General features: G+C 48.4%; 50 protein-coding genes (2 of these 50 only partly in view). 41 read left to right on the top strand and 9 right to left on the bottom strand.

The features are described 5' to 3' along the window. From JFN88_RS13090 to glnA, 9 genes are all read left to right on the top strand, one after another. A protein-coding gene (locus tag JFN88_RS13090) for a sensor histidine kinase (RefSeq protein ID WP_199019735.1) crosses the window boundary here: on the top strand, nucleotides 1-676 show its 3' portion. The gene continues 380 nt to the left of window position 1, outside the view; 676 of the gene's 1,056 nt are visible here — the last part of the coding sequence; the start codon falls outside the window, past its left edge; the stop codon is at nucleotides 674-676. Beyond that, nucleotides 654-1,319, top strand: a complete 666-nt coding sequence (locus tag JFN88_RS13085; RefSeq protein ID WP_233167783.1) for a response regulator — start codon at nucleotides 654-656, stop codon at nucleotides 1,317-1,319. Before JFN88_RS13090 ends, JFN88_RS13085 begins: the two co-directional genes overlap by 23 nt. 56 nt (nucleotides 1,320-1,375) lie before the next feature. Next, nucleotides 1,376-1,789 carry a YugN family protein gene (locus tag JFN88_RS13080; RefSeq protein ID WP_199019734.1) on the top strand — a complete coding sequence of 138 codons (414 nt, stop codon included), beginning with the start codon at nucleotides 1,376-1,378 and terminating at the stop codon, nucleotides 1,787-1,789. A gap of 179 nt (nucleotides 1,790-1,968) precedes the next feature. Further along, entirely contained in the window at nucleotides 1,969-3,612 is a 1,644-nt protein-coding gene (locus JFN88_RS13075; protein WP_199019733.1) for a S1C family serine protease, read from the top strand. Nucleotides 3,613-3,723: 111 nt separating this feature from the next. After that, the gene (locus tag JFN88_RS13070) at nucleotides 3,724-4,416 is read left to right on the top strand and encodes a response regulator transcription factor (protein WP_199019732.1); all 693 of its coding nucleotides are present in this window, start codon (nucleotides 3,724-3,726) and stop codon (nucleotides 4,414-4,416) included. Nucleotides 4,417-4,419: 3 nt separating this feature from the next. Then, nucleotides 4,420-5,916, top strand: a complete 1,497-nt coding sequence (locus JFN88_RS13065; RefSeq protein WP_199019731.1) for a sensor histidine kinase — start codon at nucleotides 4,420-4,422, stop codon at nucleotides 5,914-5,916. 31 nt (nucleotides 5,917-5,947) lie between these two features. Beyond that, nucleotides 5,948-6,898, top strand: coding sequence for a 4-hydroxy-3-methylbut-2-enyl diphosphate reductase (locus JFN88_RS13060; protein ID WP_199019730.1), 951 nt, complete (start codon nucleotides 5,948-5,950; stop codon nucleotides 6,896-6,898). Between the two features lie 213 nt (nucleotides 6,899-7,111). Continuing rightward, on the top strand, nucleotides 7,112-8,173 hold the full coding sequence (aroF, locus tag JFN88_RS13055) for a 3-deoxy-7-phosphoheptulonate synthase (RefSeq protein WP_199019729.1): 1,062 nt from the start codon (nucleotides 7,112-7,114) through the stop codon (nucleotides 8,171-8,173). Nucleotides 8,174-8,535: 362 nt separating this feature from the next. Then, nucleotides 8,536-9,960, top strand: a complete 1,425-nt coding sequence (gene glnA / locus JFN88_RS13050; RefSeq protein ID WP_199019728.1) for a type I glutamate--ammonia ligase — start codon at nucleotides 8,536-8,538, stop codon at nucleotides 9,958-9,960. A 177-nt stretch (nucleotides 9,961-10,137) separates the two neighbouring features. On the opposite strand, the gene thpR is transcribed toward glnA, so the two are convergent. Beyond that, entirely contained in the window at nucleotides 10,138-10,698 is a 561-nt protein-coding gene (gene thpR, locus JFN88_RS13045; protein WP_199019727.1) for an RNA 2',3'-cyclic phosphodiesterase, read from the bottom strand. 127 nt (nucleotides 10,699-10,825) lie between these two features. On the opposite strand from thpR, the gene serC reads away from it, so the two are divergent. The 4 genes from serC (at nucleotide 10,826) to JFN88_RS13025 (ending at nucleotide 14,719) form a co-directional block, all read left to right on the top strand. Continuing rightward, complete coding sequence (gene serC, locus JFN88_RS13040) at nucleotides 10,826-11,917, top strand: 3-phosphoserine/phosphohydroxythreonine transaminase (protein WP_199019726.1); 1,092 nt, start codon at nucleotides 10,826-10,828, stop codon at nucleotides 11,915-11,917. A 220-nt stretch (nucleotides 11,918-12,137) separates the two neighbouring features. Next, nucleotides 12,138-12,602: a tRNA (uridine(34)/cytosine(34)/5-carboxymethylaminomethyluridine(34)-2'-O)-methyltransferase TrmL gene (trmL, locus tag JFN88_RS13035; protein WP_199019725.1), complete on the top strand. Its 465-nt coding sequence runs from the start codon at nucleotides 12,138-12,140 to the stop codon at nucleotides 12,600-12,602. 210 nt (nucleotides 12,603-12,812) lie between these two features. Then, nucleotides 12,813-13,064: an AbrB/MazE/SpoVT family DNA-binding domain-containing protein gene (locus JFN88_RS13030; RefSeq protein ID WP_199019724.1), complete on the top strand. Its 252-nt coding sequence runs from the start codon at nucleotides 12,813-12,815 to the stop codon at nucleotides 13,062-13,064. A 410-nt stretch (nucleotides 13,065-13,474) separates the two neighbouring features. Continuing rightward, a complete protein-coding gene (locus JFN88_RS13025; RefSeq protein WP_199019723.1) occupies nucleotides 13,475-14,719 on the top strand; it encodes an aminotransferase-like domain-containing protein in 1,245 nt (414 codons plus the stop codon). A 43-nt stretch (nucleotides 14,720-14,762) separates the two neighbouring features. Here JFN88_RS13025 and JFN88_RS13020 read toward each other — a convergent pair whose 3' ends face one another. Then, nucleotides 14,763-15,506, bottom strand: coding sequence for a DUF2161 domain-containing phosphodiesterase (locus tag JFN88_RS13020; protein ID WP_199019722.1), 744 nt, complete (start codon nucleotides 15,504-15,506; stop codon nucleotides 14,763-14,765). 550 nt (nucleotides 15,507-16,056) lie between these two features. Between JFN88_RS13020 and JFN88_RS13015 the strand changes: the two genes are divergently transcribed. Both JFN88_RS13015 and JFN88_RS13010 read left to right on the top strand, forming a co-directional pair. Then, entirely contained in the window at nucleotides 16,057-17,952 is a 1,896-nt protein-coding gene (locus JFN88_RS13015; protein WP_199019721.1) for a PrkA family serine protein kinase, read from the top strand. 150 nt (nucleotides 17,953-18,102) lie between these two features. Further along, a complete protein-coding gene (locus tag JFN88_RS13010; protein WP_332908475.1) occupies nucleotides 18,103-19,125 on the top strand; it encodes a protoglobin domain-containing protein in 1,023 nt (340 codons plus the stop codon). A 243-nt stretch (nucleotides 19,126-19,368) separates the two neighbouring features. On the opposite strand, the gene JFN88_RS13005 is transcribed toward JFN88_RS13010, so the two are convergent. Further along, nucleotides 19,369-20,805, bottom strand: coding sequence for a SpoVR family protein (locus JFN88_RS13005; RefSeq protein WP_199019720.1), 1,437 nt, complete (start codon nucleotides 20,803-20,805; stop codon nucleotides 19,369-19,371). Between the two features lie 519 nt (nucleotides 20,806-21,324). Between JFN88_RS13005 and JFN88_RS13000 the strand changes: the two genes are divergently transcribed. From JFN88_RS13000 to JFN88_RS12980, 5 genes are all read left to right on the top strand, one after another. Then, complete coding sequence (locus JFN88_RS13000) at nucleotides 21,325-23,169, top strand: hypothetical protein (RefSeq protein WP_199019719.1); 1,845 nt, start codon at nucleotides 21,325-21,327, stop codon at nucleotides 23,167-23,169. An 85-nt stretch (nucleotides 23,170-23,254) separates the two neighbouring features. Then, nucleotides 23,255-24,532 carry an MFS transporter gene (locus JFN88_RS12995; RefSeq protein ID WP_199019718.1) on the top strand — a complete coding sequence of 426 codons (1,278 nt, stop codon included), beginning with the start codon at nucleotides 23,255-23,257 and terminating at the stop codon, nucleotides 24,530-24,532. A 2-nt stretch (nucleotides 24,533-24,534) separates the two neighbouring features. Then, a complete protein-coding gene (locus JFN88_RS12990) occupies nucleotides 24,535-25,329 on the top strand; it encodes a formylglycine-generating enzyme family protein (RefSeq protein ID WP_199019717.1) in 795 nt (264 codons plus the stop codon). After that, complete coding sequence (locus JFN88_RS12985; protein ID WP_199019716.1) at nucleotides 25,326-27,200, top strand: WD40 repeat domain-containing protein; 1,875 nt, start codon at nucleotides 25,326-25,328, stop codon at nucleotides 27,198-27,200. The genes JFN88_RS12990 and JFN88_RS12985 overlap by 4 nt, the downstream gene beginning before the upstream one ends. Before the next feature lie 18 nt (nucleotides 27,201-27,218). Further along, on the top strand, nucleotides 27,219-27,995 hold the full coding sequence (locus tag JFN88_RS12980) for a GTP cyclohydrolase II (protein WP_199019715.1): 777 nt from the start codon (nucleotides 27,219-27,221) through the stop codon (nucleotides 27,993-27,995). Between the two features lie 202 nt (nucleotides 27,996-28,197). On the opposite strand, the gene yhbH is transcribed toward JFN88_RS12980, so the two are convergent. Further along, nucleotides 28,198-29,346 (bottom strand): sporulation protein YhbH, encoded by a 1,149-nt coding sequence (gene yhbH, locus JFN88_RS12975; protein WP_199019714.1) that lies wholly within the window; start codon nucleotides 29,344-29,346, stop codon nucleotides 28,198-28,200. A 298-nt stretch (nucleotides 29,347-29,644) separates the two neighbouring features. Between yhbH and JFN88_RS12970 the strand changes: the two genes are divergently transcribed. Together JFN88_RS12970 and JFN88_RS12965 are read left to right on the top strand one after the other, a co-directional pair. Next, a complete protein-coding gene (locus JFN88_RS12970; RefSeq protein ID WP_199019713.1) occupies nucleotides 29,645-30,805 on the top strand; it encodes an exonuclease SbcCD subunit D in 1,161 nt (386 codons plus the stop codon). Continuing rightward, a complete protein-coding gene (locus JFN88_RS12965) occupies nucleotides 30,802-33,897 on the top strand; it encodes an AAA family ATPase (RefSeq protein WP_199019712.1) in 3,096 nt (1,031 codons plus the stop codon). The genes JFN88_RS12970 and JFN88_RS12965 overlap by 4 nt, the downstream gene beginning before the upstream one ends. Nucleotides 33,898-34,380: 483 nt before the next feature. Here JFN88_RS12965 and JFN88_RS12960 read toward each other — a convergent pair whose 3' ends face one another. Further along, the gene (locus JFN88_RS12960; protein ID WP_199019711.1) at nucleotides 34,381-34,785 is read right to left on the bottom strand and encodes a hypothetical protein; all 405 of its coding nucleotides are present in this window, start codon (nucleotides 34,783-34,785) and stop codon (nucleotides 34,381-34,383) included. A gap of 67 nt (nucleotides 34,786-34,852) precedes the next feature. Between JFN88_RS12960 and JFN88_RS12955 the strand changes: the two genes are divergently transcribed. Together JFN88_RS12955 and JFN88_RS12950 are read left to right on the top strand one after the other, a co-directional pair. Beyond that, a complete protein-coding gene (locus tag JFN88_RS12955) occupies nucleotides 34,853-35,236 on the top strand; it encodes a DUF423 domain-containing protein (protein WP_199019710.1) in 384 nt (127 codons plus the stop codon). Nucleotides 35,237-35,456: 220 nt separating this feature from the next. Then, nucleotides 35,457-37,373: a putative bifunctional diguanylate cyclase/phosphodiesterase gene (locus JFN88_RS12950; RefSeq protein ID WP_332908474.1), complete on the top strand. Its 1,917-nt coding sequence runs from the start codon at nucleotides 35,457-35,459 to the stop codon at nucleotides 37,371-37,373. A gap of 82 nt (nucleotides 37,374-37,455) precedes the next feature. Here the strand turns inward: JFN88_RS12950 and JFN88_RS12945 are convergent, their stop codons facing one another. Further along, nucleotides 37,456-37,968, bottom strand: coding sequence for a hypothetical protein (locus JFN88_RS12945; protein WP_199019709.1), 513 nt, complete (start codon nucleotides 37,966-37,968; stop codon nucleotides 37,456-37,458). 362 nt (nucleotides 37,969-38,330) lie between these two features. On the opposite strand from JFN88_RS12945, the gene JFN88_RS12940 reads away from it, so the two are divergent. After that, nucleotides 38,331-38,771, top strand: coding sequence for a phage holin family protein (locus JFN88_RS12940; protein WP_199019708.1), 441 nt, complete (start codon nucleotides 38,331-38,333; stop codon nucleotides 38,769-38,771). Between the two features lie 174 nt (nucleotides 38,772-38,945). After that, the gene (locus JFN88_RS12935; protein ID WP_199019707.1) at nucleotides 38,946-39,248 is read left to right on the top strand and encodes a YunC family protein; all 303 of its coding nucleotides are present in this window, start codon (nucleotides 38,946-38,948) and stop codon (nucleotides 39,246-39,248) included. Between the two features lie 415 nt (nucleotides 39,249-39,663). Here the strand turns inward: JFN88_RS12935 and mtnA are convergent, their stop codons facing one another. Then, a complete protein-coding gene (gene mtnA, locus JFN88_RS12930) occupies nucleotides 39,664-40,737 on the bottom strand; it encodes an S-methyl-5-thioribose-1-phosphate isomerase (protein ID WP_199019706.1) in 1,074 nt (357 codons plus the stop codon). Then, nucleotides 40,734-41,945: an S-methyl-5-thioribose kinase gene (gene mtnK, locus JFN88_RS12925; protein WP_199019705.1), complete on the bottom strand. Its 1,212-nt coding sequence runs from the start codon at nucleotides 41,943-41,945 to the stop codon at nucleotides 40,734-40,736. Before mtnK ends, mtnA begins: the two co-directional genes overlap by 4 nt. A gap of 172 nt (nucleotides 41,946-42,117) precedes the next feature. On the opposite strand from mtnK, the gene JFN88_RS12920 reads away from it, so the two are divergent. The 15 genes from JFN88_RS12920 to ytvI all read left to right on the top strand — a co-directional run bounded on the left by JFN88_RS12920 (nucleotide 42,118) and on the right by ytvI (nucleotide 57,525). Next, nucleotides 42,118-42,726, top strand: a complete 609-nt coding sequence (locus JFN88_RS12920; protein ID WP_199019704.1) for a DUF1802 family protein — start codon at nucleotides 42,118-42,120, stop codon at nucleotides 42,724-42,726. A 161-nt stretch (nucleotides 42,727-42,887) separates the two neighbouring features. Next, nucleotides 42,888-43,667 carry a Fe-S cluster assembly ATPase SufC gene (gene sufC / locus JFN88_RS12915; RefSeq protein ID WP_199019703.1) on the top strand — a complete coding sequence of 260 codons (780 nt, stop codon included), beginning with the start codon at nucleotides 42,888-42,890 and terminating at the stop codon, nucleotides 43,665-43,667. A 26-nt stretch (nucleotides 43,668-43,693) separates the two neighbouring features. Beyond that, a complete protein-coding gene (gene sufD, locus JFN88_RS12910; RefSeq protein ID WP_199019702.1) occupies nucleotides 43,694-45,001 on the top strand; it encodes a Fe-S cluster assembly protein SufD in 1,308 nt (435 codons plus the stop codon). Then, nucleotides 44,998-46,224 (top strand): cysteine desulfurase, encoded by a 1,227-nt coding sequence (locus JFN88_RS12905; protein ID WP_199019701.1) that lies wholly within the window; start codon nucleotides 44,998-45,000, stop codon nucleotides 46,222-46,224. Before sufD ends, JFN88_RS12905 begins: the two co-directional genes overlap by 4 nt. Beyond that, nucleotides 46,211-46,633, top strand: a complete 423-nt coding sequence (sufU, locus tag JFN88_RS12900; protein WP_199019700.1) for a Fe-S cluster assembly sulfur transfer protein SufU — start codon at nucleotides 46,211-46,213, stop codon at nucleotides 46,631-46,633. The genes JFN88_RS12905 and sufU overlap by 14 nt, the downstream gene beginning before the upstream one ends. Nucleotides 46,634-46,673: 40 nt before the next feature. Further along, nucleotides 46,674-48,071 carry a Fe-S cluster assembly protein SufB gene (sufB, locus tag JFN88_RS12895; RefSeq protein ID WP_199019699.1) on the top strand — a complete coding sequence of 466 codons (1,398 nt, stop codon included), beginning with the start codon at nucleotides 46,674-46,676 and terminating at the stop codon, nucleotides 48,069-48,071. Between the two features lie 546 nt (nucleotides 48,072-48,617). After that, complete coding sequence (locus tag JFN88_RS12890; protein ID WP_199019698.1) at nucleotides 48,618-49,310, top strand: DUF3800 domain-containing protein; 693 nt, start codon at nucleotides 48,618-48,620, stop codon at nucleotides 49,308-49,310. A 4-nt stretch (nucleotides 49,311-49,314) separates the two neighbouring features. Next, nucleotides 49,315-49,755 carry a hypothetical protein gene (locus tag JFN88_RS12885; RefSeq protein ID WP_199019697.1) on the top strand — a complete coding sequence of 147 codons (441 nt, stop codon included), beginning with the start codon at nucleotides 49,315-49,317 and terminating at the stop codon, nucleotides 49,753-49,755. A gap of 352 nt (nucleotides 49,756-50,107) precedes the next feature. Further along, complete coding sequence (locus JFN88_RS12880; protein WP_199019696.1) at nucleotides 50,108-50,437, top strand: hypothetical protein; 330 nt, start codon at nucleotides 50,108-50,110, stop codon at nucleotides 50,435-50,437. Between the two features lie 49 nt (nucleotides 50,438-50,486). After that, nucleotides 50,487-50,795: a transporter gene (locus tag JFN88_RS12875; protein ID WP_332908473.1), complete on the top strand. Its 309-nt coding sequence runs from the start codon at nucleotides 50,487-50,489 to the stop codon at nucleotides 50,793-50,795. 238 nt (nucleotides 50,796-51,033) lie between these two features. Then, complete coding sequence (locus JFN88_RS12870) at nucleotides 51,034-52,032, top strand: C40 family peptidase (protein ID WP_233167779.1); 999 nt, start codon at nucleotides 51,034-51,036, stop codon at nucleotides 52,030-52,032. A 229-nt stretch (nucleotides 52,033-52,261) separates the two neighbouring features. Next, nucleotides 52,262-53,719: a bifunctional metallophosphatase/5'-nucleotidase gene (locus JFN88_RS12865; protein WP_233167777.1), complete on the top strand. Its 1,458-nt coding sequence runs from the start codon at nucleotides 52,262-52,264 to the stop codon at nucleotides 53,717-53,719. 255 nt (nucleotides 53,720-53,974) lie between these two features. Further along, on the top strand, nucleotides 53,975-55,087 hold the full coding sequence (locus JFN88_RS12860; protein WP_199019695.1) for an HD-GYP domain-containing protein: 1,113 nt from the start codon (nucleotides 53,975-53,977) through the stop codon (nucleotides 55,085-55,087). A 239-nt stretch (nucleotides 55,088-55,326) separates the two neighbouring features. Continuing rightward, nucleotides 55,327-56,463 carry a radical SAM/CxCxxxxC motif protein YfkAB gene (gene yfkAB, locus JFN88_RS12855; RefSeq protein WP_199019694.1) on the top strand — a complete coding sequence of 379 codons (1,137 nt, stop codon included), beginning with the start codon at nucleotides 55,327-55,329 and terminating at the stop codon, nucleotides 56,461-56,463. A gap of 30 nt (nucleotides 56,464-56,493) precedes the next feature. Then, the gene (ytvI, locus tag JFN88_RS12850; protein ID WP_199019693.1) at nucleotides 56,494-57,525 is read left to right on the top strand and encodes a sporulation integral membrane protein YtvI; all 1,032 of its coding nucleotides are present in this window, start codon (nucleotides 56,494-56,496) and stop codon (nucleotides 57,523-57,525) included. Between the two features lie 17 nt (nucleotides 57,526-57,542). Here the strand turns inward: ytvI and JFN88_RS12845 are convergent, their stop codons facing one another. Then, nucleotides 57,543-57,671: the 3' portion of a hypothetical protein gene (locus tag JFN88_RS12845; protein WP_199019692.1), read on the bottom strand. The gene runs 144 nt beyond the window's last position; only the last 129 of its 273 coding nucleotides appear in the window; its start codon lies off the right edge, out of view; the stop codon is at nucleotides 57,543-57,545.

Raw genomic sequence — 57,671 nt, 5'->3', positions numbered from 1 at the left:
AATGAGAGGGGCGGCCTCGGTAGAAGCGGCGGTGATGGAGGAGCGCAAGCGCCTGGGGCGTGATCTGCACGATACGGTCAGCCAGCAGCTATTTGCCATTCATATGTCCGCTTCTTCGCTGCCCAAGTTGCTCGAACTGAATCCGGACCGTGCAGGAGAGGTCATGAACCAGCTTATTCAGATGTCCTCTCTTGCTCAGAAGCAGATGCGTGGTCTCATTGCCAAGCTTCGTCCTTTGGAATTGGAAGGACGATCCCTACAGCAAGCTCTTGACAAGTGGTTTCCCGATTACTGCAGGCAAAACGGATTGCAGGGGGTTCTGGAGTGGCAGCTTACGGAGCAGCTATCTGAAGCAAAGGAACATCAGTTTTTCCTGATCATTCAGGAGGGGATGGCCAATATTGTCAAGCACGCTGAAGCCCGCAAAGCTACGTTGACCATCAGCGAAACCGAGCGTCAGTTTATACTGATCCTTCAGGATGACGGAGCAGGATTCAGACCCGACCAGGTCGAACGAGGGTCGTACGGTTTGTCGACAATGAGAGAGCGGGCACAGCGGCTTGGCGGGGATGCCGAAATTATAAGCAAGCCGGGCGGGGGTACAAGGATACGAGTGACGATTCCCAAATTAATCCGCAAAGAGGAGAGTGCGCATGAGTCAGAACGAGATATCTAAAATTATGATTGTCGACGATCACGATATGGTCAGAGCGGGTTTGCGGACATATTTAATGTTGGAGCCCCGTTTTGAGGTTGTTGGAGAAGCTTCCAACGGACAGGAAGCGCTTCATTGGATTGCGAAATGCCCGGAGGAACAGCGGCCGCAGGTTGTACTGATGGATCTCATGATGCCGGTAATGGATGGGGTGGATACGACCAAGGCGATGATTGCCCAATATCCCGCACTGAAAATCGTCATGCTCACAAGTTTTCTCGAGGATGAGAAGGTTGTAGCCGCAATTGAAGCCGGTGCTGTCAGCTATGTGCTGAAGACGGTATCTGCAGAGGAACTCATCTATGCTTTGAATGGAGCGGTAAAAGGAATGCCGGTAATGACTTCCGATGTGTCTCAAGCTCTGACCAGAGGACTTAGGCAGCGGACAGCGCAGGGCTCGGATGAAAATTTGACGGAACGGGAGAAGGAAGTGCTTTACCTCATTGCCGAAGGGCGAAATAACAAGGAAATCGGCGAGGAGCTGCATATCGGCATCAAGACTGTCAAAACTCATGTCAGCAACCTGCTGATGAAATGCGAAGTCGAGGATCGCACGCAACTGGCTGTCTACGCCCATCGCAAAGGATGGGTGCGCAGCACATAAGTTGGAGCTTTATTGGACATACTGGTAAGAAACCTTGTGAGGGGAGCGAAAACCGTATGATTCCACTATCGTCCAAGCTTGAATCTCGTGAACAGGAATTCGTAGATGTAATGAAACTGCTGGAGGAGCATCAATTCTCCCTCGGCGGAAATTGGGATTACCAGCATGGCTCCTTTGACCGTTATCTGGATGAGGCGCATAAAGTTTGGCTGCGCATTCCGTTTAGCGTCATTCACGGCCACCTGGATGATCAGGCAGAGGTAAATGATGCTACGATCCGAATCGGACAGCCTTATGTCCTGAAGCATGTTTATAACGAAGGTTTGGACCCGGAAGCGCAGGTGCAAACGTTGGGCGGGCTGATCAATCAGTTCCAATCTCCTGTTGATTCCGATGCTCCAATAGAACAGCATTGGCTGGATGAAGCCCAAACAAAGCTGGAGCAGGTGGAGCGCCTCTTCCCGAATTAACACCGTCCGTGAAGAATTTCGATTGCAGTCTATCAGGGCTTAGCCCCGTTGTCTGTACAGGAAATTCTTTTTTATTTCGGCTTAAATTTCTTTTAAGATTCTTTTAAGGTAACTTGTGCATGATAGAGACATCAACAACAAGGCTATCATGGTTCAAATAGATAGAGGAGGAATGAGACATGGACGATAACAATAAAAACTCTTACGACGATTTTTTCGGCAAACGTCCAACTGACAGCAACAACGACGGCGGTGAACAGGAGCGCAACGACCGACGGCAAGAGCATTCCGCTTCGCCGGGTGAAGAAGAGAAGCCTTCGTATTACTATACTTACGGGCCGTTCAAACGTTCGGCATCCGATGATCAGAGTCAGGAACGGCCAGACAGCTTAAGTGCCAGCTCACCCTCCCGGTTCATAGATCACGCACAGCCAATTCCGCCTTCGCAGGTTCAGGTGACGCCGCCGGATCATTCAAGAGTGTATACGCCGGAAGCTCCGTCACTGCCTCCGAAGAACAACTGGCAGGTTAAAGAAAAGCGAAGAACTTCATTCCGTGCAATGTTTGCGTCCTTTATGGCAGGGATCGTCGTTATCGGGGGCTTGATGGCTGTTGCCGACAATCGCAATTGGTTTACCTTTGGGGGAAATGAGGCGGTATCCGGATCTCACTCCGAACCGGCTGTCAATGTGAGCGCCGGTCCTGGCGGTTCGGCTGCCAATACATTCGATGGCACAAGACCGAATAATATTGCGGCGATTTTTGAGAAGTCCAGCCCGGCTGTGGTTAAAATCAACACCTTTGTCAATGCCAGATCAAATTCCAACAACAACGGTCTGGATCCGTTCTTTCGCCAGTTCTTCGGCGACGGATTCAATGCGCCGGATTCCAGTCAGGGCGGTACCAACAATGGGAATGGTAATGGTGATGGTAATGGAAATAATGGCGGACTTGTCGAGAATGGCCTTGGCTCCGGATTTATTTTTGAGAAAGAGGGCTACATTCTGACGAACCAGCACGTTATTGCTAACGCAGCGAAAATCGAAGTAACGGTTCAGGGATACGCCAAGCCGTTCGAAGCGAAGTTGCTGGGCTCGGATTACAATCTCGACCTGGCTGTTCTGAAGATCGAAGGAGATAATCTCCCTAGCCTGAAGCTTGGCAGTTCCGACTCCATTAATATCGGGGACTGGGTAGTCGCTATCGGCAATCCGCAAGGTTTTGACCATACAGTAACAGTTGGCGTACTGAGCGCCAAGGAGCGTCCGATTTCAATTCGCGATGATGAAGGTACCCGCAACTATGAACATCTGCTGCAGACTGATGCTTCCATCAATCCGGGCAACTCCGGCGGTCCGCTGCTGAATACGAACGGTGAAGTAATCGGAATCAATACAGCAATCAGTTCGTCGGCGCAAGGAATTGGCTTTGCCATTCCGACCAGCACAATTAAGGAGGTGCTGGATAACCTGAAAGCAAACAAGGAAATCCCAAAACCGTTCATCGGAGCTGTGTTGATGGATCTTAACAGCGATTATGCGAAGCAACTTGGACTGGATACAACGGAGGGCGCTCTGGTTACCAATGTCTATTACAACTCTCCAGCTTATAAAGGCGATTTGCGCCAATTTGACGTCATCGTCGGTATTGACGGCACCAATTACAAAACCAAAGAAGATTTAATTACCGAGATCAAGAAAAATAAAGTAGGCGACAAGATCACGCTAAACATTATTCGCAACGGCAAGTCGCTTAATTTGGAAGTAGAAATTGGCGACAGCAGCACCTTTAACGCGCCGCAGCAGCCACAGCAACCGCAGTAATGAGCTGCATCAAAGATAAAGTAGACAGGCAAAGGTCCTGTCTGCTTTTCTTTTGAAATAACCTTTGGACTTTTATATAATGATGGAAAAACGGGAATGGGGAACGAGATAGTGAGACCGCAAATAATGGTTGTTGACGACGATGAAAAAATTACATCCCTGCTTCGCAGAAGTCTCGCTTTTGAAGGCTATGAGGTAGTTACAGCGGCAAACGGGATCGAAGGACTGAAGCAGATGATGAGCGCGGACCCTGATCTGCTCATTCTGGACATCATGATGCCGCAGGTAGATGGCTGGGAAGTGGCTCAGCGAGTGCGGGAAAGCGGAAGTGCGGTCCCGATTCTGATGCTGACGGCCAAGGATGATGTACAGGATCGGGTTCGGGGACTCGATCTGGGGGCAGACGACTATTTGGTGAAGCCGTTTGCATTGGAGGAGCTGTTGGCCAGAGTAAGGGCGCTGCTGCGCCGCAAATCGGACAAGTCTGAAGAAAGCACAAGCCGACTCGCTTATGAGGATTTGGCGCTTGATCTTGATTCGCGAGAGGCGATTCGCTCCGGGCGGACGTTTGAGCTTACAAGCAAGGAATTTGACCTGCTGCACCTGTTCATGCAGAATCCGCGCAGAGTGCTGACCCGGGAGATGATTATGGAAAAAATCTGGGGATATGACTTCAGCGGGGAGTCCAATGTGCTCGAGGTGTATATTGCCATGCTCAGGCAAAAAACAGAGGATGGGGGCAGCAGGCGGCTGATCCAGACGGTACGCGGCACAGGTTACGTGTTAAAAGGGGAGGTCGGGTAATAGATGTCCATTCGCCTGAGGCTGACACTGTGGTATTCCGGGCTATTGGCGATTACGCTGATTGGCTTCGGAGTATCGATCTTCCTGCTTGTTCATTATTTTACGTATAGCACGGTGAAGGTACAGATTGAGCAGCAAGTGAACAGCATTGTTATTTCCCCTAGCAAGGATTTTTGGGAGCGACTGAGACTGAACGTAAACCCCAATACGATCAAGGGCGAGGAGCTTTACATTCAGGTTATCAACTATCAGACCAACGACCGGACAACAACGATGAATTTGGCCGGCGCCGATTTTCCTTTTCCAGGAAAGGCCAACCAACCGGAGGAAGGCTATGTGGGCGCAGAGGTTAATGGGAATTCCTTCCTGGTATATCAAAGACCGCTTATTCTGAGAGATAGCGGCGAGATGGTAGGGCTGCTTCAGGTAGCTGCCTATACGGGGCGCGAGGAGCGATTGCTCAATCATTTGAAGACCATATTGATTTCGTCATCCATTGCGGCGTTGATGATTGCGTTTACTTTCGGCTTGTTCCTGGCCCGCAAAGCGCTCCAGCCGATTGAGAACGTGATCCAGGCAACCAATAAAATTGAAAATGGCTCGAACTTGAGCGTCCGGATTCCAAGGGGCAATCCCAATGATGAGATGAGCCGTCTGACCGATACGTTAAACGGAATGCTCGAGAGACTGGAGACGACCTATAATGAGCTTGATGAAGCCTATAAAGCGCAGCGCCGTTTTGTCTCTGATGCTTCCCATGAACTTAGAACTCCGCTGACGACGATTCGCGGCAACATCGATCTGCTGGAGAAAATGTGGAAACCGGAGCTTGGCGGCAATCACCGGGAAGGCGAACTGGTTGTGCTGCATCAGGGCAAGGCGGAAATGTCCCTGGAAGCGATGCGGGATATTTCTGACGAAGCAAAGCGGATGTCCCGTCTGGTCAGCGATTTGCTCTCGCTCGCCCGCGCCGACGCTGGATATGTGATGGAGAAGACGTCTGTAGAGCTGCTGCCGCTGGTAGAAGAGGTGGCCCGCCGTGCCCAATTGCTGCCGCGGACAGTAGAGCTGCAAATTGACGACCTTTCATCGCTTGACAGTGTGTATGTGCAGGGCAATGCCGATTATTTGCGGCAGCTCTTATTTATCTTTATAGAAAATGCCTTCAAATACACACCGGAGGGTCATGTGGAGATCAAGTCCATTGTGATGGACAAACAGGCGGGAATTGTTGTAAGCGACACGGGAATCGGGATGAACTCCGACGAAATTCCTCATATCTTTGAACGCTTTTATCGCGCCGATTTGTCCCGGGGCAAGACGGCGGGCACAGGCCTTGGCCTGTCAATTGCCAAATGGATTATTGACGAGCATAACGGCTCTATAGAGGTCAAAACACGGGAGGGAGACGGCACGACCTTCATTATCTGGCTCCCGGTTGCCTTTCCTGGATCAATGGATTGGGGTATAATGGAGCCATCAGACCGGAAGCTGGTGTAACGGAAATCCGGTCGGAAAGCAGGTGGCAAGCTTGGAAATTGTGAAAATATCGCCGCGCGGCTACTGCTACGGCGTTGTGGATGCGATGGTGCTGGCGTTGCAAGCAGCCCAAAATCCCGAACTGCCGCGTCCGATTTATATTTTAGGAATGATTGTCCATAACTCGCATGTGACAGATGCCTTTGAGAGAGAGGGCGTTATTACACTGGACGGGGAGAACCGCCTGGAAATATTGGAGCAAATTGAGCGGGGTACGGTGATTTTTACAGCTCATGGCGTATCGCCGGAAGTACGCAAGCGGGCCAGGGAAAAAGGATTGACTGTAGTTGATGCGACTTGCCCGGATGTTACCAAAACACATGATCTGATCCGCGAGAAGACGGCAGAGGGCTATAAGATTATTTATATCGGCAAAAAAGCGCATCCGGAGCCGGAGGGTGCGCTCGGAATTGCCCCTGAGCATGTATACCTGATCGAGAAGGAAGAGGAAATCGACAGGCTTGAACTTGATGGCGATCGTATTCTGGTTACTAACCAGACAACCATGTCGCAGTGGGATATCAAACATTTGATTAGCCGGGTTCTGGATAAATATCCGCAGGCTGAAGTTCATAACGAGATTTGTCTGGCCACGCAAGTGCGGCAGGAAGCTGTTGCCGGGCAGGCTGGACAGGCTGATCTGTGTATCGTTGTCGGCGATCCGCGCAGCAACAACTCCAATCGGCTGGCTCAAGTATCCGAGGAGATTGCTGGCGTCAAGTCGTACCGAATTTCAGATCTGAGCGAGTTGAAGCGGGAGTGGCTTGACGGTGTGGAGCGGGTTGCCGTGACCTCCGGCGCTTCCACGCCTACACCGATTACCAAGGAGGTTATTGCTTGGCTGGAGCAATATCATCCACTTGTGCCGTCCACCTGGGAGCTGAAGCGGACGGTCGATCCGCAGAAGCTGCTCCCGAAATTGCGTACCAAGACACAGGCGTAGCCGTATAAGGACAGATGCTCATCGAACTGTTGAGCGTTCTGCCGTCCCTGATTCATCGAGTCGGTTCATGTTCGAATCTGAATTTAGATGTTGACGGGGGCGGTCTTTTCTTGTATATTTACTTTATCCATTAAAAGCATAAAAGCCAAAAAGCATAGAAGCATAAAAGCTTGAAAGCGAACAAGCGTTGAAGTGAAAAGGAGATGTGTAATCATGATCGTAATTATAAAACCGGAAACAACAGAAGAGCGTATTGGAGAAATCGTTAAGCATATTGAAAATGCAGGCGTGCAGGCGCATGTATCCAGAGGGACAGACCGAACGGTAATCGGAATTATCGGCCAAGCGGAGCCCACCCTGTCCGAGCATTTGCGCCAGCTCAAGGGTGTAGAGAATGTCATTAAAATTTCAAAATCCTACAAGCTTGCCAGCCGTGACTTTCATCCTGACGATACGATTATTGATATTAAAGGGGTTAAAATCGGGGGCGATAATCTCGTCATCATGGGCGGCCCGTGTGCAGTAGAGTCTCCGGATCAGATTGACGAGATTGCCCGTCTGGTCAAGGCAGCAGGCGGTCAGGTGCTGCGCGGCGGCGCATTCAAGCCGCGCACAGGACCTTACAGCTTCCAGGGAGTCGGCGTAGAAGGGCTGAAGATGATGGCTGATGCGGGCAAGAAGCACGACCTGCTGACCATTACGGAAGTCATGACGCCGGAGTACGTCGATGTTTGCGCCGAGTATGCAGATATTCTGCAAGTGGGCACTCGCAATATGCAGAACTTCGACCTGTTGCGCAAACTCGGGACAATCAAGACGCCTGTACTGCTCAAGCGCGGTTTCAGCGCGACTTACGATGAATTCTTGAATGCGGCGGAGTACATTCTGGCTGGCGGCAACCCGAACGTAATGCTCTGCGAGCGCGGTATTCGCACCTTTGAGCAATATACGCGCAATACACTGGATTTGACGGCAATTCCTGTCCTGCAGCAGCTCAGTCATTTGCCTGTCATCTCTGACCCGAGTCATGGCACAGGCCGCAGAGAGCTTGTAGAGCCGATGTCCAAGGCTTCTGTCGCTGCCGGCGCGAATGGATTAATTGTGGAAATGCATACAGATCCGGACAATTCGATGACTGGAGACGGAGTACAATCACTATTCCCGGATCAGTTCGCAGCGCTTCTCAAGGATCTGGAAAAACTGGCGGCGCTCGTCGGCAAACGGTTTGACACCGAGAAAGCTTCCGCTGAAGACTTTGCAACCTGGAAAATTTAATTCGACAATAAGCAACCTTGAAGCGAATCAAATCGCGAGGGTTGCTTTTTTTCTGCCATAAACGAACATTCGGAAAACGATTCGAAGGTTCCAATTTATGATATTTAAGGAAGGATAATAAATTTTCATGTCATGTAATCGCTACCAAATTATCTTGAAATCTAAAGTCAAGCCACACATATGACTAATTTGTGAATTAATTAATAAAAGTGTGAGAATACCTTACATGAGTTCAAAAAATACCTTACATAGCTATTGACGAAGGTTCAAACAGAGTTTTATAATAACGACATGGTTAAAGCAAAACTTGAACAATAACTGTTCATATCAATGCTAACGTTCGGAAATGGAGGAAATATTAGATGTCAGTTCAAAAAGTTTTAGACACAATCAAGGAAAATCATATTCAATTTGTCGATTTCCGTTTTGTTGACCTTGCAGGTCGCGCACACCACATTTCTCTTCCTGCTACAGAGGTGGAAGCTGAAACGTTCGAAAACGGTGTGGCTTTTGACGGTTCTTCCATTGAAGGGTTCCGCGGCATTGAAGAATCTGACATGGTTATGATGCCAGATACAGAAACAGCTTACATTGATCCATTCACAGATCATCCTACACTCAACATTATGTGTAACATTCATACACCAGACGGGGAGCGTTATGACCGTGACCCGCGCAGTATCGCGCAAAAGGCTGAAGAATACCTGCAAACCACAGGTCTTGGAACAGCAGCATTCTTTGCTCCTGAATCCGAGTTCTTCATCTTTGATGATGTTCGCTATGAAAGCTCCATGAACACCTCTTTCTTCTCTGTTGATTCCGAAGAAGCGGCATGGAACACTGGCCGCAAAGAAGAAGGCGGCAACCTGGGCTTTAAAATAGGCGTAAAAGGCGGTTATGTTCCAGTAGCGCCAGTAGATACGCAACAAGATATTCGCAGCGAGATGGTTCGCCTGATGCAAGAGTCCGGTCTTCGCGTAGAGCGTCATCACCATGAGGTGGCAACTGCGGGCCAAGGCGAAATCAACTTCCGCTTCGACACACTGACGAAAACAGGCGACAACCTGTTGAAATATAAATATATTGTGCATAACGTAGCGCGTCAATACGGCAAAGTAGCTACATTCATGCCAAAACCGCTGTTTGGCGACAATGGAAGCGGAATGCACGTTCACCAATCCATCTTTAACGGAGATTCACCTTTATTCTACGAAAAAGGCGGATATGCCAACCTGAGCGAAATGGCGCTGCATTACATCGGCGGTATTCTGCATCACGCTCCTGCGCTGATCGCTTTGACCAACCCGAGCACCAACTCGTTCAAACGTCTGGTTCCTGGCTATGAAGCGCCGGTTAACCTTGTATTCTCCAAAGGTAACCGTTCTGCTGCAGTTCGTATTCCGGTTGCTGCTGTTACGCCAAAAGGCTGTCGCATCGAATTCCGTACGCCGGATTCCACAGCTAACCCTTATCTTGCATTTGCAGCAATGCTGCTAGCTGGTATTGACGGCATCAAGCGTAAACTTGATCCTTCTGCACTTGGCTATGGTCCATATGACAAAAATATCTATGATCTGTCTGATGAAGAGAAAAAAGAAATCCGCAGCGTTCCGGGCACATTGGATGAAGCGCTTGATGCTCTTGAAGCAGATTCCGGCTTCCTGACAGAGGGCGGCGTATTCTCCCAAGACTTCATTGACAACTATGTTGCTGTAAAACGTCATGAGGCTAAAGCAGTAGCGATCCGTATTCATCCGCACGAATACAGCCTTTATTTTGGTTGCTAATCTTTATAATGAAAGCTTTGAAGTAGGCCCCCGGCGGGGGCCTACTTCGTGTTTGCCCCAAACATAAAGGGCCTAAGTTAAAAAGAAATGCTTGACAGACTGGTTAGAGTAGCTACGGGGCAGAGGAATTCTTGTGAAAATTCTCTGTCCCGTAGCGCTCCCCGCCTCCCTAAAGGTTTAATTGAAGGGGTAGCGCTCTATAATTTCATACATAGGATGGTGTCCCGGCTTCGAACGGTATAAAACAGCCTCCCTGACTTCCCAGCAGAACGGTTCGAGGACTGAAAGCCGGCCATAATGGAAGGGAACCTCACCTGCATATTTTCTTGCCAGTGTCAGATGAGGACTGTATGGTCTGGATTCGGGCATATAGCCAATCGATTGTTGAAGCTGTTGTCCTAGCGCAGCATAAAGCTGGGTAAGTTCGGGCGGTGTCTGTGTGGGGCCGAGCCAGAGCACTGAAGGATGAGTCGGCTGCCCGAATACTCCCGTCTTGTCTAAACAGAGGTTAAAGGCGGTGATGTCTTCTACAGCCTTGCGGACAGCCGGGCCGATCAGAGTCTGGTGTTCAGTCGATATATCGCCCAAAAAGTGCAGCGTAATATGACTGTCATCAGGATGGGTCCACTTGCGAAACTCCGCATGATGTTTCCAGGAAGCGCTCATGCTCAAAAATTCTTTTTGTTCACGGCTATCAAAGGGCAGAGCAAGAAAAAGCCGTTCAGTGTGATGATTCATGTTCGACCTCCCTCAAAAAATGTTGCTGCAGCGCATTGCTTTGAAACAGTTACTTGATGCAATACGCTAAACTTGCTATCATAGCCATATCATTCATTATTTTATAGAAAAGATAGGAGTGTTTCGATTGGCGAACAGAGCATTAAATTTTAATGCCGGACCAGCGGCTTTGCCGCTTGAGGTGCTGCAACAGGCGCAGGAGCAGTTTGTTGATTATCACAGCGCCGGCATGTCTATTATGGAAATGTCCCACCGCAGTGCCGCATTTGAACAGGTCAATAACGAAACGCAAGCTCTTCTGCGCAAGTTGTACGGTATTCCGGACTCATACTACGTATTATTTCTGCAAGGAGGCGCAAGCACCCAGTTTTCAATGGTGCCGATGAACCTGCTGCAAGCCGGCAAGCCCGCGGCTTACGTAATGACCGGCAGTTGGGCGAGCAAGGCGCTCAAGGAAGCAAAGCTGATCGGCGAGACGACTATTGCGGCCAGCTCTGAATCGGACAAGTACAACCGCATCCCTGATTTAAGCAGCATCGTGGTACCGGAGAATGCGTCCTATCTTCATATTACTTCGAACGAGACAATTGAAGGTACGCAATTTGCCGATTACCCGAATGTTCCGGATAATGTGCCGCTCGTTGCGGATATGTCTAGTGATATTTTGTCCAGAGCCGTTGATATTAACAAATTTGGTCTGATCTATGCCGGGGCCCAGAAAAATCTCGGACCTTCCGGTGTAACCATTGTCATTGTCCGCAAGGATCTGGTATCCGACAGCCTGAAGCATGTCCCGACGATGCTTCGCTATGATACACATGCAGCGACAGACTCTCTGTACAATACACCGCCTTCCTTCTCCGTGTATATGGTGAATCTGACACTCAAATGGATTGAATCCAAAGGCGGCGTCGAAGCATTGGAGCAGTACAATCGTGATAAAACAAAGCTGATCTATGATGCGATTGACCTGAGCGGCGGCTTCTATCGCGGCTTTGCACAGGAAGGCAGCCGTTCGGCGATGAACATTACTTTCCGTTTGCAGACTGAGGAACTGGAGAAGCAGTTTGCGAAAGAATCCGAGCAACAGGGTTTTGTTGGCTTGAAGGGTCACCGCAGTGTAGGCGGACTTCGCGCTTCCACTTACAATGCCGTGCCTCATGAGAACTGCAAAACGTTGGCTGAATTCATGCAGGACTTCCAACGCCGCAACGGTTAACATGATCGTCTGAGCCGCTGGTCCCCTGCAAAAAGAGGATGGCGGCTTTTTCCCAGGCTGTAAGGGGCGTTGTGAGGGGCATTTGAGCCTCAAATACATGTTGCGATACATTGATGCTTTAGCGCTTTGATCCATCAGAATCTTAAGCATTGACGGGATATTACGCTTCTCCAGAACGGGAGCAAGCGGCAGCAGTACCTTTTGACAAGGAGATGTTAGTGTGGCTTTTCATATTGTGCTGGTGGAGCCGGAAATCCCGGCAAACACCGGAAATATTGCAAGAACCTGCGCTGCTACGGGTTCGCATCTGCACCTGGTTAGACCGCTGGGTTTTGACACCGATGACCGTACGCTCAAGCGGGCGGGCTTGGATTACTGGCATGCTGTTCAGGTTCACTACTATGACTCTTTTCAGGAGGTGATAGACCAGCATAGAGAGGCCCGTTTTTTTTATGCAAGTACGAGAGCGGACAAGCTATACGCTGATTTCCGTTTTCAAGACGGAGATTTTTTCGTGTTCGGGAAAGAGACGAAAGGACTTCCGCAGGAACTGCTGGATGCAAACCCAGGCAGTTTGATAAAAATGCCGATGACTGACAAAGTTCGTTCCTTGAATTTGTCTAATTCCGCGGCTATTATTGTTTATGAGGCGCTCAGACAAACCGGATTTGCAAATTTGAATTAGCATGTTGGTTATAAATCGTCCGATAAATTTGGATTAGGCTATTCCAACGAGATTTACATGGGGTAACTGGTTGTTTTCTTCTGTAAAGTTGAAAAAAACGAAGAAAAAATAGTTATCAGGAAGGAAATTAGCCAGCGCCATCGAATGTTAATATAGCAATGGTTTCTCAGAAATGGCTTGCAATTCTAGACACAGGAGAGGTGAAAATCATTGAAACCAGCAGGAGTAGTAAGAAAAGTGGATCAACTGGGGCGTATTGTTCTGCCCAAATCGCTTCGCAAAAGGTACCAAATGAATGAGGGAGACCCTGTTGAAATTTTGGTTCAGGGCGACCATATCATTCTGGAGCGCTATCGTCCAAGATGCGTATTTTGCAGTTCTATGGAGGATGTCCGGGAATTTAAAGAGCGTTATTTGTGTGCTTCATGCATTCAGGATATGACTCAGCTCCGTCGGGCATAATAAGGGCCTGTGGATACGATGCCGGCAATTTGTCCATTCATGGAAGATAGGCCGCTGCTTTTGCGCAGCATTGTTGAAAGTTTAGCCTTTCAATCAGAAAAGAAAAATGAGCCTTCCCGATGGGAGGCTCATTTTTTTATAGACCTTTGGTTTTGTCATCATTGTACGACGCTGTGAACATGGCGGTCAAAAACAGCACCATAATAGTCATGACAATGATGAAATTTAATGTAATTTCAAATTTCATCCTGCACACCTCCAGATCATTGCCTATATTATACCCAATTGAGGATTAAAAGAAAACGCATAAAAATGTGAACAGATTGTTACAGCAAGCCATGCTGGACAGGTTCCTTTGGCTAATGCTAAGCGTAAACTAACTTATCTGAAGCGAGGAGGCATACTGCAGAATGAACGATTTTCATACAGCTGGGATGCTGCCATTCCAATTGTCCGGCTTCGCAGGATCAGATAGGAACAAGGGTGTTATCTCGTTTGCCGGTTATCTGCCTATCAGTGAAATGCTTGGGCTGGAGGCGATTCGCGAGGCGCGCGACCAGTTGCAAGCCGGGTACTGTCCTGGCGTGGGGCCAGACGATGCAATGGCAGGGAAGGTGTCGCTAAGAGAGCAGCTCCTTCGGCGGATGGTGCGATCAGTTGGAACAATGAAGGTGCCTGAGCCAGGGCAAATGCTTTGGTTATCTTCTCCACGCACGGCTTTGAACGCAGTAATTCGCATCATTGCCAAACCTGGAGATACGGTGCTTGTCGAAGCGCTGACGAGCGCGGAGAGTCTTGGGTTGTTCAAGACCCACGGGCTTCAAGCGGTGGCTGCTTCCAGTGAACATGAGGGGATAAGCATTGATTCGGCAAGGACACAAATTAAGGCTCGAAGGCCGCGCTTCATCTATACCATGCCAACCTACGGGAGCCCGGACGGACGCTTATGGAACCAGGCACGCAGAGAGGAATTGTTGGAGTTGGCTCGTGAATTTGACATTCCTGTAGTTGAGGATGACACTTACAGCGGGTTGAATTTTGGAGATGTTGTGGAAGACGGGAAGCTGATGAAACAGGAGTCTGCCCGGCCAATCCCATCCCTGCTGGAACTGGATGGGGACATTAAAGCGGGACGGGTTATTTATATCGGGGGAATTCCGAGCCTGTCGGCAGATGAATTTGGATGGCCCACAGGGTGGATAACTGCTAACTCCGAGCTGATTGGGAAAATTCTAGAGGCAAAGCAGACGGTGGATTCTGGAGCAAGACCTACGGTGTCAGAGGCGGAACTGAGCCGGCTCTCGCAGGTGCTCCCGTTGGAAGTAATGGAGGCCGCGCTGGCAGCCGCCTGCCGTGCAAGGCTGGCACGGATGAAGCGACTGTTGACGAAATATATGCCGGCGACAAGATGGACTGAGCCGCGGGGAGGACTGTTTCTGTGGGTGGAGCTTCCGGAAGGGCTGGATGCAGAGGCGTTGCAGCGGGCATCGGCCTTGCAGGGTGTTGCCATTCAGCCCGGAGCCGGATGTTATGCAAGTGAAGCCCGCCGCAATACCGCGCGTTTGAATTTTTGCGGAATGAAAGAAGAAGAGATGGAGGAAGGCATCAGGAGGCTGGCTGAAGCCGCTGATGCCTTCACCGCCCGTAGTATATAAGTTGAACAAATGGAGGCCTGGCAGGGACTCCCGTGTACCCTTGCTATGCCAATCCGATCTTTCGGCCGGATGCGGTGAGCCAGGCTGCAATAATATCGCCATGCTCCTCAAGCGCGGCAAGACCCGGCTCACGGAGCTGGTAGATTCCTCTGCCGGTTTTCTCAAACCAGCCATAGTAGTTGTCGCGCAGCACAGTTCCTGCCTGCTTGACATCAGTCAATGCGGCAACAGTCCTCGGAGCCGCAGGACCGCTCTGCTGCAGCGCCCAGGCACAACGCAGCGCCCGCTCGCGGTAGGCGGTCATCAGCTTGCGTCCGGTAATGCCCCCTGTGTTGTAATCCCCCGTTCGTTCGCGAAATTCGGTGAGCATGCGGGCTTGCCTGCTTTTGCGCACGGATCTGCGGGGCATCTCGCCAGGTTCGCACAGCATTTCGACCAGCGGTGCTTTTGTCTTGAAAAAGGTGACGGTCATTAGTCCGATTCCAAGAAGACGACACAGCTCGGTCAAGTCACCGTAGCGCTGATTGTGAGCGCCGCTTTTTTTGCGATTTCGCTCTACGGCGAGCACGACATGACCGTCCAGCCGAAGACGTTCAACCCCTTGCAGCAGCAAAGCCAGGTTGAATGTCTTTTTCATTTCTACGATCAGGATATCCTCTCCCCCGGAGCTATCGCTGCGGATAGCGACAAGATCACAATGCATAATTTCGCTTTTGACCTCGTATCCCCGATTTTCAAAAAAATGCTTGACCGGCCCATACAGCTCGGCTTCCTGCTTAATGGCCAACTTGAGCGCTCTCTCCTTTCAATGGTGCAGCATTGGTGAATCGTTCATTTAAAGATTTCAATTATAGCTGCCTCAGGTTAGGCAGGGGATTTCAGTACTGTCCGATTGTTGCAGGCTGGCGCTTGCACCTGTACAGACGGTTTCTCATGCTTGAATGGTTGATCTTATTATATCACAGCTCTGTTGGAAGAGAGTGGCGCAAAGAGGGAAGCAGGCGGAAAAGGCCATGTTTTTAAACAAAAGTGCAAGGTCTGGTACCAGTGCCAATGTCGAACATTGATGAAATGAAGCTGAAAAAATGGGGCAACTTCCCCCTCTTAAATGCATAGTTATGTATTACTCGAAACATTTTAGGCTTCAGCCTGATTAAATGTGAGGTTTATTGCGATACAGTGGGATGGCTGGTTGTGGCGGCAAAAGCGGACTACAGGTTTTAAGCCATTTGGCAGTCCGTTGGGAACAGCATCAAGCAGTCGGAGCCCGAAATGGCGGCCAGGAGCTATCAGACACATTGGTGCAAGAGCGGGAGCGATGGGAGGAGACAAGGCGCATGGATATTTTCGAACGCATATCGGCGTACAAAGCAGAGAACGAGAAACTCGCTTGGACGGGGACGTTTAAAGACTACATTGCATTACTGAGAAAAGATCCGACTCCGGCCATGACAGCACACGCAAGAGTCTATGAGATGATTAAATCTTACGGAGTTGAGGAATCCGGAGGCGTCAAGCGCTACAAGTTTTTTGAACAGGAAATATTCGGCCTTGACCGTGCGGTTGAGAAATTGGTCGAGGAGTATTTCCATTCGGCAGCAAGGCGGCTTGATGTACGCAAACGGATCCTGCTGCTGATGGGACCAGTGAGCGGCGGGAAATCGACGCTGGTCACGATTCTGAAGAAGGGGCTGGAGCAATATTCGCGAACGGAGCAGGGAGCTGTATATGCAATCCAGGGCTGCCCGATGCATGAGGAGCCGCTGCACCTCATCCCCCATGAACTGCGCCCTGAAATTGAAGCAGAGCTGGGCGTACGAATTGAGGGCAATTTGTGCCCATCCTGCCAATTGAGATTGAGAACGGAATATGATGGCCATATCGACCGGGTCGGGGTCGAGCGGGTCTTAATTTCGGAAGATAACCGGGTCGGGATCGGTACGTTCAGCCCGTCAGACCCAAAATCGCAGGACATTGCCGATTTGACCGGAAGCATCGATTTCTCAACGATAACCGAGTACGGCTCGGAGTCTGACCCGCGGGCATACCGGTTTGACGGGGAGCTGAACAAGGCAAACCGGGGACTGATGGAGTTTCAGGAAATGCTCAAATGTGACGAGAAGTTTCTATGGAATCTGTTGTCGCTGACGCAGGAAGGCAATTTCAAGGCCGGTCGCTTCGCCTTGATTTCGGCCGATGAATTAATTATCGCGCATACGAATGAGACAGAGTACCGTTCATTCATTAGCAACAAGAAAAATGAGGCGCTCCAGTCCAGGATGATCGTCATGCCGGTGCCTTATAACTTGAAGGTGTCGGAAGAAGAAAAAATTTACACCAAGCTGATCGGCCAGAGCGATATGAAACATATTCATATAGCTCCTCATGCGCTGCGCTCGGCTGCGATTTTCTCCATACTGACGCGGCTTAAGGAATCCAAAAAGCAAGGAATGGATCTGGTCAAGAAAATGCGAATGTATGACGGTCAGGAGGTTGAAGGCTACAAGGAAGCTGACTTGAAGGAAATGCAAAATGAGTTTATTGAAGAGGGGATGACCGGCATTGATCCCCGCTATGTCATCAATCGCATATCCAGCGCTTTAATTAAGCAGGATTTGCAGTGCATCAACGCACTTGATGTGCTGCGGGCGCTTAAGGACGGACTGGATCAGCACCCGTCGATTACAAAGGAAGAGCGGGAGCGATACTTAAATTTCATCTCGGTAGCACGCAAAGAATATGACAGTCTGGCGAAAAAGGAAATTCAAAAGGCGTTTGTTTATGCTTTTGAGGAGTCTGCCCGTACGCTGTTCGAGAATTACCTGGACAATATTGAGTCGTATTGCAATTGGAGCAAGATTAAAGACCCGCTTACCGGTGAGGAGCTTGACCCGGACGAGCGGCTGATGCGTTCTATCGAAGAGCAGATCGGCATATCTGAAAATGCGAAGAAGGCGTTCAGGGAAGAAATTCTGATTCGAATATCTTCGTATTCCCGCAAGAACAAAAAATTCGACTATGCCAGCCATGATCGGCTGCGTGAAGCGATCGAGAAAAAGCTGTTTACGGATTTGAAAGACATTGTAAAAATTACCACTTCAACGAAGACGCCGGATGAAAGCCAGTTGAAGCGGATTAATGAGGTAACGAAGCGGTTGATAGATGACCACGGCTACTGCCCGGTATGCTCCAACGAGTTGCTGAGGTATGTGGGAAGCCTGTTGAACCGGTAAGATAGATCAGCGGGGCGTTCTGCGGGATGCAGAAGCTCCGTTGTTTTTGTGAAGATAGGTCAAAAGTAGTGCATCTATTGACAGATCATGATCTCTAGGGCACAATGCCAGTATTATCTAATTCATAAGTCTTCCTGGGGAGCGTGAATAATGTCAATGATTAATGTTACAACAGACCGTGAAAAACAATTGAAATATACAGGCATATCTGAAGAAGATTTAAAACTGCTTGCGGACAACAAGGAAATCTTCAAAGAAGTGGTGGATGAGGTCATCGACCGATTTTACGACCGGGTCGTTCAGGAGCCGGAGCTGGTAGCCATCATTGAGCGAGTCAGCACGATTGAGCGTCTGAAAGGAACACAAAAGGAATATTGGCTGTCCTTGACAGATGGTTACATTGATCAATCTTTCATTGAGAACCGAGTTCGAATTGGACAAGTCCACTCCCGGATCGGGCTCAAGACAGAGTGGTACTTGGGGACCTATATGATCTATCTGGATATTGCGACACAGGTCTTTGCCCGTGTGCTGCCGCATAGTTGGCAAAAGGTTGTATTCACACTCAGCAAAATGTTCAACTTCGACTCGCAGTTGGTATTGGAAGCGTATGAATTAAAGGAACAGGAGCAATTGCAGACCCTGGCTGATCACCAGCAGCATTTGCTCCAGACGGTAACTTCCGCTGTTCAGGAACTGGCAGGCATGATTGTCCAGTTGGACGCAAGCACACAGTCTATTGCGCAGACGGCAACCCAAACGGCGGAGTCTCAGGAAAGCTCACACCAGTTGCTTGGCGAACTGAAGGATGAAATCGGGGAAATTTCCGAGATGAGGGCCTTGATCAAAGGGATTTCCGACCAGACGCATCTGCTCGGACTGAATGCGGCGATTGAAGCGGCGCGGGCCGGGGAACACGGGCGCGGTTTTGAAGTCGTAGCAAATGAGGTTCGCAAGCTCGCGGCCCATTCCCGTTCGACGCTGGAGGAAATCCAAGCGAAGCTTTACGCGCTGGAAAGCAAGGTCACAGGCGTCCGCTCGGAGTCAGAGAAGACAAGCATTCAAGCGCGGCAGCAGGCTGCAAGTTCGCAGGAGCTGGCCTCATTCGTCCAGATGATCGACCGGGTGACGAGGGATTTGGAAGCACTTAAGGAATCCGAGATATCTTATTAATTTAGACAGAAATCGATGCCTGGCTGATTGCGCGTGTCCCGTTATGCGAGTTAAATGGCTACATATCGGCGCAAAGGCCAAGTAGAAAAAAGCTTGACGGATTGGGGGCCCGCATTGTGCTGGCGCCGCTGTCCGTTAAGCTTTTTTATCGTTATTCGGCTCAAAACCAAAATTAGTGCTTAACCTCTATCTATAGGGAGGCGGCGAGCGTTACGGGGGAGAGGATCTTTGCCGCCTTATATTTTATAGAAACTTCCGGCTTGTTTTAAAGCCGTCGCAACTGAATACGATCGCTTTGTCTTCGACAACCGTTTCCAGATGGACATTTTTGCCCCACAGTCTCACAACGTAGGGAAGCGTGCGCTCTACATATTTTAAATCCAGCTCGACCCCCTCATAGTGATGCTTCAGATAAAGCTCGGAGGAGCGATTAAAATCGCCGTTGATCACATTAATATTCGGGAAGCCCCCGTTAACCCGAGAGTTGACGAGCTGATCCCGAACATGTTCCCACGCTTTATCCGTAATCTTCCATTCGGGGCCTTTTTTCTCGAATACATACAGGTCGAGATCCTCGACCAGCTTTTTGGTCAAGTAGTTGCGGATAAAGGACTGATCGGAGTCCACCTCGCGCACCTCAAATATTTTCTCCCGTCCCTCTCCCGGCTTGCGACCCAGCCGCTCACGCTCCTCCTCTGTCGGATTATCCCAGCGCTTCTCAATATCCTCGAATATTTTCAGACCCAGATAGTAGGGGTTCAGGCTGTTGCGGGAGGGCTGCACCACAGCCGAATTCAGCTTCGCGAATTCAATCGTTTCCTCGCTGGTCAGGTCCAATTCACGGATAATTCGCTGGTGCCAGTAGGATGCCCAACCCTCGTTCATGATTTTCGTCTCCATTTGCGGCCAGAAGTAGAGCATTTCATCCCGCATGGTGGTCATAATATCACGCTGCCAGTCCTCCAAAGAAGGCGAATACTCCTGGATGAACCAGACGAGGTCTTTCTCCGGGGAAGGGGGAAAGCGCTTGGTCTTTTCGTTCCCTTCAGCATCCTCTTCCTGATTGTCCAGCGACCACAGGTCATCATAAGGGCTTTCCAGATGAGAATAGTTAGCGCGCTCTTCCTGTCTTTTCTCCAGCAGTTCAATGTAACGCTTCTTGTCGAGCTGATACGGCTTGATCAGGGTAGGATCGACATGCTCCTGAATTGCAAGCACCGAATCGATGAACTGTTCCACCTTTTGGGAGCCATGCTCAAGCTCGTACCTGGCGATCCGTTCTGCGGTAGCTGACATGCTCTCCACCATGTTGCGGTTCGAGCGGGAGAAGCGGGCATTATTTTTGAAGAAGTCGCAGTGGGCGAGCACATGGGCGACGATCAGCTTGTTCTGGATGAGTGAGTTGCCGTCGAGCAGGAAAGCGTAGCAGGGATTGGAGTTAATGACGAGTTCGTAAATTTTGCTGAGACCCAGATCGTACTGCAGTTTCATTTTGTGAAACGTTTTTCCGAAGCTCCAGTGGCTAAATCGGGTCGGCATCCCATAAGCTCCGAATGTATAGATAATATCTGAAGGGCAAATTTCATATCGCATCGGATAGAAATCCAGTCCAAAACCGGTGGCGATTTCCGTAATTTCACTGATGGCTCTCTCCAATTGGCGTATTTCGTCCTGCTTCATCTTTGACATCCCTCCGGGCAAGGCTTTTTGCTATATATGTATGGGATTTGCAGGGGGAATATGCGGTGGGGGAGCAGCATGACGTTATTTTGGGTTGAGGAAACCATTTTTCTCTCTGCTGACAATTGGTAGATTATAATGATATAGTTAACAAATGGTAAGTTTGTTCAGAGGAATATCGCTGGTTGCTATCAGGCCCAATCGGAACTGAGATAAACATCCAGCCATCAAGTGCAATGTCAAGTGTGGTCAAGTTTTGCGATTATATAAAAATTTGTAATATATTGAAAATGTATATATTTAAGGTATAATAATATAATATTGGAACAAGGAGGTGTTTTTATGCGGCGAAAAGTTTTTATCAAGCCTGTACGCGGTAACATTATTATGGACAAGTAAGCTTAATGGTTTCTTCTTTGATTTTCCAGACCCCCTGTCCGCAGGGGGTTCAAGATTTAATTGAATAAGCGTAGCAGGCTGGTTTTCGGATATATAATGCCTATGTCAGGGGGAACATTTGTGAATATAGCTGATCGGTTATCAAAAATTTTATACGTAGAAAGTATGGACCTGATTCTTACTGCTGACATTAGAGGGAGAATTCACTATCTTGACCCTGATCTAAACCTCATCAAGTCATCTCCTTCCACTCATGCCAATAACATGATTAATGCAATCACCTTTGACAATCAATACATTTTTACCAAGGACATCACGGGATTGGTAGGCAAGTGGGATTTGGCTACGTTAAAGCCATTAGATTTTCATGATGCCTACCCGTTGAGGGAAGAAAAATATTTGGAGTCTTTGGATGAAGTGCCCTCGCCCACTCTATCACGCGGCATTGGAACGTATAAAGGGAAGTTGTATACTAATAACGGTTATGCTCAATTTGTAGTTATTGATCAGGAGAGTTTTGAAGTTCTTGATATTTTACCTAGATTCAATAAGGATTCTTTTGTTGATTGTGTTTGTACAGAATCTCCAGAAGTGCAAATCATTTCTGAGAATTGTGGCATGGTTCACATGGCGGATTTTGAGAATTTAGAATTTAAAGAGAATATCGCAGTTGATAGCGGCAACGTGCACATCATTCGTTATGACAAGAGGCATGATAGATTCATCGCTACCCAAGACTATGGTCTGGATGAAGACCGCAACGTCAAGAACGGCATTGTAACTTTGGAGAAGGATACACTTGAGAAGAAAGAATACCCGTTTACTACAGATGATGTAGAGTTTTTGCAATTTAATGAAGATTACACGGAAATATATACAGGCGGATTTGATGGAAAGCTGTACGTGTTTGATAATCAGCAAAAGGATTTGAAACTTAAAGCAGCAGTAGGTCCTTTTGAGCATCAATTAATTGGTGGTGTTTACGCCAAGAAGCATTTATATTTACTTATGCAAAGTGGGGAAATTATAAAAACTGATAATAGAGGTAAAATTTTAGCATCCGGACAGTTTGACTACCAATGTATTTGGGCTATTGAACCTCACCCTGAGAATGATTCCATACTGTATATTTCTTCCGGACGGAATATTGATATTATTAGTTATCAGACTGCAAAATTTAACAATGTCAAAATTGAAAAAATTGCTCATCACCAACATGCATTTGGAATCTTGCTCCGGGTATGCCCATTCCCTGACGGTTCTTATATTGCAATTTCAAAAACCTATAATGTATTTAAAGCTACTAAAGAAGGTCATGTCCAGTGGTATAAGAAGCTTGAGGATTTACCAAAGCACATTGCAGTAGATGCACGCTTTTCATCTGCTCTGATCGCACTGGATAGCGGTGTCTTGTATGAGTTGAATACGGATAATGGAACGGTGATTCATAAAAGACAATATAAAGCTCCAGTTTATGTAACTGGATATACAGAAGAGTATAAAGCAGTGGGAACAAAAGAAGGTGATTTATATGTTTATAATACCTCTTTTGAGCAAGTTGGTCACCTTGATTTGGGAGGCTATCCAAAGCGGTTCATCAAGTCGGACAATAAATATTTTATAGTCGGTTCCTTTGGACTCGCGGAGATCGATTTTAACAATATGAAAATTGAAAAAGTTTTCTATGAGTTATTGTGGAATACGAAAGAAAATGGAATCAAATTAGGAGATTTTGTTTTTGTAATCAATTATGGTAAACAGATTGGAGCTTTCGAGTATGAAAGCGGGGAAATGGTAGATTTAATTGAACCGCTTTACGATTTTCCGAAAGGATTGGCAGGTAAAGTGGATCATGAAGGAAATAAAATCTTACTGGTTGGCGGAAACGGCGGATTCATAAATGTTTATAAAATTATCGAGGGCTCACCTATAAAAGTTAGAGAGTTTTACCTGAATTCTAATTAGTATGTATAAGGCCTCGAATCCGTATCCGAAGAATTAGTCCAATCTTCGGTATAGACATTTCACCGATTAAACAATTTAAGCTTTAATGTCTGAACTTCAGCAAGGAGAGATTAATATTACATTCAATTACAAACTGATCCATTTGTTCGGGGCCAACATCGTAACTTCAATCGGCTCAGGCATTACTGCGTTTATAATCCCTTACTTGATTATTAACATGCATGATGGAGCGAAAAAATTTGGTTATCTTTTTATTGCGATTAATTTGCTTGTTTTCTTTTTATCCCCTTATCTAGGTTTAATCGTAGACAGATATTCCAGAAAAAAAGTTCTTATATTTTGCGAGTTGCAAAATATTGCTGCTACCAGTGTGTTGGTTGGGTGCCATTTCATATATGGTTCCATCCCTTTTTCATTACTTGCTGTTCAATCCGTTCTAAGCACTATTTATTATTCGCTTCAGTTTCCTGCACTTATGGCGTTTACACAAGAAATATTCAATAAAGATGAATTCAGGAAAATAAATAGCGCTATAGAAGTACAAAGCCAGGCAGCCGCCTTTATCAGTGCCGGTCTTGTCGGTGTTCTGATCATGACTCTAAATGTCGTCACCATTCTAATGCTCGATATGGTTTCGTCGGTAATGGCAATCATCTGGTTCCTCTTTATTCCGTATAAATTAAAGGATAAAGATAGTTCGACAGAGCCAAAATCTAAAAAAACACTCAGGAATGATGTATCTGAAGCCTGGGGTTATGTAAAAAATAACCGTTATCTAATCATTTTCCTCATGGTCGCTTTGTTTCCGAGTATAATGGTTTTGATTGGAAATTATGTTAACCCTATATTTTTGTATACAGATTTGAATCAACTGCCGGATGTTCAAGGCTATTCAAGCTTTATTTATGCATTTAGTGCTATGTTAGGCGGTATTATAGCTTCATATTTGGCTAAGTATATGGGCAGCTTCAATTCTATTTTTGTCACTTTTACGCTATATCTGATTTTTAATTTGGGTGTTTACTTATTTCCTGCATTGATTCCCTTCCTGGCCTTAAGGAGCCTGGCTGGTATTGGGAACTCAGCTACGAGAGTCTTGCGCAAAAATATTATGATGGAACATATACCAAACCATCTGATTGGGAAAGTTAATTCAATTTTCAATTCCTTTAGTTTACTCATGCAATCCATAATTGTTGCCTTCTTCACATTCACCATTACAAATACAGGAGCCAGGCAGACATTTCTTACTGTAACTTTAATACTATCGGCAGGATTAATTTTCATGATCGCAATCTATTATGGCTCTATTAAAAGAAAAAGCCTCTCGTTTGTACGATCAAAAAATACGATAGGGAAGTAGATATGATGCTTGAGTGGATCAAAATACCGTCGGGGAATGCTTATATAGGCAGTTCATTAGAAGAAATAAATCGGGCTTTTTTGTTTTGGCAAGATAAATTGCTGGATGATCGTTACATTCCATCTTTTAAAAGTTTTTTGATGAAAGAATATCCTCAAAGAGAGCTATCCATCCCCGCATTCGAAATTTCTGATGTATTAATTCCAAATGGATTATATCAATGTTATGTGGAAGAAAGAAATAAAAGCAAGCCTGAGAGCCTAAGCAATCGTGAACTTGGCGGAGGAGTTGACTGCCCGGTATGGGGTGTCAGCTACATAGAAGCAGAGGATTTCTGCCTATGGTTTGGTGAACAAAACGGCTTTAAAGTTTCCTTGCCTTCTGAAGTTCAATGGGAATATGCGGCCCGCGGCGCCACAAAAAGGGAGTATCCATGGGGAGACAATTGGGAACCTGGATATTGTAACTCATTTGAATCGGGATTAGGAGCTACGACCCCGGTCAGATATTTTGAGCAAGGCAAATCCCTTTTTGGTCTTTACGATATGGCGGGGAATGTTGAGGAGTGGGTGTCGACCAGATATGGAGCATACCCTGGCGGTGAGTACATAGATGATGATATTCATTATGCTCTAGGTGAAGGATATCAAATTCTAAAGGGAGGGTCATTTGCAAGAGGGGGCGACTTATGCAGAGTAGCTAGAAGACACGGCCCATTTCCCTCGCCGGAGTTTCGATTTACCGGTTTTAGGGTGGTTAGAGAAAGCAGATCAGATACAAGGGAGGATGAAGCATGAGCATTTTGAGTATAGAGGAAAAAAACAGGGTTTTTACAAGACATAGAGGCCCCGTAACAAGTGTTGTGCAAATACCGGATTCGCCTTGGCTTGTCACCTCTGCTTATGATGGTGCTGTGGCAAAATATAATTATATAACTGGCGAAATAAGCTTATTAGGGTATCATAAGCATCTAGTGAATCGAATCACAATAGATCGGGCAGGAACACTTGCTGCATCATGCTCTTCAGATTATTCAATTGGAATATGGGATATTCAAGAAGGGAAATTCATAAAGAACTTAATCGGACATTATGATGACGTTGAGGATTTTATTTTTGCAGAGGAGAATATAGGCATATCTGCTTCAAGAGACCGTAGAATCATCGTCTGGAACTTAACTACTGGTGCAATCATAAAAATTTTAGAGGGCCATAGCAAGGATGTTTTATCGTTAGCCTATCATGATAGAAAAATATATTCGACGGGCGATGATAAGACATTAAGGGTATGGTCTTTAGATACAGGGGATTTGTTAAATCAATGGGGTCCCTTTGATGTTGAAACGGATACCTGTGCAATAGATTTAATTCAACACAGGGTCATACTTGGATGTGATGATGGTTATGTACGTATTTTCGACATTGAAGACGGAACCATGCTACACGAGATCAAGGCTCATTCTTCCGGTATAAAGAAAGTATCTTGTTCTTTCATTGACGGATCAATCTTGTCCGCTGCTTATGATCAGCGAGTAAGAATTTGGGATGCTCATACTTTTGAAGAGAAAATAGAGCTTGAGAATTTCCCGAGCAAATGGGAACGGTCTTTAGTGTGGTCTGAGGATAGCACACATATTTTTGCCGGTACTTTTGACGGTACACTATTAGTTTGGGATGCAGAGACAGGAAAATTCATGAATGAAATAGGAATAGATGAAACAAATGGAAATGCATGCTTTAATGAAATTGCGGAAGTAAGTAGGGGGAAAGTTGGATCAGTGAGCGATGACGGATATGTCCGTGTTGTTGCGATTGAAGATTCCCATCCTGTCCGTGTTACGTCCGCTGCCCCTACAAGCGGAAGGTTTTTAATGAATGCAATTGCTGCCCATGAGAAATTTTTAATTACGGGAGCACATAATCAGCGTGTTCACTATTTCAACTATGAAATGGATAGACTTACACACAGCAAAGAGGTTTTGATTGGGGAAGGGCCGATAAATTCAATTCGTATCAGCTCACATCCCGATTATTATCATTACTCATTTATTGGCTGTTATAGCGGAGCCGTTGTGCAATTGAATATTTCGGGAGAGCAGGTTCGGAAATTTTATCCTCATGACGGAGCTGTTAAAGCGCTAAGACTACATCCAAATTCAACTGTAGGCGTAAGTTGTTCTGCAAACGGAGAGATTATCTCATGGGATTTTGATGGAAACAAGAAAAATTCGTATCTGGGCCATACGGCGATTATCAACGACCTGGATATTTCAGAATCTGGCAGTCGGATTGCAACGGTCTCTAGAGATTTTACACTAAGAGTGTATGATTTCGATACCGCTCAGCCAATTCATACAGTCAGCTTAGGCCGAAAGTCATTAAAATCGGTGTCCTTCTATAGTGATTCCATAATTGTAGCAGGGGATTACTGGGGGAATCTGATTGTTGTATCCTTGGAGACCGGCGACTTAAATACAATAAATGTTGCTCAAAACGGGATAAGCAGTGTTGCAAAAATTGGGAGTCATATTGCAGCTTCCTCTTATGACGGGGCCATTTATATTTTTGATCCTGTTTCTCATTCAATCATCGATACGTACCGTGAAATGATTCAAAAAGTAAAATCTGAATATAGACCTTTACAAGACTCCCGTATTGAACTGCTTTAAGTTAGGAAGGTGCGCTTAGTGATTCCACCCGACGTCAGTTTACTTCTAGAGGAGAAAGTTCAAATTGTCCCTTATAATGAGTCCCGACTCATACTGGTGGGCCCGGTCCAACTGCCAATCGATATTGATAATAAAATCTACTTATTCCAATTGTATTGTTGGTTAAAGGTAAGCGAAGGAGATGCCTCCAGTCTAATAAACAAAGCAGGGAATATGGGGAGCGTTCTAGAAGAACTGGCTGCTTTAAATTTGGCTGAATTTCAGCATTCAAGCGTATTGGTTTATGGTGATTTTCAGCATAGCGAGGATGCTCTTGTTCGTATGCATAGTATTTGCCATACAGGTGACATATTTGGCAGCATGCGTTGCGATTGTGGTTTTCAACTCCGTACGTCTATGAAAATGATGATCAGTCACGGGACAGGTGCTCTTTTTTACCTTGCCAATCAAGAAGGACGTGGAATCGGATTAATTAGCAAAGCAATGGCTTATTTGCTACAAGAACAAGGAATAGACACCGTGGATGCAAATTTATTATTAGGATATTCGGATGATTCTCGTGATTACACAGAAGCTTGTAATATTCTCTCTTATCTAAGAAATAAATCTATTACTTTAATTACGAACAATCCTGAAAAAGTTAAGGCACTGCAAGAATCTGGATTGAAAATTACTAATAGGACACCATTATGGGCTGATCGGACCCTATACAATGAAAAATACATCAACACTAAAATTAAACGGTCCGGCCATTTTTTAGATGGGAAGGGTGCCAGGGAAATGAGACATATATAGACCGCTTACAAGGGGCACTTCTCGTTTTGACTGCCCCTCATTTATAATAGTTAATGTAATCTTGTTGCCAACGTAAAAACACCTCCAAAGTTGTCTTTAACATCTACGACATGAAGGTATTCGCTTGAAGGTGTTTTGTTACGAGGGCAGTTCCATCCGGTAGCGGGCTGGCTTTTGTTCGAACTAAAGAAGCAAGGGGGAGTCAGGCCTGCGCCGGGTTGGAGAAAAATGTTTTCAACGTCTTGTAGACTTCGCCTTTCTCGCGAATGATGGAGTACATAAATTTCTTGTTGTTGATATGTTTGTAGGCCGACATCAAGGTGCTGCTGCGGTTGTACTGGTTCACCTCGCCGTAGCCGAACAAATTCGTCCGCTGCATCAGCTGTTCAATAAGCTTGACGCATTTTTCGTTATCCGAGGTCAGATTGTCGCCGTCCGAGAAGTGGAAGGGGTAGATGTTCCAACTGGCCACCGGATAGCGGCTGTCGATAATATCGAGCGCCTTCTGATAAGCTGATGAGCAGATGGTGCCGCCGCTCTCGCCTCGCGTGAAAAACTCCTCTTCCGTAACTTCCCTGGCTTCCGTATGGTGGGCGATAAAAACAATTTCTACGTGCTCGTATTTGCGGCGGAGGAATTTGGTCATCCAGAAGAAGAAGCTGCGGGCGACATATTTTTCAAATGAGCCCATACTGCCCGATGTATCCATAAGCGCCAGCACAACGGCATTGGAGTGGGGTCTTGTGACCTCCTCCCATGTTTTAAACCGCAAGTCATCCGGGGATATTCCCGCAATGCCGGAGATGCCTCGGCTTGCATTGCGTCGCAAATTTTCCATGATCGTCCGCTTCTTGTCGATGTTGGACATAATGCCCTTTTTGCGGATGTCATGGAATACGATGTCCTCGGCTTGCATCTGTTCTTTTTGTTTGTTTTCGAGATTAGGCAGCTCCAATTCCTCGAACAGCAGATCCTCCAGCTCAGCCATGCTGATCTCCGTCTCCAGATACTCCTCTCCCGGCTGGTCGCCCGCGCCCTGTCCTTTGCCCGGCCCTTTTTTGGCCTGCGGATCGACGCCGAGCACATCGCCTACCTGCGAATCGCCGTCGCCTTGCCCGACATGCTGCTGCTTGTTGAAGTTGTATATGAAGCGGTATTCATCCACACTTTTGATCGGCACCTTGACAATTTGCCGGCCGTCGGACATGATAATGCTCTCGTCTGTGAGAATGTCGGGGAGATTTTGCTTGATGGCCTCCCGCACCTTCTCCTGATGACGGGCCTGATCCTCGTAGCCTTTGCGGTGCAAGGACCAGTCCTCGCGCGATACAATAAATAGCGGCTCTGCCATGAGTGATTCCCTCCCGTAAAAATAAAAGTATGGTAATCAATATATTCATTTTGCGGTCAGTTATGTGAGGCCGTCCGTCCAATGTGAGCTGCGGGAGCAAGGGCTGGAAGATGTTGCTCTCTGCGAAGTTTCCCGTTCAGATAGGATTCAGACCCGTAAAAGGCGAATTTCTATAGTAAGAAAAAAACAATTGCGACAAGTTTTCCGCCGCTGTCCATCGCGGGGGGCGGTCGGTGCAGGCTGAATCATGGATACAAGCAAGTGTTGGAGTTGAGGATGGAAGGAGAGCAGTAGAAGGATGAAAGTATTACATACAGCTGACTGGCATCTGGGCAAGCTTGTTCAGGGTGTTTATATGACGGAAGATCAGCGTTATGTGCTGGAGCAGCTCATTCAGGCGGTAAGGGAGGAAAAGCCGGACGCGGTTGTAATTGCCGGTGATCTGTACGACAGGGCGATCCCGCCTACCGAAGCGGTCGAACTGTTGAATGAGCTGTTGGAGCGGCTCGTCATCGAACTGGATACGCCGGTGCTGGCGATATCAGGCAATCATGACAGCCCGGACCGGATCGGGTTCGGCACTCGAATGATGCAGCGGCAGGGCCTTTATTTGGCAGGGCAGCTTAAAAAGGAGATCGAGCCGGTCGTGCTGCGCGATGAGGCGGGAGAGGTACACTTCTATCTGGTTCCTTACGCCGATCCGGCTCAGGCTCGCTATGTGTTGGAAGATGAGTCGATCCGCACGCATGATGAGGGCATGAAGGCTATTGTCGGCAAGATCGTGGAGAAGCTTGATCCCGGGGCAAGACATGTGCTGGTCGGACATGCCTTCGTTACGCCGGGCGGCGAGCCGCAGGACAATACGAGCGAATCGGAGCGGCCGTTGTCGATCGGCGGGGCCGAACATGTGCGTGCGGAGTATTTTCACCCGTTCCATTATACGGCGCTCGGCCACCTCCACCAGGCGCATTATGTATCAAGGGAGAACATCCGGTACGCGGGATCGCCGCTGAAATATTCGATATCCGAGGAGAACCACAATAAGGGCTATTATATCGTACATATAGCAGCCGAGGGAGCGGTTGTGGTGGAGAAGAGGGAGCTTGCGCCTCGTCGCGATATGCGCCGGGTAACGGCTGCGCTGGACGAGCTGGAGACGCATCCGCGCTGTGACGATTATGTATTCGTGACGCTCATTAGCGACCATCCGGTGCTGTTCCCGATGGAGAAAGTGCGTGCCGTCTACCCGAATGCGCTCCATGTAGAGCGCCGGGCCAAGGCGGAGGCAGCAGCTATGCAGCAGGAGCGCACGGCCGCCGGGAGGCGCAAGGCAAATCCGGTAGAGCTGTTCGAGGCTTTCTATGAGCAGGTCAAGGGCGCAAAGCTTGACAGCGGGAAAAAGCAGTTGTTTGCCGACGCCTATGCTAGGGTGCTTCGTGAGGAAGGAGGTGCCTTATGAAGCCGATTTTGTTGACGATGACGGCTTTTGGACCTTACCGGGACACAGAGACAATCGATTTTCGCGAGCTGGGGCAATACCGGCTGTTTGTAATTTCTGGCAATACGGGTGCAGGGAAGACAACGGTTTTTGATGCGATCTGCTATGCGTTGTATGGCTCGGCAAGCGGCGAGGATCGATCGGAGCCGCGAATGCTGCGCAGCCATTTCGCCGAAGAGGAGCAGCATACCGCTGTCGATTTTACCTTCCAGGTTGGAAGCCGGGTTTTCCGCGTATTCCGCCAGATGCCGCATCGCAAGGGCTCCAATAAGAGCGAGACCGGGGGCAAAATTGAGCTCTACGAGCTGACAAGCGATCAGGAAGTGCCAGCAGTCGATCGCTTTACGGTTAGTGATGTGGGGGGCCGGCTGGAGAGCATCCTCGGGTTGAACAAGGATCAGTTCAGCCAGATTGTGATGCTGCCTCAAGGCGAATTCCGCAAGCTGTTGACATCGGATACGGAAAACAAGGAAGAAATTTTGCGCAGACTGTTCCGTACCGGCTTGTACCGGAAGCTGGAGGATGATTTTCAGCAAAAGACACGCGAGCTGAGAGAACAGCATAAACATGCGCAGCTACAGCTTCATGTCTATGCGAAGCAGGCGCAGGAGGCGCTGCCAATGCGTGAGGGAAGCGCGCTGGGGGAAACCTTGCTGCAAGAGCATCACAGTCCGCTGCAAGTGCTTGAAGGGCTGCGGCTGGAGACGGAGCATTACGAAGCGCTGGCGCAAGACGGCAGGCGGCGTCAGCAGAAGCGGGCAGACCGCCTGGAGGAACAGGAGATGACGCTGCGCGCCGCCGCGGCAGTGAATGCACGGTTTGCCGAGCTTGCGCGCAAGCAGGGGCAGCAGCAAGAACTGCTCCTGCGGCAGCCGGAGATGGCGCAGCAGGAGCTGCGCCTTGCCGCTGCTGATCGCGCGGCGCGGCTGGAGCCGTACGAGGAGCAAGCTGTGCGGCTTGCGGCGCAGCTTGCGCAGAAGCGCCAGGAAGCAGCGGCGCGTCAGCAGCAGCTGGAGGCGGCCCAGCTTGCCGAGTTGGAGGCGCGCGAGGTTCATCGCCGCGAAGAGGAGCAGGAGCCGCTGCGGAGACAGACCGCGATTGAACTGGAGCGGCTTGCGGAGTGGACGCCGATTGTGGCCACGCTCGGGCAACGGCGCCAGGAACTGGAACGGCTGCTTGCGCTGGAGCGCACAGCTGCCGACGGGCTGGCGGGAACGTTACAGCAGCAGGAGGCGCTCCGGCAGCGCCGCAAGGAGCAGCAGGCGCTCATTGCACAGCAGGAGCAGGCGGTGGGTGAGCTGCCCGTGAAGCTGACCCTTCTGGATCAGGCGCGCAGCCGCTACAAGCTGATCAAGGAACTGTTGGAGCTTGATGAGCGTTACCAGGCGCATAGCAGGCTGGAGGCTCAGCAGCAGGCGGCGCTGCTCAAGGTCAAGCGTGATCATGACCGGCTTGAGAGCCTGTGGCTGGAAGGGCAGGCCGGCTTCCTGGCGATGCATCTGGAAGACGGCAAGCCGTGCCCGGTATGCGGCAGCGGGCATCATCCGCATAAGGCGCAGCATGCGCAAGAACTGCCTTCTCGCGGGCTGCTGGATCAGGCAAAGGAGCAGCTGCGGCGGGCGGAAGCCGAGCTGAGCCAGGCAAAGGCCGAAGCATCAGCGGCCCAACTCGGGCTGGCCCGCAAGGATGCGGATCTGGCGGAGCATGGGCTGGAACGAAAGCCGGATGCTGCCGAACTGGCCCGGGCTGAGGAGGAAGGCAAGCGGCTGCGCGGGGAGACGGATCGTCTGAAGCAGGTTGCAACTGCACTGGGCGAGCTGCGCAAGGAAGCGCAGCAGCTGGAACGCGAGCTGGAGCGGCTGGAGGCGGAGCGCGAACGGCAGGATGCGGAGCAGCGCCGCGCCGCGGTTGAGGCGGGACGCCTGCAGTTGCAGCTGGAACAAGAAATGGTGCGTATCCCACAGGAACTGGCGACCCCGGAGCGGCTGGCAGGGCAGCATCGTCTGCTGGAAGAGCGCGAGGCGAAGCTGGCTGCGGCTTGGAAGAGCGCGCAGGACAGTCTTGCCCGGGCAATGTCACAGACGGCAGAGCAGCGTGCAGGGAGCGAGCAATTGACCCGTCAGGTGCAGGAGGCGGAAGCTGCAAGTGGGGAAGCGTCGCAGCGGTTCGGGGCCGAACTGCGTAAGGCGGGCTTCGACCGGCGTGAATACTATGCGGCAGCCAAACTGCCTGAGCAGCAGCTTTCGGAACTGAAGAATGAACTGAAGGCTTACGCAGATTCGCTAACCTATCTGGCTCAACAATTGAAGGAGCTTCAGTTGGAGCTTGCCGGCAAGCAAGAGACCTCATTGGAAGAGCTGGAGCAACAGATTGCCCATCTCAAGCAGGAGCAGGAGCAAGAAACCGCGGCGATTGCCGAGGCTATCCAGCATGGACAAGCTGCCAAGAGGCTGAGTGCTGCAATAGCGGATACGGCTCGGCAGACTGCCGAACTTGAGCAGAGTCTGGAGCAGTTGCTCGATATTTATCAGATGCTCAAGGGTGACAATGCGCTGAAAATATCCTTCGAGCGCTATATTTTAATTGAGTTTCTGGAGCAGATTTTGCAAGCGGCCAATGAACGGTTGCATGAGCTGACAGGCGGCCAGTTCTCGCTCCAGCGCAGTGACCGGCTGGAAATTCGCGGCCGCCAGAGTGGATTGGGCCTTGATGTGTACGATGCTTACACCGGACAGACCCGGGATGTCAAGACGCTCTCCGGCGGTGAGAAGTTCAATGCTTCACTATGTCTGGCGCTCGGTATGACCGATGTTATCCAGTCGCATCAAGGGGGCATCTCCATTGAGATGATGTTCATTGACGAGGGATTTGGTTCGCTTGACGGGGAGTCGCTGCATAAGGCGATTCATACGCTGGTCGGCCTGCAGCAGACCGGACGCATGATCGGGGTCATCTCTCATGTTCCCGAGTTGAAACAAGCTTCCCCGGCAGTATTGGAAATTACCAAGACGAAAGAAGGTCACAGCCGCGCCCGATTAAAGCTCAAAGGGTAGAACGATCCTGGTGATGACTGTGAAAAATTAGTGCTGACAGACGGTAGAAAGCAGCGAAGGGGTAGAGGAATTCTGAAAAAAAGGAATCGGGCTTTAACAGCGATCGGAAGAATCCTCTGCCCCGTAGCGCTCCCTCCACCTAGAGGTCAAGCACTAATTCTGGTTTTGAGCCATAAATTTCCCCCTTGATACGGGGTTTTAATTTTAAGCTGACGAAGCTTTTGCCCATCCAAATACAGCAACGAAGCTCTGGCTTGAAAAGCCGTCCATAGCGGATAGGCATTATACATGGAGAAGCTGTGAAAGTCTTCTTGTAGCTGTTGGGCTTTAGCATATTCTGGGCTATAATTATTAAGGAGGGGACAAGAGTGGTAAAGAAAATACAGGCGGCCACAGGTTGACTTTGCAAAAGTCCGAAGCGATGCGCCTGTTGGATTTGAACATTGAAGGAGGAGAATCGTAAAAGCGAGTTTGCTTCTATATCTACGCGGCCGTTAAAAATCTGGACATGGTTATTAATAGCGCATAACCGGAAAGCAGCAATCCGTTCAGTACGACACCGATAATGGCAAAGGCTTTGCGGCGGTTTTTCATGATAAGTCCGAATATCCCCAGTACCAGACCGATAAAGCCGAGGATGAGGACGAGCATGAGCAGCAACGACGATATGATCAGGGGCATGTATTCCCCGGCATTCTCCGGTGTGACCGCCGGAATCGCTCCCCCGGTCTCCAGAATAGACGGAATGGACGCTGTGAGCAACAGGACGGCGCCCACCACGCCAAGAATGCTGATCAATCCGATGATGAAGGAAGCGATCCCTAGACCGGATGGCTTCCGGGCAGACGGCGGCTCGGTGTGCGGATAGTAATGTTCCTCATTTTCCATAGTAGAATCTCCTTTGAGAAAAGCTTTGTAAAATTATACACCAAAAAAAAGGAAGTGCATACCTGTTATGAGGTCAAACTTTATCGCTTATGGCGCTATCTATGCGCTGCTCGGGGTAGCATTGGGCGCCTTCGGCGCTCATGGACTTGAGGGGAAATTGACGGAACGTATGTTGGAGGTCTATGAGACAGGCGTTCGTTATCAGATGTATCATGCGCTTGGTCTTTTATTGATTGGAGCCGTCGCAGACCGTCTTGGCCATGCCGGTCTGGTATCCTGGGCGGGAAGAATGCTGCAGACCGGAATCGTAATTTTCTCCGGCAGCCTGTATGTGCTGAGTCTGACCGGCTTCACCAAGCTGGGGATAATTACGCCGCTTGGCGGGGCGGCCTTTATTGCCGGCTGGGCATTCGTGATTATTGCAGCATTAAAGCAAGGAAAAACTTCCTGAATGTCTTGTTTGAACTTTTTACCGTCGTTTAATGTCGAAAAATGATGAAAATCATAAGATGAAGTTATAATTTATGAAAATACCAATGACCGAATTGCTGAATTCGATTATAATTGAGATACAAAGAGTCTCTCAAAATTTAGCAATTTACAGGCCTATGGCCTGACATTCATCTTTAGGCGAAGTTATGAAAGTCTGAATGAGGAAGGATGTTTCGCTTGTGCCGGTAACGGAAATCGCTTCGAGAGATGGTCGGCGGGCTGTTTACAGGCTTTCACCGAGAGCCGTCTGGATGGCAGTCATTGGAATCGGAACCGCTGTCGCGGGCTGGATCATTTTTGCCGACTATCTTTTATCCCCTTTGTATGCCAAAGGAGTCTCCGTCGCCGTATGCATCGGAGGCTTTATTGGTATGATTGTGCTTCTTAAGCAGCAGTATAGCCGAGGAAGCTGTCAAATTCACACCTCAGATTTAAGTGCTCAAATTGCCCAGTCTATCAGCACATACAGTCCGTTCCCTATGGCCGTCCTAGATCGCGCAGGCCGTCTTGTCACGATTAATGACGCCGCTTCTCAACTGTTAGGCTACCGGAGAGGGGAGTTGATGGGGGAGGATTTTTTCATTCTGCTGGATCAAGGAAACCATCAGTTGCTTGACAAGCTGGAGCTGGTTATGCACGGGGCCATGCAGCAAGGACTAACAACAATGATACATAAAACAGGCTACCCGCTGGAAGTTCAGCTAATTCTTCTTCCTCTGTTCGAGGGCGATACCGTCACAGGCTTGCTTGCGATCGTACAAGACGTCAGCGACCGCAAGCGCAATAACGAGCGGATCCGCTATATGGCCTATTATGACGATATGACAGGCCTTCCCAATCGGCGCATGTTTATGATGCATTTTAATGAAATGCTGGAGAAGCCGGGGGACCAGTTCATCGGAATGCTCTATTTGGATATTGACCAGTTCAAGCTGATTAATGATTCTTTCGGGCGTGAATTTGGCGATATGCTGCTGCTCCAGGTAGCGGAGCGTTTCACGAGAGGCCTCTTGGGAGAGGATATGGGCGCACGGATGGAAGGGGACGAATTTGCCATTATGTTCGTGTCGCTGCAGTCGGAGGAGGAGCTTGTGGAGAAGGCAAGAGCGCTTCTGATGACACTGGAGGAGCCGTTTGAAATGCAGGGCTTTCCTTTCCATGTCACGGCCAGCATCGGTATGGCGACCAATCGCAAAGATCGCGATGCAGGCAGTATTATCAAGAAGGCGGACATGGCGCTTGGCAGAGTGAAGGAGCAGGGACGCAACGATATTTTGCTCTACTCTGAGGAGTGGAATAATTCCTCTCTTGAGCGCCTTACACTGCAGCATGAGTTGAGACAAGGGATACAGCGCAATGAATTTTTTCTCCATTACCAGCCGCAATATCATCTGTCTACAGGCACGATAGTCGGTCTGGAGGCGTTGGTCAGATGGAGACATCCGGAGCGCGGGCTTGTCAATCCCGGACAATTTATCCCCCTGGCCGAGGAAAGCGGGATGATCGTCCAGCTTGGCGAATGGGTGTTGGAGGAGGCATGCAGGCAGAATAAATGCTGGCAGAATGAGGGTCTTCCAGCTGTACCTGTTTCCGTGAATCTATCGATTCGGCAGTTCACACAGCAGAATCTGACCGACAAGATCGCAACGGTCTTACAGAAAACAGGGCTGTCTCCGAAATATTTGGAGCTGGAAATTACAGAGACGATGACGATGGATATGCAGCATGCGACGCAATCTCTTCTGGAGCTTACCCGGCTTGGTGTTGGAATCAGCATTGACGACTTCGGAACTGGCTACAGCTCGCTTAGTTATTTGAAAAATTTGCCGATCAGCCGGCTGAAAATTGACCGTTCCTTCGTCAGAGACATTCAGCAGGACCCGAACGACGCAGCGATTGTGGCAGCTATTATTGCCATGGCGCATAATCTGAATCTGCAGGTTATCGCAGAAGGCGTAGAGACCGCCGAGCAATTGGCCTTCCTGAAGCAGCACTGCTGCGATGAAATTCAAGGTTATTTCTGGAGTCCTCCGCTGCCTGGAGATCAAGTTGCCCGAATACTTGCTTCAAACGCGGACAAAAGCTTCATATCCTGATACTAATAGTTAGGACAAGCCTAATAGCCGCTGGCGAAGGTGCCGAACATGCACCTTGCCAGCGGCTATTTCTTACATACAGCTATTCTATAAAATCATCGATTTCATAAAGGGAGAATGTGTAGACCTGTTTTTCATCTACATGGTAGACGGTCAGAATATGAGTGTTCTGATCCAGGCTAATAATGCGGCACGGAATGCTCAATTGCTTTCCACGCCCCTTATTGACATGGAGACGAATGAGACGGTTCTCCTGAATATATTTCAATATCCTGACGGTTACTTCGTCCTTCTCCTGACTCGCAGTTTTCCTAGTTTTGGCTGAAGCAGGTCCTGAGGCATTTGCCGGCTTTGGCTGAAGGGTTTTGACTGCCCCATTAACAGATGTCTTAACCGTTTTTACAACTTCATTCTCCGTCAACTGTTCGATCATTTTTCCGAGCGCTATGCCGGATGTGACCCTAAAGTCAGCTGCGCCGGATTCATTCAGAATGTGCAACAATTTTTCAAATGCTTTTGCATTGGTCTCACCCTCAATCAATATCTCTACATTAAACAAATGGGTATTTAGTCCCTTTTCTTGAAAGAATGTCATCCCTATATCCGCTCCTTCGAAAACGCTAATCCTACTATATCACTAAAAATCATTTTGTACATAATGCTAATTGATTAGTTCTATTGTTGTATTTTGTCAATATGTTGAACAGCAGGCAATGTATTCGCTTCTTTGTTGTAATTCTGATAGCTGTTGTCCCTGCGAACAAAGGTGATCACTTCAAATAGCAAAAATTAGTGGACAAAGGGAACGTATATTCGTATAATATAATTATATAGTTCCGAAAAGGAACAATTCAAAGGGGGCTGGAGCAACTAGAACTGCATACCAACATTCATCCGGCCTGCTTGGTTGCAGCGGAGAGCAAAGGAAGGAATAGATGAAATATAGGGGTTGCTTTTATGGAGAGAGCGGATGTTTTTATTAAGACCATTGGCAGTATTCTTGCCGGTATCCTATCTATTTTTACGGGATTGTTCGGAGTCGTGTTTACGATTCTGCTTGGGCTGATGGCAGTCGACTTTTTGACTGGCCTTATTGCAGCTTATGTGACAGAAGGTCTCAAAAGCTCCAAGGGCTACAAGGGACTGCTGAAAAAGGTATATACGATGCTGCTAATCGGCTCCGTGCTGCTCATTGAAATTGCGGTGCTCAAAAGCAAAGGCGTGATTACGGACAGTATTTCAGGCGCGTTCTGCGTGATTGAGTTTATCAGCATCATTGAGAACGGGAACAAAATGGGGCTTAATCTCGGGTTTCTCAACAAGCTCGTGTCAGCAGTTAAGACCAAGACGGAACTCGGGGATGATGAGCAAGATAATAACCGGCACTTAAGGAAGTAAGGCAAGCGGAAGGAAGAGAATACGGATACACACGGAAAATGTCCCTATGCATATAGTGTTAAAGAAAGCATGGCGGATGCAAGATCGGAGCCTTCAAGAGCCCATCATTTCTGCTTGAAAACAAGCAGACTCGATTAGCATGTTACTATTCAGATATTAAAGGGAGATGAACCGATGATTCGAATGGTCCCTTATACAGTCGGGAACATCACGGTACTTGGAGTTGAGGTCAAGCTACCCAAAACAACATTGCTCACCTTGTCGACAGACAAAGGTTATATTATGTGCGGCGCTCTGGACGTTAGCCTGCTCAATGATCGCTTGAAGGATAGAGGCATTATCGCCGGCAGGGCCGTCGGCGTGAAAACTTTGGATGAACTGCTGGATGCGCCGCTGGAATCCGTTACTTTAACAGCAGAGGAGCATGGAATCAAGGTCGGCATGCGGGGTTACGAAGCGCTGGTCTTGATGCAATAAGTGAAAATCGGCTGTGCTTCGTGAATGGGAAGCACAGCCAATTTTTGCAGCGCATTGGCTTGCGAGAGAATGGAGTGGCCGGACTAGGCCGCTCATTTTTTAAAATACAAGCCTTTTTAAGGCTCAACCTGAAAATTAGTGGTTGACATCGAGGAGATAGCAGCGAAGGGGCAGAGGAATTCTGGAGAAACGAACGTGGTCGCCTTTAAAGCCCGAGTCCCCCTGCTAGCCTCTATCCTATAAAGGAATCGGGCTTTAACAGCGATCGGAAGAATCCTCTGCCTCGCAGCGTCCCCTCCACCTAGAGGTCAACCACTAATTTTGGTTTTGAGCCATTTTTAAACTTTCTTTTTATAAATAGCTTATATTTCTCCGCGAAACGAAGTTTTTGCCCGTCAAAGGATGGCAAAGCCGTTTATGCTTGTACGTCAAAAAGCTTCTTCAAGTTCACATTGTACGGTGGATATACGATCCCCTTCTCCGTAATAATAGCGCTCACGTACTCATTTGGCGTAATGTCAAACGCCGGATTGAATACTTTGACGCCGCGAGGGGCCGTTCGTTTGCCGAAGCCTTCGGTAATCTCCTCGTCCGGACGTTCTTCAATCGGAATTTCGGCGCCGGATTCAGTTTGCAAATCAATTGTCGACAGCGGGCAGGCAACATAAAACGGAATGTTATGCGCTTTAGCCAATACAGCTACGCTGTATGTTCCGATCTTGTTGGCGACATCGCCATTGGCTGCAATGCGGTCAGTGCCGACGATAACTGCATCCACCCAGCCTTTGGACATGACCATGCCTGCCATGTTGTCGCAGATGAGGGTGACATCCACTCCGGCCTGCTGCAATTCGAAAGCTGTCAGCCGTGCGCCTTGAAGCACCGGGCGGGTCTCGTCAGCGAATACGGACAGATTGATCCCCTTCTCCTTTGCCAGATAAATTGGCGACATCGCTGTCCCGTACTTGGCCGTAGCAAGGCCGCCTGCATTGCAGTGCGTGAGCACGCCCATGCCGTCCTTGAACAGCTCCAGTCCATGCTCGCCGATCAGGCGGCATGTCTTCTCGTCTTCGCTCTGAATGGCGAGCGCTTCTTCAAGCAGCCCGCGTTTGGCCAACTCCAGGCTTGTGCCGGATTGCACAATCGCATCGGCTTTGGCTTTCATCCGGTCAAGCGCCCAGAACAGATTGACAGCGGTCGGACGGGAGGTGGCCAAATAATTCGCTTGCTGATGAACAGTCCGATGCCATGCTTCCACCGATGTTTCCTCCACGCGGCTCCCCAGCACGACACCGTAAGCTGCAGTCATCCCGATTGCCGGAGCTCCGCGCACCTTCAACTGGCGAATGGCTTCCCATATCTCCTCCGAGGTTTGCAGAGAAAGATATTTAATTTCCTCCGGCAGCAGCCGCTGATCGAGCAGGTCCAGATGCTCTCCCGCCCATATCACAGATTGCAACCCTGCATATTCCGAAGCTTCTGTACTCATTGTCCTCCGTGTCCTTTCCTGACGACGTTCACAAGCTCCTGAATGGATTCTGCATGGCGGTTCAACTTGATTAGCGATTTGCCTATTCCCAGCGCCAGCCGTTGAGCCTTTTCACGCTTCGCATCATCCGGTATTTTATCGATATCTGCGACGTGAGACAAGCCGACAATGCGGCGGACCATTTTGCAACCGGCAAAGCCGATCGTATCCTGCAACAGCCGTTTCATATATATGTCCTGATAGCCTGGAGTGGAATTGGCTAAACGGTCTACGCCGTAATCATTCCAGTGCTTGCGAAATTTTTGTTCGAACTGCTCCCATATATCCACAATGCTGCCAAGCAAATATTCCCGGTAATCCTCGCGTGCATCCGCCTCGCTCCAATGTTCCTGACCGGCATAGTTGAGCAGGAAATTCGCAATTACTGCTCCTACATCAAAGCCGATGGGTCCGAAAAAAGCAAATTCCGGATCAATCACTTTGGTCGATTCCGGCGTAATAAAGATACTGCCGGTATGCAGATCGCCATGTAGCAGCGCCTGCGCCTCGGTCAGAAACTTTTGTCTCAACAGGGCAACCTCCAGATGCAGCTGGGCATCGGTTTGCAGCGCCCTTGCTTCATCGGCTATAGCGGCCTCGAAATTGTTATTGGGGGAATCCGCGTACGGATCGTCAAAGATCAAATCCTCGGTTATTTTGCATAGCTCCGGGTTAATAAATTGGCCGACTTTTCGTTTTTTCTCCTGTTGATTCAGGCCTAAATCAGAGGTGTAAAACAGCGTCGCCGCCATAAAGTCAGAGATATCCGAAGCAAATTTCGGATAGCGTCCGTTTTCCATCAATCCCCGGCGCATAATAACATGATCGCTCAAATCCTCCATGATGGTCAGCGCCAGTCCCGCATCGTAATGGTACACCTGAGGGACAAGTCCAGGGGCAAGCTTTGCCTCTGTAATCAGGGCTTCGCTCTCGATACGCGCGCGATCCAGCGTGAGCGGCCATGACTCGCCGACAACCTTGGCGTAGGGCAGCGCTTGTTTCATAATCAGGCTTTTCCCGCTAGCAGGGTCGCTGATATGAAAGACCAGATTCAAATTGCCGTCGCCGATTTCACGGCTCTCAAGCTGTGCATCCTGCGGAAAAAAATCCGATAAAGACCGGGCGATGTCGATGGCTTCTTGTTCCGTTAAAGGGTGATAAGCAGACATAGCAGTCCACCTCCATTAGAGTATAGTGCTCCAAGGCCAAACCAGGGTCTATCCTACAAATAAGTCAAGCCCGTCCAAGCTTTCTCCACCTAAGTATATCGAATATTTTTTCGCGTTGGAATACCCGCTTTTGCTATAATAGCTTGTAAAGAGAGAATAAAGGAGGGGTTGGATGTCTGTTCAGGCGGCAGTTGTGTCGAATCATGTAGCTTTGAAGGATTGGGCGGTGACCATATCGGCGCTGCTGGAGGGAGACCAGATTCTGCTGCTCCGCAAGGGAGGAATCATTGAGGAAACCCGGGATTTTCAATTAATCAGCCCGCATTTCTATTTGATGCCTGCCTATGAGCATCAGAAGCTTCATTTATTAAAGCCGGACGATCAATCGCGACTTGAACGCGTACTTGCAGGCTGGCGTCCGGACTTGCCTGAGCTGACCATAGAGGCTTACGGGCAAGTGACCGATGATATCGAAATTACGGATCAAGAGACACTGGAGAGGCTGCGGAGTTTTCATATCTGGACGGATACCTTTGCGGAGGAACGTTTGAAGTGGAAGCGCCAAAAACCGCTCCATTTGCTGTTGGTCAGAGTTTACAGGCTGGAGGAAAAGTTGACGGTGCCGATGAAGCCCGAGTATGCGGGCTGTAAATCATGGGTAACTCTGGAACAGGGAACAATAGCAAGGAAGGCTGTTCCTGTTCTGAATGACATGGACTACAACGCCCGCGTAAGCTCGATTAAGCAAGCTTTGTCGGGAGCGATGGCATCGCAAAACTAGACACCGAATATGAAGTCAAAATACCGCAGGAATCTGCGCCTAATATTGACGTCATGATTGCTTTGTAGCAAGAACTAAGATAGAATGATTATTGAGAATCATTGAGAATCAAATAACAATTACTTTAAATAACGGAATCTACTGGAGGGAGCTTTTCGAACATGTCTACACAATTTCTTATTAATAATCTGAAGGCAACAATTGAAGGCAAGGAAATTTTGAAGGGGATCAATCTTGAAATCAAGGGCGGCGAGATTCATGCGATCATGGGTCCCAACGGTACGGGTAAAAGTACGCTTGCTTCAGCTCTGATGGGTCATCCTAAATATGAGGTAACAGACGGTGAAGTATTCATTAACGGTGAGGATTTGCTGGAGATGGAAGTGGATGAGCGCGCGCGCGCTGGTCTGTTCCTGGCTATGCAGTATCCAAGTGAGATTGCCGGCGTAACCAACTCCGACTTTCTGCGCAGCGCCATCAATGCCCGCCGTGAGGAAGGCAACGAAATCTCTTTAATCAAGTTCATCCGCCAGATGGAGAGCAAAATGAAAGAGCTGGATATGAATCCGGAGTTTGCTCACCGTTACTTGAATGAAGGCTTCTCCGGCGGCGAGAAGAAGCGTAACGAAATTCTGCAAATGCTGCTGCTTGATCCGAAGCTGGTTATTCTTGACGAAATCGACTCCGGTCTTGATATCGACGCTCTTAAAATCGTAGCTGCAGGCGTGAACAGTATGCGTTCCGAGGATCGCGGCTTCTTGATCATTACACACTACCAGCGTTTGCTGAACTATATTACTCCTGACTTTGTTCACGTTATGATGCAAGGCCGTATTGTGAAGTCCGGTGGACCGGAGCTTGCAGAGCGTCTGGAGAACGAAGGTTATGACTGGGTTAAGGAAGAACTTGGAATTACCGATGAAACTGTCGGCCAAGCCTGAGCAAAGAAGGGAGCCTAATGCTAAATATGAGTACACAAACGAATTCTCCGGTTAATCAAAGTCTGGCAGAAGCGCTGTCCAGAAGCAAGCAGGAGCCGGCATGGCTGACTGCGTTCAGAACGGAAGCTGTAGAGGCTGCTCAGACTTTGGAATGGCCCAAGCCAGAAAAAATGAACATTGCACGTTGGAATCTCGACTTATTCGGGCAATATAAGGCATCTGACAAAGTTGCAGAAATTGCTGCGCTTCCGGAAGCGATCCGGGAACTTGTAGCAGAATCGTCTGCGAACCTGTTGGTGCAGCACAATTCTGGCGTTGTCTTGACCCAACTGTCCGAAGAACTGCGCAGCAAAGGCGTGATTTTCACAGATCTGGAGACAGCAGTCCGCGAGCATGAGGAACTGGTAAAGCCACATTTGTTCAATACGATCAATAAAAATGAAAATAAATTGACAGCTCTTCATGCAGCGCTGTGGAGCGGTGGCGTCTTCGTCTACGTTCCGAAAAATGTGGAGGTAGAACTTCCGCTTCAAGCTTTGCTTTACAGCGACGATGCCGAGGCGACATTTGCGCCGCATATTCTGATTGTAGCTGACAACCACAGCCGTGTAACATATGTGGACCATGTCATTACGAATTTTGGTGAAGGAGCTGCGGCTTCCATCCACCAGTCGATTGTGGAAGTGGTCGTCAAGCCTGGCGCCCAGGTTCAGTTCGCTACGATTCACCAATTGGGCGAGACTGTCAGCGACCTGACCCTGCGCCGCGCTGTCATTGAGAATGACGGACGCATCGAGTGGATTGTCGGGGACCTGCAGGACGGCAATATTTTGTCCGATACGTTGTCTCTGCTCAAAGGCAATGGATCTACTTCAGATGCGAAAGTAATCAGTATCGGTTCCGGTTCCCAGAAGATGAGCTTGACTACTCAAGCGGTTCACTTTGGCAAGAGCTCCGACAGCAACATGGTTACCCGCGCTGTAATGAAAGAGCAGGGAACTGCCATCATTAACGGAATTACGAAAATCGAGAAGGGCGCAACAAAGGCTAATGGCGTGCAGACGGAGAAAGTGCTCATGCTCAGCCCTCAGGCGCGCGGGGACGCAAATCCGATTCTTCTGATTGACGAGGATGATGTTACCGCCGGTCATGCTGCGAGTGTCGGACAGGTGAATCCAGAACAAATTTACTATCTGATGTCTCGCGGTATCAGCAGACAGGAAGCAGAGCGCCTCATCATTCATGGCTTCCTGACTCCGGTTGTATCCGAAATTCCGATTGAGGCAGTCAGAGGGCGTCTGCATAAGCTTCTTGAAAGGAAGTTAGGATCATGAACGCCCGGGAGATTCGCGAGCTGTTTCCCATCCTCCGTCAGGAAATAAACGGACATCCGCTTGTTTACCTTGATAGTGCCGCGTCTTCACAGAAGCCGCAGTCGGTCATTGAGACGGTCAAACACTATTATGAATGGGATAATGCCAATGTACACCGCGGCGTTCATACACTGGGCTCCCGTGCTACGGATGCATATGAGGGCTCTCGGGAGAAAGTTGCCCGCTTCATCAATGCTGCGAATACAGAAGAAATTATTTTTACAAGAGGCAGTACGACAGCACTGAACCTTGTGGCAAGCAGCTATGCCAGATCTGTCTGCCAAGAGGGCGATGAGATTGTCATCTCCAAAATGGAGCATCACAGCAATCTGATTCCTTGGCAGCAGGCTGCTAAAGCGACAGGCGCCACATTGAAATATATTCCGCTTCAGCCAGACGGCACGATTCGTCTTGAAGATGCGGAGCAGACCATTACTTCCCGTACGAAGGTCGTATCGGTCGTCTATGCCTCCAATGTGCTTGGAGTTATTAATCCGATCAAGGAGATTACAGCCATTGCTCATCGCAATGGGGCCGTTATGGTCGTGGACGGAGCGCAAAGCACGCCTCATTTGAAGGTGGACGTTCGTGATCTGGATTGCGACTTTTACGCTTTCTCTGGCCATAAGATGTGCGGACCGACCGGAATTGGCGTATTATACGGCAAGAAAGCGCTCCTTGAGAAAATGGAGCCGATTGAATTCGGTGGAGAAATGATCGATTTTGTAGATTGGCAGGATTCCACTTGGAAGGATCTCCCTTATAAATTTGAAGGGGGTACCCCGATCATAGCTGCAGCCGTAGGTCTTGGCGCAGCCATTGATTTTCTGGAGGATATCGGACTGGATGAGATTGACCGTCATGAGAAGCAGCTTGCGGCTTATGCCTATGATCGGCTATCCGAAATCAACGATGTGACGATCTATGGTCCCCGTGAAGGACGCGTAGGGCTGGTCACCTTCAATATCGGAGATATTCATCCGCATGATGTGGCAACCGTGCTCGATACCGAAGGGATTGCCATTCGTGCAGGACATCATTGCTGCCAGCCGCTTATGCGTTGGCTTGAGGTCTCTTCAACAGCCAGAGCGAGCTTTTACCTGTACAATACAGAAGAGGATGTAGACCGTCTGGTGAGCTCGCTACTAAAAACAAAGGAGTTCTTCGGTCATGCAATTGGATGATTTATACCGTCGCGTTATCATGGATCACTATAAAAATCCGCGCAATCGTGGTACTCTTAATGAAGAGGCTGTGACAGTGAATCTGAACAACCCGACTTGCGGGGACCGGATTACACTTCAGCTTGAACTGCAGGATGGAAAAGTGCAGCAGGCTCGTTTTACCGGCGAGGGCTGCTCGATCAGCCTATCCTCGGCATCGATGATGACCGATGCTGTGCGCGGCAAAACACTTGATGAAGCGCTTGGATTGGCCGATAAATTTTCTTCTCTCATGAAGGGCGACGAGGTCGAGTTCGTAGAATACGAAGATTTGGAAGCATTGGCTGGTGTGAAGAAGTTCCCTGCGCGAATCAAGTGCGCAACACTGGCTTGGAACGCTTTACGCAAGGGAATCGAAGCGAAGTCTTAAAATATAACGCTAGATAGAAGTACAAGGAGGTAAGCGAACCATGGCAAAAACAATGCCTGAAATGGAAGAGTATAAATATGGCTTTCGTGATGAGCACAAGGCTGTATTCCAGTCCGGTAAAGGCTTGACCCCGGAAATCGTTAAAACGATCTCCGAAATGAAGAACGAGCCGGAATGGATGCTGGAGTTCCGTCTGAAATCGCTGGAGCAATTCAATAAAATGCCGATGCCTACATGGGGCGGCAAGCTGGATGATCTGGATTTTGACGATATCCAGTATTATGTTCGTCCTTCCGAGAAGCAAGGGAAGACTTGGGAGGAAGTACCGGCTGAAATCAAGGAAACATTCGACAAGCTGGGAATTCCGGAAGCCGAGCAGAAGTTCCTGGCCGGGGTGTCGGCCCAGTATGAATCTGAGGTTGTCTACCACAGCATGCAAGAGGATTTGGAGAAACAGGGCGTTATCTTCACCGATACCGATACCGCGCTGCGCGAATACCCGGAGCTGTTCAAGGAATACTTCGGGACCATCATTCCTCCGAATGACAACAAATTTGCTGCTCTGAACAGCGCAGTATGGTCCGGCGGAAGCTTCATCTACGTGCCAAAGGGCGTTAAATGTGAAATCCCGCTGCAGGCGTACTTCCGGATTAACTCCGAAAACATGGGACAATTCGAGCGTACACTCATTATTGCCGATGAGGACAGCTTTGTGCACTATGTAGAAGGATGTACAGCTCCTGTCTACAGCACAAACTCCCTGCACAGCGCAGTCGTTGAAATTCTGTGCAAGAAAAATGCGCGTGTGCGCTACACAACCATCCAGAACTGGGCGCCTAACATCTTCAACCTTGTTACTAAACGTGCGGTTGCTGATGAGAATGCGACAATGGAATGGGTTGACGGAAATATCGGTTCCAAACTGACGATGAAATACCCGGCTGTTGTACTCAGAGGCCGCGGGGCGAAAGGTATGGTATTGTCGATTGCAGTGGCGGGCAAAAACCAGCATCAGGATGCTGGTGCGAAAATGATTCACCTCGCTCCCGATACGACTTCGACAATTGTATCCAAATCGATCAGCAAGCACGGCGGCAAAGTAACTTACCGTGGACTGGCATCCTTCGGACGCAACTCCGAGGGCTCCAAAGCCAACATTAAGTGCGACACGCTCATTCTGGATAATGAATCGACTTCCGATACGATCCCTTATAACGAAATTCTGAACGATAACATCATTCTGGAGCATGAGGCGACGGTATCCAAAGTATCCGAGGATCAATTGTTCTATCTGATGAGCCGCGGTTTGTCCGAAGCGGAAGCGACTCAGATGATCGTTATGGGCTTCATCGAGCCGTTCACCAAGGAGCTGCCGATGGAATACGCCGTCGAGATGAACCGCCTGATCAAGTTCGAAATGGAAGGTTCGATCGGTTAGGTAGGGCAACACCCCAATTTTTAAGCGAAAAGGACCTCAAATTCCACTGCAAAGTGAAGGTTGAGGTCCTTTTTCTCGATGAAATTCAATTCTAAGTGATGCTAGAAAAATCACAAATTGACTTTTGGGACAGCCCCTTTAATTTTTTTCTGTGATTTGGAAGGTAAATATTAGCGATGATTTTGATCATCCTTCATTTGTACTGTTTTGACATGGAGACGAGGTTTGTTTCTGTATCCAATTTTTAATGTTCCACGTATTTTTCGTGATTTTTGTTCTCGAAGCCATGTTTAATGTGCAGCCGCGCAATAGCCTTCATCTGCTTAATTTTGGGATTCTTTATATGAATTCTGCTCGCTAACATGAACTATGGCGATGTGGCAACAGCATGAATCAAACGGCGTGAGCAGTAGGCTACGGCAAATCTGGATTACTACCGTTACCTCAAATATAATTTTGAATTGGAAGAACTAAGTAATATAAAATATGATAAGATGGATTTTAAATATACCAAATAAAACGAATAGATAGGGGTGGGCTAATAACATGATAGAGGTCTATTGTGATGAAAGCAGGCCTGAATTACTCTATAAAAAAAAAGAAACTACTGCAAGATATATGGTTATAGGTGGGGTTTGGATTTCATATTTGTTTCGGGAAGATTTGAAAGCAAACATCAAGAAGTTGAAAGAGCGTTATAATTATAAAAATGAAATTAAATGGAAAAATGTTAGCCCTTCAATGATTGATTTTTATCTAGAGCTAATTGATCTTTTCTTTAAATTTGATGCAATTCGTTTTAGATGTATTGTTGTAGACTGCGAGAAAGTAGATCTTGATAAATTTCATGATTCTGATTCTGAACTCGGTTTTTACAAATTTTACTATCAGCTGCTAAAGCATTGGATTGATGAAAGAGAGAAATATTGGATTTATCTAGACTACAAAAAGAATAAACTTCCTGATCGTCTTCATCAACTTGAAAGTGTACTAGAAAAAACTGTTCCGGGAAAGGTTCAAGAAATACAAGCTATAAATTCGAGGGACTCTCTAATGATTCAATTAGCTGATGTATTAATTGGTGCCGTAGGATACAAATTTCACAATTGCAATACAAGCAAGGCTAAGCTAAAAATTATTGAGCGACTTGAGACATACATTGAAGATGAAATACAAAGTACTTTTAAAAGTGAAAGAAAATTCAATGTTTTCAAAATAAATCTTAATCTAAGGGGTTGATTATATGTATAGCCCTTTAGTTCAACTAGATGATGAATTGCAATATCGGGAGCTCTATAATAAAATTTACTGTAAGGAAACAATATATACCTATGATGGATACGTTGTTAGTTTCTCTCCTAAGACTTTTGACCATGCATTCTTCAGCAGTTCCAATCGACGAGTTCGTGATAAAAGTATTTTTAATACCGAAAGGGCCACCAGGATTTTGTGGATTAAAAAAGTGTTGGAAGACGCTACATTGACATTATATGCAGGCTGGGATACAACAAGAAAAAAATACGACGCATCCAGGCGCGTCTGCCTTGTTACGGACGATGGTTATGTCGTTGTACTAAGAAAAGCATCAAAAATAAAGTTTATCTTCGTGACCGCGTATGTTATTGATTCTGATGAAGTTAAGCAAAAAATAATGGCTAGTCCGATTTGGTCTCATAACACATAAAAGGAACTAATGTTCTTGTTTTTTGGCAAAATGTTTGACATCTGGTTATCTTGGGGTATAATAAAAGTATCCTTTACTTAATGTCTGGGATCTACAAAGGTTTCGGTCCGCTGGACCCCTAATCAGCGGCCACTCATATTTAATGGATTTGCTCAACTTGGGCAATTTTAAGAAAGTTCCCGCGGACCAGTCTGCCGGGAACTTTTTTTGATAAAACAAATTCTTGAGGATCGGTAATCTGAGTTTTCTGTGCAGTGGGTTAGTCAAGTTATTTTAACGAGAGGCACCTCCAGTAACACTCAACTAGGCTGATGCATAGGATAACGGGAAGTTCAAATTGGAGGTCTGCATCATGAACGTGCCAAGTCAAACACAACCTGCGGTGACGCCGATTTACCATTGTTGTTCCGAAGTTCATCAAGTGCTGCATTCGGTTAGAAGCCAGCTTCATCAGCTGTGCAATGAACATATCCACCGTTTGGTGAAAATTGAAACGATAGACGGTGATGTCTTTGAAGGACATGTTGCGCATTTTGACAACAGCTACCTCTACCTGAATCTGTCTCATCCAGGTTACACCCGTGCGTTTGTACCGGGTTTTGGTTTCCCTGGGTCTAATCCGAATAGCAATTTTATTCTCCCGCTAGTGCTGTTCAACCTGCTTACGATTTCACTGTTATAAGCTATACAGAGTGCATAAGGTCATTTAACATTCGACAGGAGTGATTCCTTTGGCAATTCTCCCCCCATTTGGCCCTCCAGGCGTTCCGGGACAGCAAGGGCAGTTGCAGGCTCCCTCTGCCCCTCCGCCATCTACAATCCCGGCAATGCCTTTCACATCCACATTTGCCATTGACCCTGGAGCAATCTCCGGCTGTCTGTTCCGCTACACCTACATTTGGCCGCGAGGCGGTCAGGGCTTCTGGTTCTACCCTGTATTCGTCGGACGGACATCCGTCTCGGGCTTCCGTTGGAATGGATTTTTTTGGACTTTCTCTGGTTTTGACCTGGGTCGGATTGAATCGTTCACTTGTGTCTGATTGAATCAGAGTGGAAGCATGTCTTACCGGGTGTTCCCTGCAAGCGGGGACACCCGCTATCTTTTTAGCAAGGATATATCAGACTCGCATGGTCCCGAATACATAACTCTCCAAAACCAGAAAGAAGTTTCTACGCATTAAAAGCAGACAAAGACGTTTGCGCTTGTAAGAATAATCCATCCAGTTTTGTACATCCTAACGTTAGAAATTACCAAAATGTACAAAGGGGATCTATCGGATGAAACGGTTGTTCAGCTTGATCATTGGTGTGACGATTATAATAGGGCTAGCCGGCTGCGGATCGTTGGGCAGGGGAGCGAGCGAGCCTAACAGGGTGGAAAACTTTAGTGTCGAGGAGCATATTGCCAAGCTGGATGAAGGGCAGTCTCCTGTTCCCATTGTCAAGCTGGACGGCGGCTCCTATGTAGATGTTGGGCGGATGGCCGGACAGATTGGATTTCAGACCCGCTGGGCAGAGAAGGATAGGAAACTGCTAATCGGTGATCATGATGTGGTATGGTCCTTCCAAGCGGATACGAAGACGGCTGTTAAGGGCCAAAGGCAAATCGAAATGGACGCGCCTGCACGCAAGCAGCAGGAAAGCTTAATGGTAACTACGCAAACGATCGAGACGCTGTTCAAGGATGAGGCAGTATTCCAAATCGGTGAAACGGAAATTACGATCTTCCCGGTTCCGGGCTATATCGACCCTGAGTCCGGTCATGCCGCAGAATTCAAGGATGATCCTCTGGACCCCTCGGTCAAACCGATCAAGAAGGGCGAAGGAACTTCCGACAAAAGAAAAAACGGTGCAACAGTTGCTCTGCAAGCCTTGACGGGCACTGGAAGCGACATTACCGAGGAAGCCAAAAAATTTATGGGTGTGCCTTATTTGTTTGGAACGGAGCCTTACGAACAGTCTAAACGCTTCGACTGCTCCTCTTTCGTTCAGTACGTGTTTGAGAAATTCAATTACAGCCTGCCCCGTACAGCTCGCGCTCAAGCCGGAAGGGGAACCTTTGTACAACGCTCGGAGCTGAGAGTTGGCGATCTGATGTTCTTCTATGTTCCGGGACGGTTCAAGAGCGATGAAGAGGTGGGACATGTCGCCATCTACCTGGGCAATCAGAAAATGATTCACTCCAGTCCGCTGCCTGAAGATGGTGTCCAAATCTCAGAGATCAACAAGGATTATTGGAAGCAGACCTTTTTGTATGCCAAAAGAATTCTGGATTAAGCAATTAAAACACGATAACAGAAAGCTGTCCGGGACGGTTGTCTTTTGACGGCTTTCTGTTATTTTGTATGCAAACGATCCTGCCCATCATTTAGATAACTGTCTAAAAACGTTAATAGCACCACTAGATTGAACGATATCCCAATCGGTATAATAGTGGTATGCTAATAAGGCGTGCTGCTTGGTGCAGCGTTGACAGATTCGGATATTCAGGAGAGGAGCGTTGGCATTGGGGACAAAAGCAGAACATGCTCTGCGTGTCGTGCTGCTGCACAGCAATGATCTTCACAGCCGTTTGGAACAGGCCGCCCAAATCGCTTCTTATATCTCAGCCGAGCGCCGTATATATGGGGACGATCGTTTGCTTGTATTGGATTGCGGGGATCATATGGACAGGATGCGAATGGAGACCGAAGGCAGCGATGGTCTTGTCAATATTGAGCTTCTGAATGCGGCAGGGTACGACGCTGTTACATTGGGCAATAATGAAGGATTGACGTATACCCGTGAAGAGCTGGCTTATGCGTATCGAGAGCATGCGAAATTTCCGGTGGTTTGCGCCAATATGCTGGATATGGAAACAGGTGAAAGGCCTGAATGGCTGCTGCCTTCATATATAATCGTTAAAAACGGATTGAGAATCGGGATTACGGCAGTGACCGCGGCGTTTGCCGATTTTTATTGCCTGTTAGGCTGGCAGGCCACAGAGCCTTTTGAGGAGTTGCGCCGGCAGGTGGCCACCTTAAGGGATCAAGTGGATATTGTCATTGTACTGTCTCATCTTGGACTGCCTTCCGATGAAAAACTCGCTGCAGAAGTCCCGGGCGTCGATCTGATTCTCGGCGCTCATACCCATCATCTTCTGCTGGAGCCGCTCGTCAGAGGGACGACGACTATATGCGCGGCGGGGAAGTTTGGCGAATATTTGGGACGGGTGGAGCTTGACCTGGATCTGGATACAGGCCGCCCCGTCATCCGCGCCAGTTGCGTGCCGATGGCGGCAGAGAAGCTGGAAGAGAGAGCGGCAGCTATTATTGGCAGCTTTTTGGATACGGGCCGCCAACGTCTTGATCGGGAAGTTGTGACGCTTGCGAAGCCGCTGCCTGCCGGGAACGGTACAGATGCTCCGCTGGCTAATCTGCTGGCCGCCGGATTGAGGAAGTGGGCAGGTGCAGATATTGGCCTTGTCAATACGGGACAACTGCTGGGCGGCCTTGCGACAGGGCGCGTAACAGCCGGGCAATTGCATGCGCTATGTCCGTCCCCCATCAATCCTTGCCAGATGCAGCTTACAGGAGCCGATTTGCTCCAGGCTTTGGAGGAATCGCTGTTGGATGAGTTTCGCAGCAAACCGATCAAAGGCTTTGGGTTTCGCGGCGAGGTGCTTGGGTCGCTTGCTGTTGATGGTCTTCAGATTGTCTATGATTGGGGCCGTCCGCCTTACGCTCGAATTACAAAGATTACAATTGGCGGCAAGGCGCTTGAACCAGACGCCTTCTACTTAGTCGGCACAATTGATATGTTTACGTTCGGTGTCGGCTATCTCAGCTTGAAGAATAGTCTTAACCTTCGTTACTTTTTGCCGGAGTTCATTCGGGATGTATTAGCTTCCCAGCTTCAACAGGAAAGCGAGTTGGAACACTGCTTTTTGAACAGATGGTCTTCAAATTTTATGCAAAATGAATGATGATTGATTGTCGAAATTTGATTGCTGCTGCTATTGTTGTCGAAAATTCCCGTTATTTAGGTTGCTCTTTTCTTGAAAATGCCTTACATTAACATTACGATATAAGTTGAACAAAGAAGCAGAAGTCGAATCGCCAGCATGTGAAAGGATTTTGGAGCGTTCACATGAAGACCCTGTTCGACATCCATTCGTTCATCTAATAGAGCGTATAATATTCAGGAAGAAGCAAATAGAAGACGGGCAGGAGTCGATAATATGCGTTTGGTGCCCATAGTTTTATGCCGTCCGGGGATGCGGCTGGGGAAGCGAATTATTTCGGAAGAAGGGATTATACTCCTTGGGGAGCATATGGAGTTGACAGAGAAGCTGATTTTCCGTCTTCGCCAAAGCGGGATTAATTTTGTATATATTGAAGACTCGCTTACCTCGGACATTGTTGTCCCGGAACTGATCAGTGATGAGACGCGCATTCGTGCGCTTGATAAAATACGTACGACTTTTAAGGATATGATGAATGCTCCCAAGCTGCGAAGCGGCGTGACTTATCCGTATATTGCCAAACAGTTCAAGCAAGTTATGACGATGGTCATGGATGAGATCGGAAGTCACAAGGATGCAATGATCATGCTTATGAATATTGGCGTAGTAGATTCGTACCTGTTTCAGCATTCGCTGAATGTATGCATCTATACAACGCTGCTTGGGATGGCTCATGGCTATAATCAGGAAGAACTGATGAAGCTGGGCATGGGGGCATTGCTTCATGACGTCGGCAAAACGCAGGTTCCGGCATCAATATTATTAAAGCCCGGAGCGTTGACCGATGAAGAGTTCGACGAGATGAAGCGGCATACGGATCATGGCTTTTATCTGCTTAAGGATGAACCCAACATTCCGCTGATTGTGGCGCATTGTGCCTACCAGCACCATGAGCGGCTGGATGGGAGCGGCTACCCGCGCGGCATCCGAGGCCATGAAATTCATGAGTATGCGAAATGGATCGGACTTGTCGATTCTTATGACGCTATGACAACCTCTCGGGTATATCGGGCCCCGATGTTGCCCCATCAGGCGATTGAGGAGCTTTATGTGGGCACGGGAACCTTGTATGAGCAAAGTATGGTACAACTGTTCCGCGATAAGGTTGTCATCTATCCGGTGGGCCTGACGGTTCAGCTTAATACCGGTGAGAGCGGGGTAGTTGTCGATACGAATTCGACCTTCCCGCATCGTCCGATTATCCGGGTGCTTTACAACGAGGCTGGAGAGATACTCGCTGCGCCTTATGAGATTGACTTGTCCAAGCATTTGAGTACGATGATCATCCAGGTAAACTTTAGCGATACCGGGATGACGGCTAAAATTTAAGATGTTACAAATTGTGTCCAATTACTGCCTCAAATTTGTTCTGGAATCGACCCAGATATTTCCTGCAGCAGAGCGATGCAAAAGTATGATAAATTTGGTTTTAGAAGCAGCAGCTAGCTGTTCATCTGAAAGTGCCGGTTTGCAGGCATTCAGGGACAGGGCTGCTTTTTGATTGCAAGAGACTGTGCTGTTCATTACAATAAGAAAGTATGGTTACCAACTAAAAGGTGTTGATATACATGAATAGTTTGACCCGCAATACACAACCGAAGCATCCGCTTGTTCTGTCTCCTTCTACAGATCCGTGGGACCCGATCCGCTCTCTACAGCGCTATGACCGTCATCGTTTGACCAGTGTCGAGATGACGGTCTCCAACCTGTGCAATATGCGCTGCGAGCATTGCGCAGTAGGCGACACGCTCGTTTACAATGAACCGGGCAAGCTCCCGGTAACGCAAATGCTGAACAGGCTGGAAGAAATAGATAGTTTGCAGACGATCTCCATCACAGGCGGCGAGCCTTCGTTCGCTGCTCAGACGGTACGGGATTATATTGTGCCGATTTTGCGCTATGCGAAGGAGAGAGGGCTAAAATCGCAGATGAATTCCAATCTGACACTTGATTATGAGCGATATGAAATTCTTTTGCCATATTTGGACGTGATGCACATATCCTTTAACTATAGGGATGTCCACGATTTTCTGGAAATCGGCTTCGCCAAATCCCCGCATAAAATGCCTGTCGCCGCGGCAGCCAAGCTGTATGACCGGATGATTGAAAATTCGCAGCGGTTAAGCAGCAATGGGATGCTGATTTCAGCAGAATCGATGATTAACTACCGCACTCATCAGCATATCGATACGATTCATAAGCTCATTCTGGAGATGGGATGCCAGCGTCATGAAGTCCACCCGATGTATCCGAGCGCCTTTGCCGCTAATTTGCCGATGCTGTCCAAGGAGGAAATGAGAGCGGCAATTGAGCGTTTGCTGGACCATCGCGATCCGGATGTATGGATGCTGTTCGGGACATTGCCGTTCTTCGCTTGCAGCGATCATGAGGAGGAGCGCAGGCTGCTTGGCCGTCTTCGCCGTGAGCGCAATGTGACGGTCCGTAATGACCCGGACGGGCGGAACCGGCTCAATGTGAATCTGTTTACAGGAGACGTATTTGTGACGGACTTCTCCGATGTGCCGGCATTTGGCAACATTAAGGAAGATCGGCTGAGCGACGTATTCGACCGCTGGCTTGAGCATCCGCTTGCGCAGAGCGTGAATTGCAGCTGTCCTGCCGCCGGATGCTGCGGACCGAATTTGCTGGTGAAGGATATGTACTACAAGGACACCGACTTTACTACACGCCACGCTGTTCTCTAAAGAACAGCCGAAGGGAGGCGAAGCACTCCAATGTCGGTCCGTGCGATTGTATCTGCGGCAGTAGGACTGGCGCTGCTTTATTTGCTGTTTACGGCAGGCGCGCCATTCCTGCTAGCCTTGGTTGTCGCAATTTTTATGGAGCCGCTGATTATGCTGCTGATGCGCTCATTCCGGCTCCCCAGATTTATCGCCGCTACATTGACCAGCACAGTATTTACCATTGTATTGATCGGTTTGATGGTGCTGCTTGGCGTGAAGGTGGTTGCGGAGTTGATTGATTTCTGGAATAAGGTTCCTCAATATGTGGGAGATGCCAATCTGTTCGTGCAGGATACCATTGCGGACATTGAACTCTATTACACGAGCCTGTCTCCGGATACCAAATCCCAGCTTCAAAGCTGGATATCAACCTTCTCCAACTCCATCTCATCGCTTGTGACGGGTGTTTCCACTTCTTTTGTTGCTTTTGCCAAAGGGATACCCGGCCTGTTTATTTTCTTCATCGTGTTTTTGGTAGCCGTCTATTTGTTCAGCTACAGCCTGCACACGCTCAAGGGCACCTTCCTCACACTATTCGATTCCAAATCCCGTGAACAAGTTGATAACGTATTATCCAGCCTCCGCCGCTCTATCTTTGGCTTTCTTCGTTCCCAATTGATTTTAAGCCTTATGACCTATGTGATTACTTTGGTAGGGCTTCTATTTCTGGACTTAAAATATCCGCTTGCTATCGCTTTGCTCATTGTATGCGTCGACTTGCTGCCCATATTGGGGACAGGCGCTGTTCTCATTCCATGGGCCGCTTATTTGCTGGGTACAGGGGATACCTATACAGGCGCAGGGCTTGTGGTGCTGTTTCTGCTCATCACGATTTTCCGGCGCGTCGTGGAGCCGAAAATTCTTGGCGACGCCGTAGGCATCGGGGCGCTGTCTGCGCTTATCAGTCTGTATGTTGGTTTCAAGCTGGTAGGCGTCATCGGGGTATTTCTCGGACCTATGGTTGTCATTATTTACACCGCCGCCAGGGAAGCTGGATTATTGCAGACGAAGATTAAGCTTTAAGTCTAAGACAGACGAGCTTATGGCATGTCGTTTGCTTCCTGCATCCTGTCATGCATAACGCAATGACCCGCAAGAAGGGCTGGTTGATTCAGTCCTTTCTCGCGGGTCATTTTGTTTGTAAAACGAATTGTTTTAAGTTTTAAATG

Origin of the sequence: Paenibacillus roseus (genome assembly GCF_016424485.1) — a bacterium.
Taxonomy (GTDB): domain Bacteria; phylum Bacillota; class Bacilli; order Paenibacillales; family Paenibacillaceae; genus Paenibacillus_D; species Paenibacillus_D roseus.
This window is presented reverse-complemented; position numbering and strand designations above follow the sequence as displayed.

Excerpts from the sequence above, each read along its gene's own strand:
- JFN88_RS12960 (WP_199019711.1), bottom strand. The coding sequence starts at position 34,785 with ATGGAAAATGAGGAACATTACTATCCGCACACCGAGCCGCCGTCTGCC.
- JFN88_RS13065 (WP_199019731.1), top strand. The coding sequence starts at position 4,420 with ATGTCCATTCGCCTGAGGCTGACACTGTGGTATTCCGGGCTATTGGCG.
- JFN88_RS12880 (WP_199019696.1), top strand. The coding sequence starts at position 50,108 with ATGAACGTGCCAAGTCAAACACAACCTGCGGTGACGCCGATTTACCAT.
- JFN88_RS12885 (WP_199019697.1), top strand. The coding sequence starts at position 49,315 with ATGTATAGCCCTTTAGTTCAACTAGATGATGAATTGCAATATCGGGAG.
- JFN88_RS12940 (WP_199019708.1), top strand. The coding sequence starts at position 38,331 with ATGGAGAGAGCGGATGTTTTTATTAAGACCATTGGCAGTATTCTTGCC.
- JFN88_RS12935 (WP_199019707.1), top strand. The coding sequence starts at position 38,946 with ATGATTCGAATGGTCCCTTATACAGTCGGGAACATCACGGTACTTGGA.
- JFN88_RS12985 (WP_199019716.1), top strand. The coding sequence starts at position 25,326 with ATGAGCATTTTGAGTATAGAGGAAAAAAACAGGGTTTTTACAAGACAT.
- mtnK (WP_199019705.1), bottom strand. The coding sequence starts at position 41,945 with ATGTCTGCTTATCACCCTTTAACGGAACAAGAAGCCATCGACATCGCC.
- JFN88_RS12860 (WP_199019695.1), top strand. The coding sequence starts at position 53,975 with ATGCGTTTGGTGCCCATAGTTTTATGCCGTCCGGGGATGCGGCTGGGG.
- JFN88_RS12905 (WP_199019701.1), top strand. The coding sequence starts at position 44,998 with ATGAACGCCCGGGAGATTCGCGAGCTGTTTCCCATCCTCCGTCAGGAA.
- JFN88_RS13025 (WP_199019723.1), top strand. The coding sequence starts at position 13,475 with ATGAACGATTTTCATACAGCTGGGATGCTGCCATTCCAATTGTCCGGC.
- ytvI (WP_199019693.1), top strand. The coding sequence starts at position 56,494 with ATGTCGGTCCGTGCGATTGTATCTGCGGCAGTAGGACTGGCGCTGCTT.
- sufU (WP_199019700.1), top strand. The coding sequence starts at position 46,211 with ATGCAATTGGATGATTTATACCGTCGCGTTATCATGGATCACTATAAA.
- mtnA (WP_199019706.1), bottom strand. The coding sequence starts at position 40,737 with ATGAGTACAGAAGCTTCGGAATATGCAGGGTTGCAATCTGTGATATGG.
- JFN88_RS12955 (WP_199019710.1), top strand. The coding sequence starts at position 34,853 with ATGAGGTCAAACTTTATCGCTTATGGCGCTATCTATGCGCTGCTCGGG.
- JFN88_RS12970 (WP_199019713.1), top strand. The coding sequence starts at position 29,645 with ATGAAAGTATTACATACAGCTGACTGGCATCTGGGCAAGCTTGTTCAG.
- JFN88_RS13005 (WP_199019720.1), bottom strand. The coding sequence starts at position 20,805 with ATGAAGCAGGACGAAATACGCCAATTGGAGAGAGCCATCAGTGAAATT.
- yfkAB (WP_199019694.1), top strand. The coding sequence starts at position 55,327 with ATGAATAGTTTGACCCGCAATACACAACCGAAGCATCCGCTTGTTCTG.
- sufD (WP_199019702.1), top strand. The coding sequence starts at position 43,694 with ATGAGTACACAAACGAATTCTCCGGTTAATCAAAGTCTGGCAGAAGCG.
- sufC (WP_199019703.1), top strand. The coding sequence starts at position 42,888 with ATGTCTACACAATTTCTTATTAATAATCTGAAGGCAACAATTGAAGGC.
- JFN88_RS12965 (WP_199019712.1), top strand. The coding sequence starts at position 30,802 with ATGAAGCCGATTTTGTTGACGATGACGGCTTTTGGACCTTACCGGGAC.
- JFN88_RS13085 (WP_233167783.1), top strand. The coding sequence starts at position 654 with ATGAGTCAGAACGAGATATCTAAAATTATGATTGTCGACGATCACGAT.
- JFN88_RS13075 (WP_199019733.1), top strand. The coding sequence starts at position 1,969 with ATGGACGATAACAATAAAAACTCTTACGACGATTTTTTCGGCAAACGT.
- aroF (WP_199019729.1), top strand. The coding sequence starts at position 7,112 with ATGATCGTAATTATAAAACCGGAAACAACAGAAGAGCGTATTGGAGAA.
- JFN88_RS12920 (WP_199019704.1), top strand. The coding sequence starts at position 42,118 with ATGTCTGTTCAGGCGGCAGTTGTGTCGAATCATGTAGCTTTGAAGGAT.
- JFN88_RS12990 (WP_199019717.1), top strand. The coding sequence starts at position 24,535 with ATGATGCTTGAGTGGATCAAAATACCGTCGGGGAATGCTTATATAGGC.
- thpR (WP_199019727.1), bottom strand. The coding sequence starts at position 10,698 with ATGAATCATCACACTGAACGGCTTTTTCTTGCTCTGCCCTTTGATAGC.
- JFN88_RS13080 (WP_199019734.1), top strand. The coding sequence starts at position 1,376 with ATGATTCCACTATCGTCCAAGCTTGAATCTCGTGAACAGGAATTCGTA.
- JFN88_RS12995 (WP_199019718.1), top strand. The coding sequence starts at position 23,255 with ATGTCTGAACTTCAGCAAGGAGAGATTAATATTACATTCAATTACAAA.
- JFN88_RS12870 (WP_233167779.1), top strand. The coding sequence starts at position 51,034 with ATGAAACGGTTGTTCAGCTTGATCATTGGTGTGACGATTATAATAGGG.
- JFN88_RS13010 (WP_332908475.1), top strand. The coding sequence starts at position 18,103 with ATGTCAATGATTAATGTTACAACAGACCGTGAAAAACAATTGAAATAT.
- yhbH (WP_199019714.1), bottom strand. The coding sequence starts at position 29,346 with ATGGCAGAGCCGCTATTTATTGTATCGCGCGAGGACTGGTCCTTGCAC.
- sufB (WP_199019699.1), top strand. The coding sequence starts at position 46,674 with ATGGCAAAAACAATGCCTGAAATGGAAGAGTATAAATATGGCTTTCGT.
- JFN88_RS12890 (WP_199019698.1), top strand. The coding sequence starts at position 48,618 with ATGATAGAGGTCTATTGTGATGAAAGCAGGCCTGAATTACTCTATAAA.
- JFN88_RS12945 (WP_199019709.1), bottom strand. The coding sequence starts at position 37,968 with ATGACATTCTTTCAAGAAAAGGGACTAAATACCCATTTGTTTAATGTA.
- glnA (WP_199019728.1), top strand. The coding sequence starts at position 8,536 with ATGTCAGTTCAAAAAGTTTTAGACACAATCAAGGAAAATCATATTCAA.
- JFN88_RS13015 (WP_199019721.1), top strand. The coding sequence starts at position 16,057 with ATGGATATTTTCGAACGCATATCGGCGTACAAAGCAGAGAACGAGAAA.